This is a genomic window from Vogesella alkaliphila (assembly GCF_014652475.1).
Lineage (GTDB): Bacteria > Pseudomonadota > Gammaproteobacteria > Burkholderiales > Chromobacteriaceae > Vogesella > Vogesella alkaliphila.
This window is the reverse complement of sequence record NZ_BMYW01000007.1, coordinates 1-55,817: the sequence shown is the minus strand read 5'-3', so window position 1 is coordinate 55,817 and position 55,817 is coordinate 1. Positions and strand designations below refer to the sequence as shown.

Sequence of the window (55,817 nt, the reverse complement as noted above, 5' to 3'; positions counted from 1 at the left end):
CCGCTGTGTCGCGGTGGAAGACCTCGCCGCCGAGGCGCCGGCCAGCTTCGACGTGGTGACCTGCATGGAGATGCTGGAGCACGTGCCCGATCCGCAAAGCATCGTGCGCGCCTGCGCACAGCTGGTGAAGCCGGGCGGCTGGGTGTTCTTCTCCACCCTCAACCGCAACGCCAAGTCCTACCTGCTGGCGGTACTGGGCGCCGAGTACGTGCTGAACATGCTGCCCAAGGGCACCCATGAGTACGCGCGCTTCCTCAAGCCGTCGGAGTTGTCGCGCATGGCGCGCAACGCCGGGCTGGGCGTGGAAACCTTGGCCGGCATCGGCTACAACCCGCTGACCCGCGTCTACAGCCTCAACGACGACACCGACGTCAACTACCTGATGGCCACCCGCCGCCTCGCCTGAGGCCGGCCCGGCCTGCGGCCAACCTCAAGGTTGGCCGCAACCGTCTGGATAACATGACCGCACCCCTGCCCTCCCCGCCGCTGCCCCCCGCTGCCATCCGCTGGCTGCACGCGCTGGACATCACCGATCGCCCGACGCTGGCGCAATACGGCGCACCCCGCGCCTATGCCCTGCTCAAGGCCGGCGGCCACACCGTGACGCTGAAGCTGCTGTACGCGCTGGAAGCCGCAATCCGCGGCGTGCACTGGTCGCAACTAGACGACGACGACCGCCTGCGGCTGCGCACGGAACTGGACCAATTGCCGCCGCAGCGCCCGCTGCCGCCGCTGGCCGAGCGCCAGCGCTTCATGGCGCTGGCGCGCGAACTGGCAGAGCAGGCCGCGATGGAGGGCGAGGTGCCGGTCGGCGCGGTGGTGGTCAGGAACGGCGAGGTGATCGGCCGCGGCTACAACCGGCCTTGCGCCAGCCACGACCCGTCGGCGCACGCCGAGATGCTGGCGCTGCGCGACGCTGCGGCCAACCTTGGCAACTACCGGCTGGCCGGCTGCCAGCTCTACGTCACGCTGGAGCCGTGCCCGATGTGCAGCGGCGCCATCCTGCACGCGCGCCTCAACCACGTGCTGTTCGGCGCCTATGACGCCAAGACCGGTGCCGCCGGCAGCGTGCTGAACCTGTTCGCCGAGACTAAACTGAATCATCAGACCGCCATCGACGGCGGCATCGACGCCCAAAGTTGTGCCGGCCTGCTGGCCGACTTTTTCCGCCAGCGCCGCCACACCGCCAGGAAGGAAGCGTGATGAAACGGCTATTGCTACTGCTGCTGTGCTGCAGCGGCAGCCTCGTCGCCAGCCCGGCAGACTTCATCCTGCAGCAGCAGGACGGTCCGCTGGTGGCCGCCCATGCCAACCGCCTCAACCCCGGCCAGCCGTGGCTGCACGTCAGCGTCGCCGAACAGTCGCTCACCCTCTACGACGGTCGCGGCCTGCCGCAGAAGCGCTACACCGTGTCCACCGCCAAGAACGGCGTCGGCGAGCGCGTCAACAGCTACCAGACCCCGCGCGGCTGGCACCGCGTGTGCGAACGCATCGGCGACGATGTCGCCCCCGACACCATCATCTACCGGCGCAAGGTGACGCCGTGGAAGTACACACCGCAACTGGCCGCCGAATACCCGGACAAGGACTGGATCCTGACCCGCATCCTGTGGCTGTGCGGCCTGGAACCGGGCAAGAACCAGGGCGGCGAGGTCGACAGCTACGACCGCGCCATCTACATCCACGGCGCCGGCCAGCACGTGCCGTTCGGCACGCCGACCTCGCGCGGCTGCGTGCGCATGCGTAACGAAGACGTGATCGAACTCTACAACCTGACCGCCAACGGCATCGACGTGCTGATCAGCGAAGAAAACTAGCCATGCTCAACCTGACCACCCCGGCCCTGCTGTTCCCGGCCATTTCCCTGCTGCTGCTCGCCTACACCAACCGCTACCTGGCCCTGGCCAGCATCATCCGCAACCTGTACGACGACTATCAGCAGACTCCCAGCGACAAGCTGGTCCGGCAGATCGGCAACCTGCGCCGCCGCATCGCGCTGATCAAATGGATGCAGAGCATGGGCGTGGGCAGCCTGTTCCTGTGCGTGGTGGCCATGTTCCAGATCTACACCGGTTGGCCGCAGGCGGCGCAGATCACCTTCGGCACCAGCCTGCTGCTGCTGATCAGCTCGCTGGGCATGTCCTTGCTGGAGCTGCGCATGTCGACCGACGCACTGAACATCCTGCTGTCCGACCTGGTCGCCGCCGAGCGCGCACGCGACAAGAACCCGCACTGACGCGGCGGGCTCGCAAAAAAAAACCTCCCCAGCCTGCTGGGGAGGTAACACCCGTGTCGTACCTGCAAGGTTCCCGATGGAACACGCAATAACAAGCGACGTTATTGCTCTTGAAGCAGCTGTCTCAACCATTTCCTTGCGAGCCACTTATGATGTTAGCCCCTCATGATCCTCGCCCGGCCCTGATTTAAACAAGCGTTTGAACTGTAAAATGAGGTGGGTTTTCGCGCAAGTGCTTTTTGGCCGCAACGCCGAAAACGGGTGATTTTGCAACACGCGGCACTTGCTGCACTGCCGCACGGGAATGCCGGTTTGATGCTAGAATGCGGATACCGTCCGATTGCCGGACAATATAAAGTTTACACTGCGTGCCGCAACGCCCCCCGAATTCATCAGGAGCTTTAATGAGCTTCAAGGCCAACGATTCCCTCACCGAACAGATTGCCCGCTTTCTCGGCAACCAGATCATCACCGGCAACATGCTGCCCGGCGAACGCATCCAGGAACTGCGCATCGCCGCGGAACTGAACGTCAGCCGCGGCTCGGTGCGCGAGGCCTTGCTGATCCTGCAGCGCCGCCATCTGGTCGACATCTATCCGCGTCGCGGTGCCATCGTCGCCAGCATGACCGCTGCCGACGTGCGCGACTTCTTCGAGCTTTGGTTCGTGCTGCTGGAGCAGGCGGTGTCGCACCTGGCGCACAACTGGCAGAACGACGACCTCGCCGACTTCTTCGAACTGATGACCGCGCTGGGCGAGTGCAACCGCAACGACGATCTCGACGGCTTCTACCGCCACGGCGTCAGCTTTCTCGGCGCCCTGTACCAGCACGCCGGCAACCGCTACCTGGCGCAGACGCTGCACGACCTGCTGCCCTTGTCGCAGCGCTGCCTGTTTGCCATCCTGCGCGCCGGCAAGAGCCGCATCGAACAGACCCACGACTTCCTCGACGGCCTGCTGCAGGCGATCATCGCCCGCGACCAGCCCCGACTCTGCCACATGGTCCGGCAGTTCGGCCACGACTACAGCCAGCTGGCGCAAGCCTCGGCCACGGCGCTCGGCGCCGACGGCGGCTAAGCCGCAGCGACCATGAAAAAGGCGGCCTCGCGGCCGCCTTTTGCTTGCTCACGCCGCGTCAGGCACGGCGCAGGTAGTCGACGAAGCGGTACACCAGCCCGTTGGCCGCGGTCTGCGCCGGCTGCGGCGTAGCCAGCCACTCGTCGTCGCACCACGCCGGGAACGTGGCGTCGCCGGCGACCTCCAGCTCGATATGGGTCAAGCGCAGCCGGTCCGCCCGCGGCAGCGCCTGGCGGTACAGCTCGGCGCCGCCGATCACGCACACCTCGTCAACGTTGGCCGCAAGCGCCAGCGCCTCGTCCAGCGAGTGCGCCACCGCCACGCCCTCGTGCTGCCAGTCCTGCTGGCGAGTGATCACGATGTTCAGCCGCCCGGGCAAGGCACGGCCGATGGAGTCGAAGGTCTTGCGTCCCATGAGCACCGGCTTGCCCAGCGTCACCGCCTTGAAGTGTTTCAGGTCTTCCGGCAGATGCCACGGCAGGGTGTTGTCGATGCCGATCACGTTGCCGCGTGCCATTGCCGCGACCAGGGTCAAGGTTGGCCGCACGCTCATACCGCCACCTCCGCCTTGATGTGCGGATGCGGGTCGTAGCCTTCCAGCGTGAAGTCTTTGAACGTGAAGGCGAACAGGTCGTTGACCTGCGGGTTGATGCGCATCACCGGCAGCGGCCGCGGCTCGCGGCTCAGCTGCAGGCGGGCCTGCTCGAAGTGGTTGCTGTAAATATGCGCGTCGCCCAGCGTATGCACGAAGTCGCCCGGTTTCAGGCCGCACACCTGTGCCACCATCATGGTCAACAGCGCGTAGCTGGCGATATTGAACGGCACGCCGAGGAAGATATCGGCCGAGCGCTGGTACAGCTGGCAGGACAGCTTGCCGTCCGCCACGTAGAACTGGAACAGGCTGTGGCACGGCGGCAGCGCCATCTCGTCCACCAGCGCCGGGTTCCACGCCGACACCATCAGCCGGCGCGAATCCGGGTTGCGGCGGATCATGTCCAGCACATTGCTGATCTGGTCGATATGGCGGCCGTCCGGCGCCGGCCAGCTGCGCCACTGGTAGCCGTATACCGGGCCGAGGTCGCCGTTGTCGTCGGCCCATTCGTCCCAGATGCGGACGCCGTTCTCCTGCAGGTAGCGGATATTGGTGTCGCCGGACAGAAACCACAGCAGTTCGTGAATGATGGAGCGCAGGTGGCACTTCTTGGTGGTCACCAGCGGAAAGCCGGCGGCAAGGTCGAAGCGCATCTGGTAGCCGAATACCGAGCGCGTGCCGGTACCGGTGCGGTCGGACTTGTCCACGCCGTGCGCCAGCACGTGCTGCATCAGGTCGAGATACTGTTTCATGTAAAGCGCCAGTCAATTGAATGCGCCAATTCTACCCTCAACCGCACGGCCACTCCATCGCGCGACACAAGGGCAAATGCGCTACCATCGCGCATCGTCCATCACTAATCCACAGGGTCACCTTGCAGCATCATGGCTGACGACTCAGACAAGGAAGACCGCACCGAGTCACCCTCGGCGCGGAAACTGGAACAGGCGCGCGAGGACGGCAACGTCCCGCGATCGCGCGAACTGAACACTTTCGCCGTCACCATGGCAGGCTTGGCCCTGCTCATCGCCACCGGCGGCCAGCTGTTCACCGCCATGAAGGAGAGCATGATCGCCTGGTTCACGTTCAACCAGGAGAGCCTGCGCGATCCGCTGGTCATCATGGAGCGGCTGCGGCAGAGCGTACAGGACACCCTGCTGGAAATGGCGCCGCTGCTGGGCGGGCTGTTGCTGGTGGCGGCGCTGACGCCGCTGCTGATCGGCGGCTGGAACTTCACCAGCAAGGGCTTCATGCCCAATTTCGGCAAGCTCAACCCGCTCAGCGGCATCAAGCGGCTGTTCTCGGTCAATGCCGCTACCGAAGGGCTGAAGGCGGTGCTGAAAAGCGCGCTGATCGGCGGTGTGGCCACCTGGACCATCTGGAACGAGCGCGACGAGCTGATGGGGCTGATCAGCATGCCGCTGGATGGCGCGCTGTTGAAGCTGGTGGCGCTGATGGAGCACACCTTTCTGGTGGTGGTCGGCGCCATGCTGCTGCTGGTGGTGCTGGATGTGCCGTTCCAGCTGTGGCAGTACCACAAGAACCTGCGCATGACCAAGGAAGAGGTGAAGCAGGAATACAAGCAGCAGGAAGGCTCGCCCGAGGTCAAGGGCCGCATCCGCCAGCTGCAGCGCGAGGCGGCACGCAAGCGCATGATGCAGGAGATCCCCAACGCCAACGTAATTGTGACCAACCCGACTCACTATGCCGTTGCATTCAAGTATGATGAAGAGATGGCCGCGCCGGTGCTGATCGCCAAGGGCAGCCTGAAGCTGGCCGAACGCATCATCAACGCCGGGCAGGAACACCGCATCGCCATCCTGCGTGCGCCCAGTTTCGCCCGTGCGCTGTACTTCAACGTCGAGCTGGGCGAGCAGATTCCGTCGCAGCTGTATACCGCCGCCGCGCAAGTGCTGGCCTATATCCACCAGCTGAAACACTTCGAGCAAAGCGGCGGTCTGGCCCCGGTGTTCCCCGACCAGCTGGACGTCCCTGCCGAACTTGACCCCGAAAGCAAACGCCAGCAACATACGCCGCCAAAAACCTAACGCAGCACGTCATCGCAACGAGGCATGAACACACTGCAGGACTTCCTGAAAAAGATTGATCTGAACACCCTGGCAGGCCCGGTCCTGATCATCCTGGTACTCGCCATGATGGTGTTGCCGTTGCCGCCGGTGCTGCTGGACATCTTCTTTACCTTCAATATCGCCGTCTCCATCATCGTGCTGATGGTGGGGATCAACACGCGCGAACCGCTGGAATTCTCCTCCTTCCCCTCGGTGCTGCTGATCACCACCCTGCTGCGCCTGTCGCTGAACGTGGCCAGCAGCCGGGTGATCCTGCTGGAAGGCCATAACGGCTCCGGCGCCGCCGGCGCCGTGATCGAATCCTTTGCCCACTTCCTGATCGGCGACAACGTCACCATCGGTATCGTGGTGTTCATCATCCTCACCATCATCAACTTCGTGGTGATCACCAAGGGTGCCGGCCGTATCGCCGAAGTGTCGGCCCGCTTCGCGCTGGACGCGATGCCCGGCAAGCAGATGGCGATCGATGCCGACCTCAACGCCGGCCTGATCGGCGAGGACGAGGCGCGAACCCGCCGCGCCAAGATCGGCGAAGAGGCCAACTTCTTCGGCTCGATGGACGGTGCCTCCAAGTTCGTGCGCGGCGATGCCGTGGCCGGCATCATGATCATCGTGATCAACATCGTCGGCGGCCTGATCATCGGCATCGTGCAGCACGACCTGCCGGTGGCCGCCGCCGCCGAAACCTATACCCTGCTCACCATCGGCGACGGCCTGGTGGCGCAGATCCCGGCGCTGATCATCTCCACCGCCGCCGGCATGGTGGTGGCGCGGGTCGGCACCGAAAAAGGCCTGTCGGAACAGCTGCTGGGGCAGATGTTCGCCAACCCGACGGTGCTGTACCTCACCGCCGCGGTGATCGGCATGCTGGGCCTGATCCCGAACATGCCGCACGTCGCCTTCCTGATGATCGCCGCCATCCTCGCCGGCAGTGCCCGCTGGCTGGAAATCAGCGCTGCGCGCCGCGCCACGCAGCCGGCCGAAATCGAGGTGCTGCCGCCGGCGGTGCTGGACCAGCCGCTGACCGAAGTCAGCTGGAAAGACGTGCAGCCGGTCGACGCCCTCGGGCTGGAGGTCGGCTACCGCCTGATCCCGCTGGTCGATCGCGAGCAGGACGGCGAGCTCTTGCGCCGCATCCGCGGCATCCGCAAGAAGATGGCGCAGGAACTCGGCTTCCTGGTGCCGCCGGTCCACATCCGCGACAACCTGGAAATCCGCCCCAACGCCTACCGCATCCTGCTCAAGGGTGTGGAAGTGGGCAGTGGCGAGGCCTTCGTCGGACAATTCATGGCCATCAACCCGGGCCAGGTCAGCGGCGAGCTGCAAGGCACCCCGACCACCGACCCGGCCTTCGGCCTGCCGGCGATCTGGATCGATGCCAGCCGCCGCGACGAGGCGCAGACGCTGGGCTATACCGTGGTCGACGCCAGTACCGTGGTCGCCACCCACCTGTCCAACCTGCTGCAGACCCACGCCGCCGAGCTGCTCGGCCGCGAGGAAGTGCAGGCACTGATCGACCACCAGGCCAAGGAAGCGCCGAAACTGATCGAGGACCTGGTGCCGAAGGTGGTGCCGATCGGCACCCTGCAAAAAGTGCTGCAGCAGCTCCTGACCGACGGCATCCACCTGCGCGACTTCCGCACCATCATCGAGACGCTGGCCGACCACGTCGGCGTCACCGCCGACATCGACGAGCTGACCTCGGCGGTGCGTACCGCGCTGTCGCGCGCCATCGTGCAGCAGCTGTTCCCCGGCGAGCAGGAGCTGCCGCTGATGACGCTGGACCCGCAGCTGGAAGGCATCCTGCTGCAGGCGGTGCAGAGCAAGGGCGGCGGCCTGGAGCCGGGCTTGGCGGAAAACCTGCTGGCCAATGCCGCGGAGCAATCGGAACAAGTCGAAAACCAGGGCTTTAATCCCGTATTATTGACCCCACCGGCATTACGGCCTTTGCTGGCACGCTTTCTGCGGCGCGCACTGCCGCAGTTACGCGTGATTTCGCATAATGAAATACCGGACAGCAAATCCATTCGTATAATTGCGGTGATCGGGGGGAGCAAAAGCTAACGCATCATGGTGGTCAGAAAGTTCTACGGCAAAACAACACGGGATGCGCTACGCCAGGTTCGCGAAGAACTGGGCGCCGACGCGCTGATCCTGTCCAACCGCCCTACCCTGGGCGGTGGCGTAGAGATCATGGCTGTCGCCGATGCCGATGTTTCTGCGCTGGCCACCACTCTGACGCCGCCGTCGCAGCCGAAACACCCGCCGCGCAATGCGCCGACTCCCACGCCGGTGCCGCCTGCCCCCGCCGCTAGCGGCAGCATGAACCGCGCCATCGCCCGCACCTACGCGATGCCGGTGGAGCCGCTGGAAGCGCCGGCCGTGCCGACCCCGCCGCCGCCGCAGGCGAAAGCCAGCGCCGAACCGAAACCCTTCCTCGCCCACGTGCAGGACAACAGCCCGCCACCCAAGGCGGCGCCACAGCCACAGGCAGCTCCCCGGCCTGCGGCCAACGTTGCCAGCAACAGCGACGCCGAGCGCGAGCAGATGGCGCAGGAGCTGAAACAGATCGGCGACGAGATCAAGCAGCTGCGCAGCCTGCTGCAGAGCCAGCTGGCCGGCTTCGCCTGGTCGGACATGGAACAGCGCACGCCCAACCGCGCCGAGCTGTTCCGCCACCTGCTCACCGCCGGCTTCAGCTCGACGCTGATCCGCCAGCTGACGCAGAAGCTGCCGCCGCAGTACGAAGGCGACGTCGCGCAGAAGTGGGCGCGCTCGGCGCTGATCCACAACCTGAAGTGCATGGACCCGCAGCACGACCCGATCGAGCGCGGCGGCATCTACGCGCTGGTCGGCCCCACCGGCGTCGGCAAGACCACCACCGTCGCCAAGCTGGCCGCCCGCGCCACCATGCGCCACGGCGCGCAGAACGTGGCGCTGATCACCACCGACACCTACCGTATCGGCGCCCAGGACCAGCTGCGCATCTACGGCAAGATCCTCGGCGTGCCGGTGTTCTCGGTGCAGAACGAGGGCGACCTGCAGCTGACGCTGGCCGATCTGGCGCAGCGCAGGATCGTGCTGATCGACACCGTCGGCATGGGCCAGCGCGACGCGCGGGTGCAGGCGCAGCTGGACATGTTCAACCAGACCGGCCGCCCGGTGGAGCGCCTGCTGCTGCTGGCCGCCAACGCCGACGGCCACACGCTGGAAGACGTGGTGCGCCACTACCGCGGCGACGGTCTCGCCGGCGCCATCCTGTCCAAGATCGACGAGGCGCTGATGCTGGGGCCGGGGCTGGACGTCGTCATCCGCCACCGCCTGCGCCTGTTTTACGTCACCAACGGCCAGCGCGTGCCGGAGGACATCCACGCCGCCCACGCCGAGCTGCTGATCGACCGCGCGCTGCGCGCCGCGCAGCTGGCCTCGCCGTTCAATCCGGAAAGCGATGAAATGGCGATGCTCAATGCCGCGCAGTCCGGCTGGCTGTCATGAGCGTGCAGGATCAGGCCTCCGGGCTGCGCCGCCAGGCGCTGCACGACTACCCGCCCTCCTTTGCCTTTTTCGGCGCCGACAAGTGCGGCCAGAGCAGCGTCGCCGGCGAACTGGCGGCGGCGCTGGCGTTGCAGCGGCAACGCCCGCTGCTGATCGAGCACCGCAACGGCCAGCAACTGGCGCGCCGCCTCGGCCTGCCGGCCGCCGGCACGCTGGGCAGCGTCGCGGTGAGCCTCGGCGATCTCAACGAATTGATGGTCAGCAACCGTCACGGCCTGACCCTGGTCAACCTCGCCGCCAGCGTCGACGAGCGCACGCGGCTGTCGCCGCGCATCTGGCGCCGCCTGATCAACGAGTTCGCGTCGGTGGAACAGGACGCGGCGCTGCTGCTGCTGGACACCCCGCCGCTGGGCGAAGACCCGGGCCCCTGCTGCATCGCCGACAACCTGGTGCTGGTGCTGACCCCGTCCTCCGACAGCCTGATGGGCGGCTACGCGCAACTGAAGCGGCTGGCACAGGACTACGCGCGCCGCCGCTTCAACGTGCTGGTCAACCGTGCGGCCAACTTTGACGAGGCGCAGGCGATCTTCAGCCGCCTGCAGCGCGTGGCCGGCGACTACCTGCCGGTCGGCCTGCGCTGGGTCGGCTTCGTGCCGGATGACAACACCATCAGAAAGAGTCAGACTTTACGGCGCCCGGTGGTAGAGGCGTTTCCGGACAGCGAGGCCGCGCACGCCTACCTGCAGCTGGCGCAGATGCTGCCGCAATGGCACGCGCCCGACGACGACACCCCGCGCGGCAGTTATCTCGAACATCTTTTAATGACAAGCAAAGCGCTTGCAGATTTGACAGGTCATTAAATATGGCAGTAGCAAACAAGTGGCAGGCCTATCAGCAGCACAGCCAGCGCGACACCATCGACATCAACCAGCACGCGCCGCTGGTCAAGAAACTGGCCAGCCTGATGATGGCGCGCCTGCCGGCCAGCGTCGACATCAACGACCTGATCCAGGTCGGCACCATCGGCCTGATCGAGGCCGCGCGCCAGTTCGACAGTGCGCAGGGCGTACAGTTTGAAACCTTCGCCAGCCAGCGCATCCGCGGCGCAATGCTGGACGAGCTGCGCCGCGAGGACTGGCTGCCGCGCCAGGCGCGGCGCAATGTACGCCAGATCGAAAGCACCATCCACCAGCTGGAACAGCAGCTGGGACGCAGCCCGGCGGAAGGCGAGATCGCCGACAGCCTGTCCATGCCGCTGGCGGAGTACCAGGCGATGCTGGCGGAGTGCAAGGGGCTGACCCTGGTGCACTTCGAAGACTTCCACGACGACGAAGGCAATGGCAGCAGGCAGATCGACAACATCGCCGACGCCGACGCGGCCACGCCGCTGGACAGCCTCGCCGACGAGCATTTCCGCGGCGCGCTGATCGACGCCATCAAGCAGCTGCCGGAGCGTGACCAGCTGGTGATGAGCCTGTACTACGAGCAGGACCTCAACCTGAAAGAAATCGGCGCCGTGCTGGGCGTCTCCGAATCCCGCGTCTCGCAGCTGCACAGCCAGGCCATCGCCCGCCTGCGCACGCGCCTGCGCGACTGGACCTGAACCCGCCACACCTACGGAAACCATAGCCTGTGGATAAAATCAGCCTCATTGCCATCATCGGCGGCCTGACCGCCATCCTGGCCGGACAAGCACTGGAAGGCGGCCATATCGGCTCGCTGATCCAGGTCACCGCCTTCCTGATCGTCATCGGCGGCACCTTTAGCGCGGTGATGCTGCAGTCGACGCCCAAGCAGTTCCTCACCGGCCTGCGCATGGCCGGCTGGGTGCTGCGCCCGCCGGTGCACGACCAGGAAAAGCTGATCCGCGACCTGGTCAGCTGGAGCCAGGCGGCGCGGCGCGGCGGCCTGCTGTCGCTGGAAGGCTATATCAACAACCAGAAGGACCCGTTCGTGCGCAAGGGGCTGCAGATGCTGGTCGACGGCGCCGAGCCGCAGATCATCCGCGACGTGCTGGAGACCGAGATCGGCATCTTCGAGCACGCGCGCAAGCAGGCGGCCAAGATCTGGGAGTCCGCCGGCGGCTATGCGCCGACGATGGGCATTCTCGGCGCGGTGCTGGGCCTGATCCACGTGATGGAAAACCTGTCCGACCCGTCCAAGCTCGGCGGCGGCATCGCGGTGGCCTTCGTCGCCACCGTGTACGGCGTCGGCATCGCCAACCTGTTCCTGCTGCCGATCGCCAACAAGCTGAAAAACCTGATCAGCCTGGAGGTGAGCCTCAAGGAGCTGACGCTGGAAGGCCTGATCGCCATCGCCAACGGCGAGAACCCGCGCATCATCGAGGCGCGCCTGCGCAGCTTCCTCGGCCTCAACGACTGAGGCGCCCGGTCACGACATTGCGGCCAAGCTTGTGCCGCATGCCGACAAAAACCCCCGCCGGTTTCCACCGACGGGGGTTTTGCCTTGCAAGGTTGGCCGCAACGATGGCGACCTGTGGCGGCTATCAGTAACCCAGCCCCATCGCCTCGCGCACTTCCTTCATCGTCTCGCGCGCCACCAGTTCCGCCTTGTGGCAGCCCTCGAACACGATCTCCTTGACCAGGTTCGGGTTGGCCAGGTACTTCTCGGCGCGTTCGAACATCGGCTGCTGCTCGCGCACCACCGCCTCGATCACCGGCTGCTTGCACTCCAGGCAGCCGATGCCGGCGCTGGTACAGCCGGCTTTCACCCACTCTTTGGTGTCGTCGCCGCTGTACACCTCGTGCAGCTGCCACACCGGGCACTTGTCCGGGTTGCCGGCGTCGGTGCGGCGCACGCGGGCCGGGTCGGTCGGCATCGCGCGGATCTTCTTGCTGACGTCTTCCGGCGTCTCGCGCATGGTGATGGTGTTCTTGTACGACTTGGACATCTTGTTCCCGTCCAGCCCCGGCATCTTCGACGCCGCGGTCAGCAGGGCCTCGCTCTCCGGCAGGATGATCTTGCCCTTGTTTTCCAGATAGCCCTGCAGCCGCTCGCGGTCGCTGTTGCCCAGGTTCTGGCTGGCGGCCAGCAGCTCGCGCGCGGCCAGCAGCGCCTCGCCGTCGCCGTCCTGCAGGTAGCGGGTACGCAGCTGCTCGAACTGCTTGCCGGCCTTGCCGATCTTCTTCACCGCCGCTTTTGCCAGCTCCTCGAAGTTCGGCTCGCGACCGTACAGGTTGTTGAAGCGGCGCGCCACTTCGCGCGTCAGCTCGATGTGCGGCACCTGGTCTTCGCCGACCGGCACCAGCCCGGCCTTGTACACCAGGATGTCGGCGGCCTGCAGCAGCGGATAGCCAAGGAAGCCGTAGGTGGCCAGATCCTTGTGGTTCAGCTTGTCCATCTGGTCCTTGTAGGTCGGCACCCGTTCCAGCCAGCCCAGCGGCGTCACCATCGACAGCGCCAGGTGCAGCTCGGCGTGCTGCGGCACCTTGGACTGGATGAAGATGGTGGCCTGTTCCGGATCGACGCCCGAGGCCAGCCAGTCGATCACCATTTCCCAGATCGACTTCTCGATGATGGCGACTTCGTCGTAGTTGGTGGTCAGCGCGTGCCAGTCGGCGACCATGAAGTAGCAGTCGTGGCGGGTTTGCAGCTCGACCCAGTTCTTGATCACGCCGTGGTAGTGGCCCAGGTGCAGGCTGCCCGTCGGGCGCATGCCGGAAAGAATGCGGTTGGCAAACATGGTGTGTCGGGTTCCGTGAGTGACAGGTTAAGGCTCAGAGCAAATAGCCGAGCAGCTCGTAAACCATGGTGGTAAAGGGGCGCAGGATCGGGGACAGCAGGCCGGTGAACACCAGCGCCAGCAGGATCCACATGCCGTACGGCTCCAGGCGCGAGAAGCGGTAGGCCAGCGGGCGCGGCAGCAGGCTCTCCACGATGCGGCCGCCGTCCAGCGGCAGGATGGGCATCAGGTTGAGCACCATCAGCACCACGTTGATGACGATGCCGGCCTGGCTCATCAGCGCCAGCGGCCGGCTGTAGTCGTTGTCCATCACGATGGCCAGCTTGAGCAGCAGCACCCACAGGATCGCCATCAGCAGGTTGGCCGCGGGGCCGGCGGCCGCCACCCAGCGCATGCCGCTGCGCGGGTCGCGCAGCGCGCCGAAATTGACCGGTACCGGCTTGGCCCAGCCGAACAGGAAACCGCCGAGCACGACCGACAACAGCGGCAGCAGCACGGTGCCGACCGGGTCGATGTGCTTCAGCGGGTTGAGCGTCATGCGCCCCATCATGTAGGCGGTGGCGTCGCCGAGGCGCTTGGCGGCGTAGGCGTGGGCGGCTTCGTGCAGGGTGATCGCCAGCAGCACCGGCAGCGCGTAGATGGCGATCTTCTGGATCAGGTTCAGTTCTTCCAAGAGGGTTTCCTTGTCGGGTTACAGGCCCAGCAGTGCCGGGTCGCCCTTGCCGCGGCGGATCAGCTCGATGCCGTCTGTCATGTCGATCACGGTGGTCGGCTCGGTGCCGCACCAGCCACCATCGATCACCAGATCGACCAGATGTTCCAGCCGTTCGCGGATTTCGTAGGGGTCGGTCAGCGCCTCTTCGTCACCGGGCAGCAGCAGGGTACAGGACAGGATGGGCTCGCCCAGTTCCGCCAGCAGCGCCAGCGTCACCGGATGGTCCGGCACGCGCAGGCCGATGGTGGCACGCTTGGGGTGCAGCGTGCGCTTGGGCACCTCGCGGCTGGCCTGCAGGATGAAGGTGAAGCTGCCCGGCGTCGCCGCCTTCAGCTGGCGGAACTGCGCGTTGTCCACCCGCGCGTAGTTGGCCAGCGCCGACAGGTCGGCACAGACCAGGGTCAGGTGGTGCTTGAGGTCGAGCTGGCGGATCGCCAGCAGCCGCTCCATCGCCTTCTTGTCGCCCAGGTGACAGCCCAGCGCGTAACAGGAGTCGGTGGGATACACCACCACCCCGCCGTCGCGGATGATCTTGGCCGCCTCGCGGATCAGCCTCGCCTGCGGCGTTTCCGGGTGGATCATGAAAAATTGCGACATCGGCTACTCCTCAACGTTGGCCGCAGCGCGGTGGATGCGTGGCGCCAGCGCCTGCCAGATCGGCTGGCAGATCGGCGGCAGGTCGGTGGTGCTGCCGACATCGCGCCCGCCCTCGCCCGGGGCGTGGAAATCGCTGCCGGCGCTGGCGTACAGGCCGTGCTTCTGCGCCACCAGCGCGAAGCGCAGCATGTCGTCCAGGCTGTGGCTGCCGCTGACCACCTCCAGCGCCTCGCCGCCGGCGGCCTTGAAATCGGTCACCAGCCGCTCGATCAGGGTGCGGCCCATGTCGTAGCGGCCGGGATGGGCGATCACCGCCATGCCGCCGGCCGCCCGGATCCAGCCGACCGCGTCTTCCAGCGTCGCCCACTCGTGCGCGACGTAGCCGGGCTTGCCGGTGGTCAGGTATTTGCGGAACACGCTCTTGACGTCCTTCACCTCGCCGCTTTGCACCAGGTAGCGGGCAAAGTGGGTGCGGCCGATCATCTCCGGATTGGCCGCCAGCCGCATCGCGCCGTCGAACACGCCGGGGATGCCGATCCGGGCCAGCGACTCGCCCATCTGCCTCGCGCGCTCGACGCGGCCATCGCGGATGGACTGCAGCCCGGCGCACAGCGCCGCGTTGTCCGGATCGATGCCGAGGCCGACGATGTGGATGGTGTGGCGCGTGTTCCACGTGACCGAAATCTCCACCCCGTCGAGGAAATCGACGCCGGCGGCCAGCGCCGCGGCGCGCGCCTCGGCGAGGCCGGCGGTGCAGTCGTGGTCGGTCAGCGCCAGCAGGCTGGCCTCGCGCGCCGCGGCACGCAAGATCACCTCGGCCGGCGGCAGGCCGCCGTCGGACGCGGTGGAATGAAAGTGCAGGTCGATGCTGGCCATGTCAGTTACCCGCCTTGGCCGCCGCCTGGCGTACCGCTTCGCGCGCCTGCCAGTCGGCGAGTTGCTGACGATAGACCTGCACCGCCGCATTGTAGGTGTCCCACACGCAGGGATCGCAGCCGCTGCCGCAGCACATGTCGTCCGTCGGCGCTTCCGGCGCCTCCGGCATCGGGTCGAACACGTCGTCGCTCAGGCTCACGCCGCGACCACCTTGATCTCGAAGCCGTCGCCGGACACCACCTGCCCGGCGCGGATCTTGTTGGTCTTGCGCAGCTCGACCTGGCCGTCGACCAGCACATTGCCGTCGGCGATGAACTGCTTGGCGATGCCGCCGGTCTCCATGATGCCGGTGGTCTTGAGCAGATCACACAGCGCGATGTATTCACCGCGCAATTCGAAGATTTCGTTCATGTTTTTCACACTGTCTTTTGACAGCCTTGTGAGTGGCCTGTGCATAAGCGGCACAAGTCATTGATCAAATTAACCATTTTCAGGCTGCCCATTTTTTGGGCAGCCACGCCGGACTTTCCACACCGCGACGGGACAGGGCTGTTGAGTGGCTGTGGACAAGCAGCACAAGCCCCTGATCAGACAGGGAAAAGCCGCGACTGTTCAAAAATTGGGCAACTGCGGTAGCCACGGCTGCAGTGCGCGCCACGCTGCGGCCAACCTTGCCTGCCGCGTCCCGGCCAGCAGCCGCGGCGTGACGCCGGCGTCGGCCAGCGCCTGCCGGTACAGGCCGAACAGCCAGTCGCGCTGCTGCGGATGGCTGCGCAGCGGGTCCGCCTGCCACGGGATGTCGGGACAGGCCAGCAGCGTCACCGCGTAGTCCTGCGGCCGGTCCAGCGCCAGCAGCGCCGGCTCGGCCTTGCCAAACGCCACCTCGGCCCAGATGCGGCAGGTCAGCACCGTGGTGTCGCACAGCAGCACGCGGGCGCCAGCGGCCGCCGCGGCTTCGGCCGCCAGCTGGCCGCGGGCAATCGCCAGGATGTCGGCGGGGCTGACGTGGTAGGCGCGCGCGGCGTAATACTCGCGCGCGTACTCCGGCACCCACGCGGCGGCGATGCCCTGCGCCTGCAAGGCGGCACACAGCCCGGCGGCCAGGGTGCTCTTGCCGCAGCACTCCGGCCCGACAATGGCAAGCCGTAACGGCACGGGATAAGTCGGCAACATAAGCTGCCATTATACGCTGTGCACCGGCCGCACGGAAAACGCCCACACGCTGCGGGGACAGCCGTGTGGGCGTCATGTGTACGCGCTGTGGAAAACTGCGCTAACTGGCTGACGGCAAAGGGCAAGTTGCACGCTGCACAAAAAACAGGCAGCAACGGCGATTTACCCACGGCCAGGCTGCATAGCGCTGTGGGCGGCCTGTGGACAAATACCGCAAGCCCTTGATCTGGCAGCAGGAAAAAGCCTGCGCCCGTTTTTTAGGCAGCCGGCGTCAGCTCGCCGCGGCAGTCCTCGGCCAGCCGCGCACGGATCTCGGCCGGGCTCAGCGACTGCGACAGCAGCCACAGCAGCTTGGCTTGCGCCGCCTCCGGCGTCATGTCGCCACCGGCCACCGCGCCGGCCTGCGCCAGCGGCTGGCTGGCGGCGTAGGCGCCGACCGCTACCGCGCCGCGCACGCACTGCGTCAGGTTCAGCACCACGCAGCCCCGGGCGCTGGCAGCCTGCACCCCGGCCAGCAGCTCGGCGTCGGCCGGCGTGTTGCCGTTGCCGTAGCTGAGCAGGATCGCCGCGTCGGGCGTGTCCTGCGCCAGCCAGCGGCCGAACGCCGCCGCCATCGCGCCGGGCAGCAGCATGCCGCAGCGGATGTCGGGGCTGGCCGGCAGCTGCGGCCGGAACGGGCCGCTGGCCTGACGCCAGCCGGCGCGGTGCCACTGCGGCTGGATGCCGAACTGCGCCAGCGGCGCCGCGTTGGGGCTGTCGAAGCCGGCAAAGCTCGCGGCGTCCAGCTTGCGTGCGCGCACGCCGCGCAGCAGCAGGCGGTTGAAGCTGATCGCCACCTCGTGCAGATCGCCCTGGCAGGCGGCCTCGATCGCGTCGGCGAGGTTGCCCCAGCCGTCGCTGCGCGGGTGCACCAGCGGCAGCTGCGAGCCGGTGACCACCACCGGCTTGGCCAGCCCCTGCAGGCAGAACGCCAGCACGCTGGCGGTGTAGGCCATGGTGTCGGTCCCGTGGATCACCACGAAGCCGTCGAAGGCGTCATGGTTGGCCGCAATGTCGGCCACCAGCCGCTGCCAGTCGCCCAGCGTGATCGCCGACGAGTCCAGCAATGGCGTGTACTCGCGCACCTCCCAGCTCACCCCGTCGCGCGCCAGCCGCGCCAGCTGTTGCGGCAGGAAACCGGGCACCGGCGCCAGCCCCTCGGGGGTGTGGTCCATGCCGATGGTTCCGCCGGTATAGAGAATGAGCAATCGCTTCATCACAGAGACTCCTGACAACAATGACTACATGATAGGCGTCGCCCGCGGCGGCGGGCGGACGGAAAAACGGCGTGGCTCCGTGCCGGAGGCCACGCCGCGGGGGCTGTTTACAGATTGTGCACCAGGATGCCGGCAATCAGCGCCGGCGCCACGTAGCGGCAGAAACCGCGCATCGCCCGCAGCCAGGCCGGCACCCGCGCGCCGGCGGACAATTCGGCCTCGATCACCGGCCACACCTTCCAGCCGACGAAGATCGCCAGCAACACCTCGCCCACCGGCATCAGCAGCTTGGAGGTGAGGAAGTCGAGCAGGTCGAAGAAGCCGAGGCCGAACACGGTGTACTCGCTCCAGATGCCCAGCGACAGCGACGCCGGGATGCCCAGCAGGAACACCAGCAGCGACACGCCCAGCGCCGCCGCCTTGCGGCCAACCTTGAACTCGTCGATCACGAAGCTGACCACCACCTCCAGCAGCGACACCGACGAGGTCAGCGCCGCCACCAGCAGCAGGAAGAAGAACAGCACCGCGAACAGCTGGCCACCCACCATCTGCGCGAACACCGCCGGCATGGTGATGAAGGTCAGGCCCGGGCCGGCCGACGGATCGAAACCGAAGGCGAACACCGCCGGCAGCACCATCAGGCCGGCGAGGAAGCAGGTCAGCACCGTCAGCGCGATCACCCACAGCGAGGAGCTGAGCAGGTTGGCTTCCTTGTCCACGTAGGAGCCGTAGGTGATCATGATGCCCATGCCCAGCGACAGCGAGAAGAACGCCAGCCCCATGGCATCGACCAGCATGGTGCCGGTGACCTTGGAGAAGTCCGGGGTCAGGAAATACAGCAGACCGTCCACCGCGCCCGGCAGGGTCAGCGCGCGCGCGATCAGCACCAGCATCAGCACGAACAGCGCCGGCATCAGGAATTTCGACAGGTTCTCGATGCCCTTCTGCACGCCGCCGATCACCACCGCCAGCGTCAGGCCGGCAAACAGCCCGTGATACACCAGCGGCAGCGCCGGATCGGTGATGAAGCCGTTGAAGATATTGCCCAGCACCTTGGCGTCGGAAGTGAGGATCTCGCCGCCGAAGGACTTGCCGATGTAGGCGATGGTCCAGCCGCCGACCACACTATAGAAGGAGTAAATCAGGAAACACACCAGCACGCCGACGAAGCCGACCAGCGGCCAGCGGCCGCCGCGCAGATCGCGGAAGGTGCCGACCGCGCTGTTGCCGGCGGCGCGGCCGAGGGCCATTTCGCCCATCATCAGCGCCAGGCCGACACTGAGACAGATCAGGAAGTAAATCAGCAGGAACGCCCCGCCGCCGTTGGTCGCGGCCACGTAGGGAAATTTCCAGATTGCGCCCAGGCCGATGGCCGAGCCGGTTGCTGCAAGGATGAAACCGAGGCGCGAGCCCCATTGAGATCTAGCCATACACCACTTCTTTTCAAAAACGGAACGAAAACCGCCGGCGGATAGCCGGCTGCGCAAGAAACCGCCGGGTCGGTGAACCGGGCGGCTCGTCTGGCGCTCGTTGCAGCCGCCGACCGGCATGATTGCTGCCGGTTGGCGGATGACTGCAGCCGGGTAGGCTGTCCGTCGCGGACCAGGCAGGCGCAGTACCGGTTGACTGCGCGCCGCCGCCCGCTCAGGAAAGAACGCATGGCCTTGTCAGTAAAGCCACGACCGCCCGCGGCCATGTCGGCCGGGGCGGTCCTGTATACGGAATACAATCGGCGAAAATACCATGTCTGGCGGCGCAGGGGAACCGGCGCATTGCAAGGCGCAGCCGCTATGCGTATACTCTGCGCTCGCCTTGTGCGGGTGTAGCTCAATGGTAGAGCAGAAGCTTCCCAAGCTTACGACGAGGGTTCGATTCCCTTCACCCGCTCCATGACCGCCCTCCCCCTTTTGACCGCCCCAGAACCGCACGCCCATGAACTGGAACTCCGGCCGGCTATGGCTCAAAATCTCCGTCTATACGTTGCTGACATTGGGCATCCTGTTCGTTGCCATCCTGACGCTGTTCTTTACCCGTTTTGACGCCGACAGCGCGCGCCGCAACCTGGAGCGCTCGCTGGCCGACAGCGGCCGCACGCTGAGCATAGGCGGCACCATTTCGCCGATGCTGCTGCCGTCGCCGGGGCTGAAGATCAGCGAGGTGCGCGTCAGCGAACAGGACGGCAGGACGCCGTTCGCCCACGTCGCGCAGATCGAGGCGCGGCTGGCGTGGCTGCCGCTGCTGTTCGGCCGCCTGGAAATCACCCATGTCGCGCTGCACGACGCGCAGCTGACCGTGGTGCGGCAGACCGACGGTAGCCTCAACTTCGCCGACCTGCTGCGCAACCGCCCGTCGAGCAAGTTCATGTTCAACCTCGACTCGCTGGCCATCAACGGCACCCGGCTGGAATACCAGGACCGCGTCAACGGCCAGCTGCTGAAGCTGGAAGACGCCAGCCTGCTCGCCGACGAGCTGCGCGCCAATGCGCAGATGGCCTTCGGCGGCCGCCTGCAAAGCGGCGGCCGGCTGGTGAACCTGTCGCTGACCGCGCCGTTCACCCGCAACGACGACCAGATCGACATCCCGCAATTCAACGCCACCGCCATCAGCAGCAGCGAGGAGCTGGGCGAGATCCGCGTCAATGCCAGCGGCAAGCTGCAGCTGAACCTGGCCACGCTGCTGGCACAGGGCGAGACGCTGAAGGTCGGCATCGACACCACCAAGCCGGGCAGCCACAGCGAGATCCTGATCCCCACCGTCAGCGCCAGCCTCAGCGAGCTGAGCACGCCGGCGGCCAGCCTCAGCGGCAACATCAGCTACCAGCGCACGCAGTACCGTTTCAGCAGCCGGCTGGCACAGCTGCAGCTGAACCAGAACGGCCTGTTCGCCGCCAGCAGCAACAACGACTTCTCGTGGAGCGTCGGCCCGCACTCGCTGAACATGGTGGTGCAGGCGCCGTTGAAGCTGGCCCAGTTCAGCCTGCTCAACATGAGCCCGCTGACGCTGTCCGCCCACCTGAAAACCCCGGAGCTGCCGCGCGGCCAACTGCGCGCCACGCTGCAGGGCGCGCTGGAAGGCGACCTCGCCGACAGCCGCCTCAACCTGCGCGTCAGCGGCGAGCTGGACGGCGCCAAGCTCGCCTCCACCATCACCCAGTACGGCTTCGTCGCGCCGCGCCACGAGGCGACGCTGTCGATCGGCAAGCTCGACCTCAACCGCTACCTGCCGGAGCAGAAGGCAGAGCAGGCGGTGGCGCTGTTCCAGAACGACAAGCCGTTCCGCCTCGACTGGATGGACTTCATCAATGTGCAGGGCAAGCTCGCCATCGGCGAGCTTGCGGTCGGCAATTTCCGCATCAACGGCATCAACGCCGACGTCACCGGCACCCCGCAGCAGCTGCAGCTGGACAAGCTCACCGCCGACATCTACGAAGGCCACCTCACCGGCAGCGCCACGCTGTTCCGCGAGCGCGTGCCGCGGCTGACGCTGCAGCAGGAGCTGACCGGGATGCAGATCCGGCCGCTGATGCTGGACCTGTTCGCCTTCAGCCGCATCGAGGGCAGCGGCAACGGCTGGGTGCAGCTGGAGGCGAAGGGGCAATCGCTGCAGGCGCTGCGCAACACCCTCAACGGCAAGGTCGCCGCGCGGCTGGAGCGCGGTGCGCTGACCGGCATCGACCTCGTCGCCGCACTGCGCGACCTGCCCGGCGAGAGCGAACGCTGGAGCGGCCCGGTCAGCACCGCGCCGGACCAGAAGACCACCTTCTCCGCGCTGTCGGCGCAGTTCGAGCTGCAGGACGGCGTGGCGCGCAACCAGGACATGAAGCTGGCGTCGTCGCTGGTCAATGTCCGCGGCAGCGGCAAGTTCGACCTGACGCAGAGCATCATCGACTACACGCTGGACGTGCAGGCCAACCCCAGCGCCTTCGCCAGGCTGGGCGGCATCAGCATCCCGCTGAAGATCACCGGCCCGCTGCAGCAGCCGGTGTACTCGCTGGACTTCAACGCCATGGTCAAGGGCAAGAAAACCGAGGGCGAGAAACAGCAGGTGCTGAAGCAGGAACTGGGCAAGCAGATCACCAGCATCCTGCCGGGCAAGCCGTAGCCACAAGCGGTGCGGGCACCGGATGGCGGCCAACCCTGAGGGTTGGCCGCAGTGCCTTGCACCGCCGGCAGAGGCGTCCCCCGCCCCGGCACCCTGACGCCTGCCGGCACCGCCACTGGCGACGAGCCGGCATCCCCGCCCTTCCCACCTCCGCACACCGTCAAACTCCGCGCCGCGCGAACCCCAAAAACATTGCGGCCAACCTTGACGTCAAGGTTGGCCGCAATCCGGCAACAGTCCGCACGCCACTAACCCTGCAACAGCAGCGCCTCCGCCTGGGCCAGCGCCGCCGGCCGGCCGAGCAGCACCAGCACGTCGCCTTCCTGCAATTCCGAATCCGCCCCCACGTGGGCGAGACGGACGTTGCGGCGGCGGATGCCGCGCACCCCGACGCCCAGGCTGTCCAGCTTCACCCCGCCCAGCGGCATGCCGATGGCGTGGGCGCCGGCCACCAGCTGCACGCTGAGCAGGCGCGGCTGGTCGCTGTCGTCGATGCCGTCCAGCTCGTCGCTGGCGCCGCGGAAGAAGCCGGTGAACAGGCTGTAGCGCTGTTCGCGCACGGCGCGGATGCGGCGCAGCACGCGGCTCATCGGCACCTCCATCACCATCAGCGCGTGCGAGGCCAGCATCAGGCTGCCCTCCATCACCTCGGCCACCACCTCGTCGGCGCCGGCCTCGCGCAGGCGGTTGATGTCGGTGTCGTCGATGGTACGCACGATCACCGGCAGGTCGCGACGCACCTCGTGCACCATGTGGATGATGCGCTCCGAGGCGTGGGTGTCGGCAAAGGTGATCACCACCGTCTTGGCGCGCATCGCGCCGGCCGCCATCAGCACCTCGCGCTTGGCGGCGTCGCCGAACACCACCGGGTCGCCCGCCTCGCCCGCCTCGCGCACCCGCTCCGGGTCCATGTCCAGCGCGAAAAAGGAGATGCCCTCCGCCTCCAGCAGCCGCGCCAGCGACTGCCCGCTGCGGCCGTAGCCGCAGATGATCACGTGTTCGTCCTTGGCCATGCTCTGCACCAGTATCTGGTGCAGGTCCACCGCCTGCAGCGCCCAGTCCTGCCGGATCAGACGGCTGCAGATGCGCTCGGCGTGCTGGATCAGGAACGGCGCCGCCAGCATCGACAGCACGATCGCGGCCAGCGCCGACTGCTCCACCGGCGACGAGATCAGGCCCAGGTTGCCGGACAGCGCCAGCAGCACGAAGCCGAATTCGCCACCCTGCGCCAGCGCCAGCGCGCCCTTCAGGCTGTCCCGCGCGCGCTGGCCGAACAGCCGTGCCAGCAGGAACACCACCGCCAGCTTCACCGGCAGCAACAGCAGCAGCATCACGCCGATGTCGCCGGCGCGGTCGAGCAGCACGCCGATGTCCAGCTTCATGCCGACGGTGACGAAGAAGAAGCCGAGCAGGATGTCGCGGAACGGCTTGATGTCCTCCTCCACCTGGAAGCGGTACTCCGTTTCCGAGATCAGCATGCCGGCGACGAAGGCGCCCAGCGCCAGCGACAGCCCGGCCAGCTGGGTGAGGAAGGCGATGCCCAGCGTCACCAGCAGCACGTTGATGGTGAACAGCTCGCCGGAACGCTGCCGCGCCACCAGGTGGAACCATGGCCGCATCAGGCGCTGGCCGAACACCAGCAGCAGGCTCATCACCGCCACCACCTTGAGCAGCGCGAGGCCCAGATCCGTCCACAGGCTGTCGGAGTTGGCCGCAAACGCCGGCAACAGGATCAGCAGCGGCACCACCGCCAGGTCCTGGAACAGCAGCACGCCGATCGCCAGCTGGCCGTGCGGCTGCGCCATTTCCAGGCGCTCGGACAACAGCTTGCTGACGATGGCCGTCGACGACAGCGCCAGCGCGCCGCCGACGGCAAAGCCGGCCAGCGGGCTGCCGGTCAGCCACCACACGATGGCGCCGATCAGGAACAGGGTCAGCACCACCTGCGCCAGGCCGATACCGAACACCAGCTGCCGCATCGCCTTCAGCTTGGCCAGCGAGAACTCCAGCCCGATGGAGAACATCATGAACACGATGCCGATCTCGCCGAGGAACTCGGTCTCCTCGCCCAGCGGGATCAGGTTCATCACGCCGGGACCGGCCATGAAGCCGACCACCAGATAACCCAGCATGGGTGGCACGCGCAGACTGCGGCACGCGGTCACCGCCAGCACGGCGACCAGCAATACCAACACGATGGGAGACAGGGAGTGCATCGGAAAAACGGCTCCAGATAGGGAATTGAATGGCGCTCAAGCAAAACTTGCACCCGCCAGGCGGTGCCCGGCGATTATAAGCTGATATAATTGCGCATTATGAAAAATGACCAAAAACAATCCTGCCTCGCGCTGGCGCGCGAAGTGCTCGCCATCGAAGCCGCCGCCATTACCCGGCTGGCGTCGCGGCTGGACGACAGCTTCAGCGCAGCGGTCGAACTGATCCTGGCCTGCGAAGGCCGGGTGGTGGTCAGCGGCATGGGCAAGTCCGGCCACATCGGCAACAAGATCGCCGCCACGCTGGCCAGCACCGGCACGCCGGCGTTTTTCATGCACCCGGCGGAGGCCGCCCACGGCGACCTCGGCATGCTGACCGAACGCGACATCCTGCTGGCGCTGTCCAACTCCGGCGAGAGCGACGAGTTGCTGGCGCTGCTGCCGGCGCTGAAGCGCAAGGGCGTGCCCATCATCGCGCTGACCGGGCGCCCGCAGTCGACGCTGGCGACCGAGGCCAGCATCCACCTCGACGCCGGCGTGGAGAAGGAAGCCTGCCCGCTGGGGCTGGCGCCGACCGCCAGCACCACCGCGGCGCTGGCGCTGGGCGACGCGCTGGCGGTGGCCCTGCTTGACGCGCGAGACTTCAAGCCGGAAGACTTTGCGCTGTCGCATCCCGGCGGCAGCCTCGGCCGCAAGCTGCTGGTTCACATCAGCGACCTGATGCACGGCGGCGACGCGCTGCCGCGGGTCATGAGCGGCAGCAGCCTGAAGGACGCGCTGCTGGAGATGACGCGCAAGGGCCTGGGCATGACGGCGATCTGCGACGCCGACGGCCGCCTGCTCGGCATCTTCACCGACGGCGACCTGCGCCGCACGCTGGACCGGAGCCTGGATCTGGCCGGCCTCTGCATCGACGACGTGATGGCGCGCCAGCCGCGCACTATCGAATCGCACCGCCTGGCCACCGAGGCGGCCAACGAAATGGAACACCACAAGATCAACGGCCTGCTGGTCACCGACCGCGCCGGCAATCTGGTGGGCGCCCTGAACATGCACGACCTGCTCAAGGCAGGCGTGGTCTGAGAGACACCATGCAAACCATCACCGAACTGGCCAAACGCACGCGACTGCTGATCATGGATGTGGACGGCGTCCTGACCGACGGCCGCATCTTCATCACCGCCAGCGGCGAGGAGCTGAAAGCGTTCAACACCCTGGACGGCCACGGCCTGCGCATGCTGCAGTCCACCGGCGTGCAGCTGGCGATCATCACCGGCCGCGACGCCCCCGGCGTCGCCCACCGCGCCCGCGGCCTCGGCATCGACCACTACTACGCCGGCGTGCACGACAAGCGCACCGCGCTGGCCGAGCTGCTGCAGAAGACCGGTATTGATGCCGCCGACTGCGCCTACATCGGCGACGACGTCATCGACCTGCCGGTGATGAGCCGCGTCGGCCTGGCGGTGGCGGTACCGGATGCGCCCAGCTTCGTGCGCCAGCACGCCCACTTCGTCACCGGCTGCAGCGGTGGTCAGGGCGCGGTGCGCGAGCTGTGCGAACTGATCCTGCAGGCGCAGGGCAACTACGACCGCCTGATGGCCGGCTACCTGGCATGAACCGCGCCGCCCGCCTGTTTCCGCTGGGCCTGATGCTGGGCATGGCCCTGCTCGCCTTCTGGCTCAACGTGCTGACCATGCAGCGCGACGATGCGCCAGGCAAGCTCGACCTGAGCCGGCCGGAGTACACCATCAAACAGCTGACGGCCAAGCGCTTCGACGCCCAGGGCCGGCCGCAGCAGTACATGCAGGCGGCCCAGATGTGGCAACTGCCGCGCAATCCGAATGTCTATCTCAGTCAGCCGCGCATCGAAGTCTTCCAGCAGGGCGTCCCCGACTACACGGTGACGGCCGCGGCCGGGCGCTACCACAAGCAGCAGAAAACGGCGGACTTCAGCGATAATGTGCGCTGGGAACGCAAGGCCACCGCCGCCGCGCCGGCCATCCTGCTGCAGACCTCGGTGCTGCATGTCGACACCGTCGCGCGCAGTGCCAGCAACCGCGCACCGCTGGTGGCCGACTACGGCACTTCGCAACTGAAATCGACCGGCTTCATCTACCAGCAGGACAGCGGCCAGCTGAACCTGCTGTCCAACGTAAGGATTACCTATGCGCCATAGTGTGCTGATCGCGCTGACCGCCCTCGTGCTGAGCGCCCCTGTCATGGCCGAAAAGGCCGACAGCGAAAAACCGATCGAACTGTCCGCCGACCGCGGCTCGCTGGACCAGAAAAAAGGCGTGACGGTATGGGAGGGCAATGTCGTGGTGGTGCAGGGCACGCTGAACCTGAAGGCGCAACGCGTGACCGTGACCCGCGACGCACAGGGCAACCAGCAGCTGCAGGCGCAGGGCAGCCCGGTCACCTTCCGCCAGAAGGTCGACGGCAGCAATGAGTACGTCGAAGGCAGCGCCAGCAACGTCCACTACAACACTGCGGCCAACCTTGCCACCCTGACCGGCAACGCCCGCGTCAAGCGCGGCCAGGATTCGGTCAGCGGCGCCGTCATCGTCTACAACACCGCCACCGAGACCTACCAGGCCAGCGGCGGCACCGCCGGCAGTGGCAACGGCGGCCGCGTGACGGTGATCCTGCAGCCCAAGACACAGGGCACGCCATGACGCCGAGCCAACTCTCCATCCAGCACCTGAAGAAGACCTTCAAGAAGCGCACCGTGGTGCGCGACGTGTCGCTGGAGATCGCCAGCGGCGAGGTGGTCGGCCTGCTCGGCCCCAACGGCGCCGGCAAGACCACCAGCTTCTACATGGTGGTCGGCCTGATCGCCGCCGATGCCGGCGAAATCCGCCTCGACGGCCAGACCATCACCCACCTGCCCATCCACCAGCGCGCGCGGCTGGGCCTCGGCTATCTGCCGCAGGAAGCGTCGATCTTCCGCAAGATGACGGTGGACGAGAACATCCGCGCGGTGCTGGAAATCGCCGGCCTGAAGGGCGAGGAGCTGGAAAACGAGCTGACCCTGCTGCTGGACGACCTCAACATCGGCCACCTGCGCGACACCAACGCGCTGGCGCTGTCCGGTGGCGAGCGTCGCCGCGTGGAAATCGCCCGCGTGCTGGCGACCCGCCCGCGCTTCATCCTGCTGGACGAGCCGTTTGCCGGCGTCGACCCGATCGCGGTGATCGACATCCAGAAGATCATCGCCTTCCTCAAGGAACGCGGCATCGGCGTGCTGATCACCGACCACAACGTGCGCGAAACGCTGCGCATCTGCGACCGCGCCTACATCATCTCCGAAGGCAGCGTGCTCGCCTCCGGCCTGCCGGAAGCACTGGTACTGAACGAACAGGTCCGCCAGGTGTATCTGGGCGAACACTTCCATCTGTAAGCCATGAAACAGACCCTCCAGCTCAAAACCAGCCAGCAACTCACGCTCACCCCCCAGTTGCAGCAATCGATCAAGCTGCTGCAGATGTCGACGCTGGACCTCAGTACCGAGCTGGAGCGCTACCTGCTGGAAAACCCGCTGCTGGAACGTGCCGACAGCAGCGACAGCCATGACGAACCCGACAGCCCGTTGCCGGTGCTGGCGCCCGGCGGCGACACGCCGGCGGCGGACAGCACTAGCGAGGCGGAGCGGCCGGAGCCGGAAAGCAGCCGCGACGACGGCGACCTGCTCGGCGACTGGGGCAGCGGCGGAAGCGGCAGCAGCCGCAACGATGATGACGACGAGTTCGACCCCATCCTCAATACCCCGTGCCGGCCGTCGCTGCGCGAGCACCTGACCGCGCAGATGGGCGAAACCCAGCTCAGCCAGCGCGACAAGGCACTGATGTCGCTGCTGATCGACGAGCTGGACGATGACGGCTACCTGCCGACCTCGCTGGACGATATCGCCGCCGAGCTGCCGCTGGAGCTGGAAGTGGAAGGCGACGAGCTGGAATGCCTGCGCAAGCTGCTGACCCAGTTCGAACCGACCGGCATCGGCAGCCGCAACCTCAGCGAATTCCTCAGCCTGCAACTGCAGCAGCACCCGGCACCGGCCGCGGTACGCCAGCTGGCACTGGACATGGTGCAGCAGCATCTGCCGCTCTTGGGCAGCCGCGACTTCACCAAGCTCAAGAAGCTGCTCGCCATCGACGAGCAGCAGCTGAAAACCGCGCACGCGCTGCTCGCCAGCCTGCGGCCGCGCCCCAGCAGCGGCTTCGACCAGGGCGAGACCCACTACGTGGCGCCCGACATCCTGGTGGTGAAACGCCAGCAGCGCTGGGTGGCGCGACTCAACCAGGGCACGCTGCCCAAGCTGCGCGTCAACCAGATGTATGCAGGCATGCTACAACAAAAAGGTAGCAGCCATAATCTGGGCGGCCAGCTGCAAGAGGCGCGCTGGCTGGTAAAAAACATTCAACAACGGTTTGACACCATCCTGAAAGTGGCAGAATCTATTGTTGACAGACAGCAAGCGTTCTTTGAACAAGGTGAAGTGGCCATGCGCCCGCTCATCCTGCGAGACATCGCGGAAGAACTCGGCCTGCATGAGTCAACCATCTCCCGTGTCACCACGCAGAAATACCTGCTGTGTAGCCGTGGCTTGTTCGAACTCAAGTATTTCTTTGGCAGTTCGGTCGATACTGACAGTGGTGGCGAGTGTTCCGCCACCGCGATCAAGGCACTGATCCGGCAGATCATCGATGCGGAAGACCACAACAAACCGCTGTCTGACAGCGCCATTGCCGACCGGCTGGTCGCACAAGGCATACAGGTTGCAAGACGTACCGTAGCCAAGTATCGTGAAGCCATGCAGATACCGCCGGTCAGCCAGCGCAAAACTTTTTAGGTTGTTCATAACAAGATCGCCATGCCCAGTCCGGATATGGCACCAACAGAAGGAGTTAGGGTATGAACCTCAAGATTACCGGCCTCCACCTCGACGTTACCCCGGCGCTTCGTGACTACATCGAAAGCAAACTGGAACGCATTACCCGCCATGTCGATAACGTGATCGGTGTCAACGTGACACTGTCTGTCGACAAACTGGTACAGAAAGCCGAAGTCAATGTCCACCTGGCTGGCAAGGACATCCATGCCGAAGCCACCGAAGCGGACATGTACGCGGCCATCGACCTGCTGACTGACAAACTGGATCGTCAGGTACTGAAATTCAAGGAAAAACAGGTCGAGCATCGCGCGCCGGTACCGCAAGAGCAAGCGTCGCTCTGATCACGATTTGCTGAACAAAAAACGGATAATGCAAGCACTGCTTGCTTATCCGTTCTTTTTTTGGGTGCCGCTTTTTCTCCTGACGATCATCCTGCGCTTTCCGCTATGGTATTCCGTGGACTCGGCGTAGAATGGCCCTCGATTTTTTCGGGCAAATGGCATTATGGGCTTGATCAGTAAAATACTCTCCGTGGACAACGTCATTGCTGAGATGGACGTTTCCAGCAAAAAACGACTCTTCGAACAAGTCGGCCTGATGGTCGAAAACAGTCACGCCATCGCGCGCAGCGATGTCTTCGACAGCTTGTTTGCCCGGGAAAAACTCGGTTCCACCGGCCTCGGGCAAGGCGTCGCCATCCCGCACGGCCGCATCAAGAGCCTGAAGGAAGCCACCGGCATCTTCATCCGCCTGAAGGCGCCGATTCCGTTCGACGCCCCCGACGGCAAACCGGTCTCGCTGCTGTTCGTGCTGCTGGTGCCGGAGCAGGCCACCGATATCCACCTGCAGGTCTTGTCCGAGCTGGCTCAGCGCTTCTCCAGCAAGGCGCTGCGCGAGCAGATGAACGATCCCGCCTGCGACGCGCAGAAGCTGTTCGACCTGATTTCCGACACCCCAGACCATGCCTAATATCAGTGTTCGCCGCCTGTACCAGGACAATCAGCACAAGCTCAACCTGAGCTGGGTCGCCGGCCGCTCCGGCTCCGACAACCTGATTTCGAATGATGAACAGCGGCCAACCCAGGCACTGGTCGGTCACCTCAACTTCATCCACCCCAACCGCGTCCAGGTCCTAGGCCTCGCGGAGGTGGAATACCTGAACAAGCTGGAGCAGGCCGCGGCACGAACCGCGCTGGACCAGCTGTTCCACCGCACCATGGCGGTGGTGATCGTCGCCAATGCGCAGCCGGTACCCAACCTGCTGCGCGACTATTGCCAGAGCCACAATGTGCCGCTGATGAGTACGCCGCTGGAAAGCCCGTACCTGATGGACGTGCTGCGCATCTATCTGGCGCGCGCGCTGGCGGTGTCCACCGTGATGCACGGCGTGTTTCTCGACGTGCTGGAAATCGGCGTGCTGATCATGGGCGATTCGGCGATGGGCAAGAGCGAGCTGGCGCTGGAACTGATCTCGCGCGGCCACGGCATGGTCGCCGACGACGCGGTCGAGCTGTACCGCATCGGCCCGGAAACGCTGGAAGGGCGCTGCCCGGCGCTGCTGCGCGACTTCCTCGAAGTGCGCGGCCTCGGCATCCTCAATATCCGCACCATCTTCGGCGAAACCGCGGTGCGCCCGAAGAAGGTGCTGAAGCTGATCATCCACCTGATGAAGGCCAACGACCAGGCGATGCAGACGCTGGACCGCCTCAACATCCAGTCCGAGACGCAGGACATCCTCGGCGTCACCGTGCGCAAGGTCATCCTGCCGGTGGCCGCCGGCCGCAACCTGGCGGTACTGGTCGAGGCCGCGGTGCGCAACTACATCCTGCAGCTGCGCGGCATCGACAGCACCCGCGAATTCATCGACCGCCATACCAACCTGCTACGGGACCAGGAACATGCAGCTGATTCTGATTAGCGGCCTGTCCGGCTCCGGCAAGTCGGTCGCCCTGCGCCTCTTGGAAGACAACGGCTACTACTGCGTCGACAACCTGCCGGCCACCATGCTCACCGACGTGGTGGCGCTGTACAGCGAACAGGGCTACGAGCATGTCGCCATCAGCGTCGACACCCGCTCGGCGCCAACGTTGGCCGCATTGCCGGAGGTGATGGCCAACCTGAAGGCGGTGCGGGTCGACGTGCGCCTGATCTATCTGGAAGCCACCACCGAGGTACTGGTGCAGCGCTTCTCGGAGACCCGGCGCCGCCACCCGCTGTCCGGCAACGGCCTGACGGTGGAGGAATGCATCCGCCTCGAGCGCGAGATGCTGGAGCACATCCACGAGCTGGGCCACCGCATCGACACCAGCCACCTGTCCGCCAACGCGCTGCGCGCCTGGGTCAAGGTACTGGTCGACGCCGACGCCGACTGCCTGACCCTGGTGTTCGAATCGTTCGGCTTCAAGCACGGCCTGCCGCTGGACGCCGACTTCGTGTTCGACGTGCGCTGCCTGCCCAACCCCTACTACGAAGTCGCGCTGCGACCGCTGACCGGCCAGGACGAGGCGATCTGCCGCTTCTTCGAGGGCGAGGCCAGCGTGGCGCAGATGCTGGCCGACATCCGCCAGTTCCTGCAAAACTGGCTGCCGCGCTTCCGCCAGGACAACCGCAGCTACGTCACCGTCGCCATCGGCTGCACCGGCGGCCAGCACCGCTCGGTCTACCTCGCCGAACAGCTGGCCAAGGCCTTCGCCGGCGAACAGGTCCTGCTGCGCCACCGCCAGCTGCCCGCCAAAAAATAAGCCGCCGATGTTCAAGGCCGGGGACTATCTGGTGCTGCTGGCACTGTGCGCGCTGTTGCTGGCCGCCTTCCTGCAGCTCGGCCGTCACGCCGGCGCGGCCAGCGAAGTCATCGTGCGCCAGAACGGCATGGAAACCGTCCGCCTGCCGCTGCGCCTGAACCGCCTCCATGTCGCCCGCGGCCCGCTGGGGCTGACCGAAATCGAGATCCACGACGGCCAGGCCCGCATCCGCCGCGATCCGAGCCCGCGCCAGTACTGCGTGCAGCAGGGCTGGCTGCGCCGCAGCGGCGACATCGCCGTGTGCCTGCCCAACCGCGTCAGCATCGAGCTGGCCGGCCCGCGCCAAGCCCATGACTCGCTCGCCTACTGAACGCACGCTGCAAGCCAGCGCCGACGATCACCGCATCGCCAGCCTGGCCGCGCTGGCCATCGCTCTGGGCATGGTCGATGCCGCCATCCCGTCGCCGCTGCCCGGCGTCAAACCGGGGCTGGCCAACATCATGACCCTGTTTGCGCTGTACACCCTGGGCTGGCGCGCCGCGGTGTGGGTCACGCTGCTGCGCGTCGTCGGCGCCGGCCTGCTGCTGGGCAGCCTGTTCACCCCCGGCTTCTGGCTCAGCCTCGGCGGCGCGCTGGCCAGCCTGCTGCTGCTGGGCGCCTGCCGGGCGCTGCCAGCGCGCCATTTCAGCCTGGTCAGCCACAGCCTGCTGGCGGCGCAGGCCCATCTGCTGGGACAATTGCTGCTGGTCAGGCTGTTCCTGATTCCCTACGACAATATACTGGTACTGTTCCCGCCGCTGGCGCTGGCCACCCTGCTCGGCGGCGTCGCCAACGGTCTGATCGCAAGCCATCTGGTACAAGCGCATGACAAAGATTGATACCGTTACCGTCGCCCTCACCGGCGCCTCCGGCCTGCCCTACGGCCTGCGCCTGATCGAATGCCTGCTGCGCGCCGGCAAGCGGGTGTGGGTGATGTACTCGCAGGCGGCACAGGTGGTGGCGAAACAGGAGATGAACCTGACGCTGCCCTCGCGGCCGGAAGGCTTCCAGCAGTGGCTGCAAGAGCGCTACCAGCCCGCCGACGGCCAGCTGGCGGTGTTCGGGCGCGAGGCCTGGTTTGCACCGCCCGCCTCCGGCTCCAACCCGGCCGACGCAATGGTGATCTGCCCGTGCTCGATGGGTACCCTCGCCGCGGTGGCGCACGGCATGAGCGACAACCTGATCGAACGTGCCGCCGACGTGATGATCAAGGAAGGCCGCAAGCTGGTGCTGGTACCGCGCGAGGCGCCGCTGTCGGTGATCCACCTCGAAAACATGCTCAAGCTGGCCCGCCTCGGCGTCTGCATCCTGCCGCCGTCCCCCGGCTTCTACACCCACCCGCAGACCGTAGCCGACATGGTCGACTTCGTGGTCGCGCGCATCCTCGACCAGCTGGCGGTACCGCACCAGCTGCTGCCGCGCTGGGGAGAGAGTCACCATGCCGGCGAATGAGCGCGCGCTGATCGACGCTGCCGCGCTGCGGCAGTGGGAGCAGCAGGCGGCGCTGGCCGGCCTCGACCTGATGGCCCGCGCCGGCGCCGCCATTGCGCAGTGGCTGCACCGGCACTACCCGCCGCCGCGCCGGCTGCTGTTCGCCGCCGGCACCGGCAACAACGGCGGCGACGCGCTGATCGCGGCACGGCTGCTGCTGGCCGATTACGAGGTCGGCGTGTGGCAGCCGCTGCCGCCTGTCACCGCCGCCGCGCAGGCGGCCAGGCGGCAGTATCTCGCCGCCGGCGGCCGGCTCGACCGCACACTGGCCGCGCTCCCTCCGGCCGAAGTCCTGATCGACGGCCTGTTCGGCGCCGGGCTGAACCGGCCGCTGGACGCCGGCTGGCAGGCGCACCTCGCCGCGCTGGACGCCCTGCCCTGCCCGCGGGTGGCGCTGGACGTGCCCAGCGGCCTCGACGCCTGGAACGGCTGCGTGCAGGGTGCCGCCCTCCCCGCCGACCATACCCTGGCGCTGCTGTGCCACAAGCCGGGGCTGTTCACCGCCGACGGCCGCGACTACAGCGGCCGCGTCGAGCTGCTGCCCCTCGACTGCCCGCCAACGCTGGTACCACCGCCGCAGGGCGAGCTGCTTGCGGCCAACCTTGCACCGCTGCGCCGCCGTCACAACAGCAACAAAGGCAGCTTCGGCTGCGTCAGCATCATCGGCGGCTGCGCCGGCATGGGCGGCGCAGCGCTGCTCGCCGGTCGCGCGGCTCTGGCGCTGGGGGCCGGTAAGGTGCGCATCCACAGCCTGGATGCGCGGCTGGCGCTGGACCCGCTGTGGCCGGAGCTGATGATCGCGCCGCTGGGCAGCAGCAGCCTCGCCGCCGACGAGGTGGTCGCCATCGGCCCCGGCCTCGGCCAGAGCCCGCAGGCGCACCGCATCCTCGCCGGCGTGCTGGCTCACCCCGGCGCGCTGCTGCTCGACGCCGACGCGCTCAACCTGCTGGCCGGCGACGATGCCCTGCAACAACAGCTGCGCCAGCGCACGCGACCGGCGGTGATCACCCCGCATCCAGCCGAGGCGGCACGCCTGCTCGCTTGCAGCACCGTTAGCGTGCAGCAGGACCGCCTCGCCGCGGTGCGCAGCCTTGCGGCCAAGCTTGGCGTGATCGCCGTGCTCAAGGGCGCCGGCTCGCTGGTCTGCGGCCCCGACGGCTACTACCGGCTGTGCACCGCCGGCAACGCGGCGCTGGCCAGCGCCGGCCAGGGCGACATCCTCAGCGGCAGCATCGCCGCGCTGCTGGCGCAGGGCCAGGACGAGACCACCGCCGCCGGCAACGCAGTGTGGCTGCACGCCAGCGCCGGCGACCGCTACCTGGCCGACGCCGGCGGCCCGATCGGCCTGCGCGCCAGCAGCACGCTGCCGCTGATGCAGCAGCTGCTCAACCGGCAACTCGCCGGCAGCGACCACGACCACTCCCACAGAAAGCCCCCGTTTTGACCTCGCAACAAAAAGCCTACCTCTACGGCCTCGGCGCCGTGCTCGCCTGGTCCACCGTGGCCACCGCCTTCAAGATCAGCCTGCAACACCTCAGCCCGGCGCAGCTGGTGCTGTACGCCAGCGCCTTTTCGCTGCTGTCCTTGCTGTCCATCCTCGCCTGGCAGGGCCGTCTCGGCGAGCTGCTGCCGGCGCTGCGCCAGCACTGGCGGCGCTCGCTGCTGCTGGGCGCGGTCAATCCCTTTGCCTACTACCTGATCCTGTTCCAGGCCTACGACCTGCTGCCGGCGCAGGAGGCGCAGGCGATCAACTACACCTGGGCGCTGACCATGACCCTGCTCGCCATCCCGGTGCTGAAGCAGAAACCGCGGCCGCAGGACGCGCTGGCGGCGCTGGTCTGCTACGCCGGCGTGCTGGTGATCGCCACCCGCGGCCAACCTTTGGCGCTGGAATTCAGCAACCTGGCCGGCGTCGGCTACGCGCTGGTCTCCACCGTGCTGTGGGCCGGCTACTGGCTGTTCAATACCCGCGACCGGCGCGAGCCGGTGCTGGGGCTGACGCTGAACTTCCTGTTCGCGCTGCCGCTGGCCTGGCTGTGGTGCCTGGGGCACGGCGAACTGGGTGCGGTGGCGTGGCAGGGCATCGCCGGTGCCGCCTACGTCGGTGCGCTGGAGATGGGCTTCACCTTCGTGCTGTGGCTGGCAGCGATGAAGCTGACCAGCAGCACCGCACGCATCGCCAACCTGATCTTCCTCGCACCGCTGCTGTCACTCTTGCTGATCTACCTGCTGATCGGCGAGCAGATCCTGCCCTCCACCCTCAACGGCCTGGCGCTGATCCTGGGCGGCCTGATCCTGCAAAAAATCCCGCTGCCGCGTCGCGCCGCCAGCGGCTGCTGAAAAAACCGTCGCGCCGACACACCGGGCGCCAGCGGCTGCGTTACCATGACTCGTGCCTTATCTGCGCAGGGTGACGACATGAACAGCATAAAAAGCCGGCTGGCGATCTGGATCATCTCGGTGCTGTCCATCGTGATGGGCCTGACCGGCTTCCTGAGCTACGAGGCCGCCCGCGACGCCGAGGAGCGCGACTACCTGCAGCTGAAGCAGGGCCTGCAGGAGCGGCTGGCGCTGTCGCTGCCGCACGGGGTGTGGCAGCTGGACGACCAGTTCATCCGCCTGACCCTGGACGCGGAGCTGAAATCGGCGGCGGTGGTCGGCCTGATGGTGGAAGGCGATGCCGGGCTGTTCTTCGGCCGCATGCGTAGCGCCGACGGCCGCATCACCTCGCTGGCCAAGGCGGCGCCGCCGCTGCACGACGAAACCCTGCGGCTGCCCATCCTTTACCAGCAGCGCCACAACCTCGGCCAGATCACCGTGTATCTGTCGCGCGACAAGATCACCACCCGCCTTGCCAGCGAGCTGACCCGCCAGATCGTGCTGGCGCTGCTGATCAACCTGCTGCTGTTCGTCATCCTGATCGCCGGCCTGAAACGCTACGTGTTCTCGCCGCTGCACGAGCTGCAGCAGGCGCTGTACGGCGCCGCCCGGCTGGAGGCGGAAGCCGACCTGCAGCTGCCGCAAAGCCGCTTCAGCGAATACGCCGAGCTGGTCGGCGGCGTCAACCTGATCATCCACAAGATCAGCCGCGAGCTGGGCCTGCGCCGCGACGCGGAGCGGACCGCCATCGCGGAAAAGGAACGCGCCGAGGTCGCCTACCGGCAGTTGCTGGACACCCAGAACACGCTGGTGGAAACCGAAAAACTGGCGTCGCTGGGCAGCCTGGTCGCCGGCGTGGCGCACGAGATCAACACCCCGGTCGGCATCACCCTCACCGCCGCCTCGCACCTGGCGCGGATCACCGGCCAGGTCGGGCAGCAGTTCCAGAGCGGCCAGATCAGGAAAAGCGAGCTGGAGCGCTATCTCGACGACGCCCGCGAGTCCACCGCGCTGATCCTGAGCAACACCGAGCGTGCGGCCAACCTGATCCAGAGCTTCAAGCAGGTCGCCGTCGACCAGACCAGCGAGGCGCGGCGCCAGTTCGACATCGCGCACTACATCGGCGAGATCATCACCAGCCTGCGCCCCAGGCTGCGCCACAGCAAGGTGGTGATCGACGTCGACTGCCCGCCCCAGCTGCGGATGGACAGCTACCCCGGCGCCCTGTCGCAGGTGCTGACCAACCTGCTGATGAACGCGCTGCTGCACGCCTACGACGACGGCGCCGAAGGCTGCATCCAGATCCGCGTCGACGCGCTGGCCGAGCAGAAGATCCGGCTGTCGGTGACCGACGACGGCAAGGGGATTCCGCCGGAAAACCTGAAACGCATCTTCGAGCCCTTCTTCACCACCCGCCGCGGCGATGGCGGCAGCGGCCTGGGCCTGCACATCGTGTTCAATATCGTGTTCCAGCGCCTGGGCGGCACGATTCGGGTTGACAGCACCGTCGGGGAAGGCACATCTTTTATCCTGGTGCTGCCCTGCACGGCACCGGAAACGGCCAACTGAAGGGGGCGGCGCGTGATGAATCTAGACCATGACGATGACTGGCTGATCGACGACAGCAGCAGCGTGCAGGACAGCCATCCGGCACTGCGGCCGTGGAAGGTGCTGATCGTCGACGACGAAAAGGATGTCCACACCGCCACCCGGCTGGCGATCCAGGACCTGCGCTACAAGGAGCGACCGCTGACGCTGCTCAATGCCTACAGCGCGCAGCAAGGCTTCGAGCTGGTGCGCGAGCATCCCGACGTCGCGCTGATCCTGCTCGACGTGGTGATGGAGACCGACAATGCCGGCCTCAGGCTGGTGCGGCGCATCCGCGAGGAGCTGGGCAACACCCTGGCCCGCATCGTGCTGCGCACCGGCCAGCCGGGGCAGGCGCCGGAACAGGACGTGATCCTCAACTACGACATCAACGACTACAAGACCAAGACCGAGCTGACGGTGCAGAAGCTGTTCACCGTGGTCATCGCCTCGCTGCGCGCCCATGAAAACCTGGTCGCCATCGAGAAAAACCGCCAGGGACTGGGCAAGATCCTGGAAGGCGCCAGTGACCTGTACCAGCTGCGCTCGCTGAAGGAATTCGCCTCCGGGGTGCTGAAACAGATCAGCGCCATTCTCGACGTCGGCACCGACGGCGTGCTGTGCATGGAAAACACCCCCGCCAGCGCCGGGCGGCCGAAGCTGGAGGTGCTCGCCGCCACCGGCGAGTTCGAGGTGCTGCTCGGCGGCGCGTCGCTGGCCGGCTTTCCGCAGCTGCAGCAGGCGATCCACGACGCGCTGGCGGAGAAACGCACCATCTACCGTCACCCCTACGACGTGCTGTACATCACCGCGCAGAACGGCCGCGAATTCGTCGTCCACTTCGAGCCGCCGTGGCCGCTGGAAGACGTGGAGCGCAACCTGCTGGAGGTCTTCTGCCAGCGCATCTCCTCCGCCTACGACAACCTGTACCTGTACTCGCAGCTGGTCAGCGCCCAGGAAGCCACGGTGGTGGCGCTGGCCGACCTCGCCGAATTCCGCGACAGCGACACCGGCGAACACGTGCTGCGCGTGCAGCGGCTCAGTGACGCCATCGCCCGGGAACTGCAGCGCATGGGCGCCTATCCGGAGCTACTGACACCGCAGTTCATGGAGATGATCGGCATGGCCAGCATCCTGCACGATGTCGGCAAGGTCGGCACCCCCGACCACATCCTGTTCAAGCCCGGCAAGCTGGATACGGAAGAGCGCGTCATCATGGAGCAGCACGCCGCCATCGGCGCCAACATCCTGCGCAAGGCCAGCAAGCTGGTGGAAGGCACCAGCTACCTGTCGCTGGGCGCCGACATCGCCGGCGGCCACCACGAATACTTCGACGGCAGCGGCTACCCGCAGCGCCTGGCCGGCCAGGACATTCCGCTGGCGGCACGCATCGTCGCCATCGTCGACGTGTTCGATGCGCTGCTGCACAAGCGGCCGTACAAGGAGCCGTGGACGCTGGGCGACACCATGAGCTACATCAACGGCCGCTGCGGCACCCAGTTCGATCCGCTGGTGATCGAGGCACTGGATCGGCTGGTGCGCGAGAAACGCATCCCGATCAGGCTGCCGGAACAGTAAACCGCCTGCCGCAGGCGACAAAAAAGGCAGCCTGGGCTGCCTTTTTGCTTGCCTGCGACGCTAACGCGCTCAGGCGCCCAGAGCCGCCAGCACGTTGTCGCGCACGGTTTCCACCGCCTGGGTGCCGTCGATCTTCACGTAGCGCGGTGCCTTGGCATCGCCGGAAGCCGCCATTTTGGAATAGAAGCCGACCAGCACTTCGGTCTGCTCGTGGTAGACGTCGAGGCGCTTCTTCACGGTTTCCGCCTTGTCGTCGTCACGCTGCACCAGCGCTTCGCCGGTCTCGTCGTCCACGCCTTCCACCTTTGGCGGGTTGTACTTGACGTGGTAGGTGCGGCCGGAGGCCACGTGCACGCGGCGGCCGGACATGCGGTCGATGATGTTCTCGTCCGGCACGTCGATCTCGACCACGAAGTCGATGTCGACACCGGCTTCCTTCATCGCTTCCGCCTGCGGAATGGTGCGCGGGAAACCGTCGAACAGGAAACCGTTGGCGCAATCCGCCTCGGCGATGCGCTCCTTCACCAGACCGATGATGATGTCGTCGCGCACCAGGCCGCCGGCATCCATGATCTTCTTCGCTTCCACACCCAGCGGGGTACCGGCCTTCACCGCGGCGCGCAGCATGTCGCCGGTCGAGATTTGCGGAATACCGAATTTCTCGCGGATGTAGTTGGCTTGGGTACCTTTACCGGCGCCAGGAGCGCCCAACAGAATCAATTTCATCTCTTTACTCCCATCGTTAACTTCGTTGTGTTATCCGGAAAGGTTGGCCGCAAAGTAGGCGCGCACCCGGGCCAGATCCTCCGGCGTGTCGACGCCGGCAGGTGGCGCCTCGGCCACGCACTCCACGACGATGTCGTAACCGTGCCACAGCATGCGCAGCTGCTCCAGCGCCTCGAACTGCTCCAGCGGCGCCGGGGCGAGGCTGCCGTAGGTGTGCAGCAGGCTGGCGCGGTAGGCGTACATGCCGATGTGGCGATACACCGGCAGGCCTGGCGGCAGCTGTGTCTTGTCGGCGGCGAAGGCGTCGCGGGCATAAGGGATCGGCGCGCGGCTGAAGTACAGCGCCTTGCCGTGGCGGTCGAGCACCACTTTCACCACATTCGGATTGAACATCTCGGCGGCATCGTGGATCGCGTGCGCCACGGTGGCCATCGGCACCGCGCGCGCCGCCATCAGCGCGGCCAGGCGGTCGATCAGCGCCGGGTCGATCAGCGGCTCGTCGCCCTGCACATTGACCACGATGGCGTCGTCCGGCAGCGCCAGTAGCGCGGCGACCTCGGCCAGACGGTCGGTGCCGCTGGGGTGATCGGCGCGCGTCAGCAGCACCTCGACGCCGTGCTGGCGGCAGGCCGCCTCGATGCGGGCATCGTCGGTGGCCACGATCACGCGGCTGGCGGCCGATTGCGCGGCGCGCTCGGCGACGCGGACCACCATCGGCTTGCCGCCGATGTCCGCCAGCGGTTTTTCCGGCAGGCGGCTGGAGGCCAGCCGCGCCGGAATCACCACCACAAAGCCGTTCATTTCACTTCTTCCTCGGCGGCCAGCTCGCGGGCTTCGCCTTCCAGCATCATCGGGATGCCGTCACGGATCGGGTAGGCCAGGCGGTCACCCTTGCAGATCAGTTCCTGCGCGCCCTTGTTGTAGACCAGCGGGCCTTTGCACAGCGGGCAAACCAGGATTTCAAGAAATTTTGCGTCCATTTTTTCGTTCCAGTTGGGACAGAATCCACGCGGACAGGTCCGGCTCCAGCCGGGCCGAAACCGGCAGAACCCATAGTCTAGCATGATTGATGCACTGCAACTTAACCGCATCCTTGGCGGTGACGATCACCGCGTCGGCATCCTGTGGCAGATCGGCAGCGACGAATTGGTGATGGTCGGGAAAGGCGTGCGTGGCCGCCAGTTCCACGCCCAGCTCGCGCAGGGTGTTAAAAAAGCGCTCCGGATGGCCGATGCCGGCCATCGCCACCACGCGCTGGCCGGCAAAATCGGCGGCCGTGCGCGGCGGCAGCCGGCCCGCGGCGTGGACGAAATCGCCCGCCTGCAGCCGCTGCCGGAACTGCGGCACCGCTGGCGGCAGGCGCAGGCCGGTGCGCGACTCGCCATTGATCACCAGCGCATCGGCTGCGGCCAACCTTGACACCGGTTCGCGCAGCGGACCGTTCGGCAGCAGATGGCCGTTGCCGACGCCGCGGCCGCCGTCGAGCACGACGATCTCCAGCGTGCGGCCCAGCGCGTAGTGCTGCAGCCCGTCGTCGCTGAGAATGAAACGGGTCTGCGGATACAGCGCCAGCAGGTGACGGCCGGCGGCGACGCGATCGCGCCCCACCACCACCGGCGCGCCGCTGGCGGCCAGCAGCAGCGGCTCGTCGCCGACCTCGGCGGGCGTGCTGTGCGGCGTCACCAGCGTCGGCTGCCGGTGCGTGCCGCCGTAGCCGCGGCTGATCACCCCCACCGGCACGCCCAGGCGGGCAAAGTCCTGCAGCAGCGCCAGCGTCAGCGGCGTCTTGCCGACGCCGCCGACGTTGATGTTGCCGATCACCACCACCGGCACCGGCAACTGCTCTGAACGGCACCAGCCCAGCCGGTAGGCCGTGCGCCGCAAGGCCGCCAGCAGGGCAAAAAGTCCTTCCGGCAAGGCCAGAAGGGCTGTCATCCACCACGATGGCTGATACCAGTGCCGCTCCAGCCGGCTCACGGCGTCCCCTGCTGGGTGGCGAAGGTCAGCTGCAGCAGGCCGGCGAGGCGGGCCGCCTCCATCACCGTCACCACCGCCTGGTGGCTGGCCTTGGCGTCGGCGTTGATCACCACCACCGGCGCCGGGCTCTTGCCGCTGGCCTGGCGCTTCAGGCGCTCGCCGAGCTGGGCCACGTCGCTGCCGGCCACCGCCTCGCCGTCCACCGCGTAGCCGCCACTGGCGCTGATGTCGACGCGCAGGCGGCTATCCTTCTGCATCTCCGCCGGCCCGCTGGCCTGCGGCAGGTTGACTTCGAGTTCGGAAAAACGGGCGTAGGTGGTGGTCACCATCAGGAAGATGAGGATGACCAGCAGCAAGTCGATCAGCGGGATGAAGTTGATTTCCGGCTCTTCGCGATGACGGTGACGGCGAAAGTTCATGGTCGTCCGCCTCAGTCGCCGCGACGCTCGCCGTGCACCGCTTCCAGCAGGTGCACCGCCTGCGCTTCCATCTCGACCAGCAGGCCGTCGATCTTGGCGCGGAAGTGGCGGTAGAAGAACATGCTGGGGATGGCCACGATCAGGCCGAAGGCGGTGTTGTACAGCGCCACGGAGATGCCGTGCGCCAGCGCGCGCGGGTCGGTGCCGCCCGGCGCCTGCGAGCCGAAGATCTCGATCATGCCGATCACGGTGCCGAGCAGGCCCAGCAGCGGCGCCATCGCGGCGATGGTGCCCAGCATGGTCAGGTAGCGCTCCAGCAGATGCGCCACCACGCGGCCCTCGTCCTCGATCGCCTCCTTCATCACCTCGCGGCTGCTGCCGAACTGGCGCAGCCCGGCGGCGAACAGCCGTCCCAGCGGCGAATGGTCGCGCAGTTCGGCCAGCATGCTCTGGCTCACCGCGGCGCGGCGATACTCCTGCAGCGTCTGCGACAGTAGGTTTGGCGGTATGATCAGCGCCGCGCGCAGACTGTAGAAACGTTCCAGTACGATGGTCGATGCCACCACCGACGCGAGAATGATGGTCCAGATCGGCCAGCCGGCCGCTTCAATGATTGACCACACGGGCAATTCCTCAGGCGTTATCCAAGGCCGAGACTTTATCGGCTCGGGCTGCCGCCTGCAACCGCCACGCTCGGCCGCCGCCATGATGTTGCGCTTTAAACAAAAGCGCTAAGTTGCGAATTTACAAGGGAATTACCCGCTCGCCCACAGCGCCTGTGGATAACTTTGTGGACAAGCCTGCAGACTGTGCGACAAAGCCTTGCCGGCACTGGCCGGACATTACGGCAACAATATTGCCACAAAATCACTAAGCCTATGATTGGCAAAGATTTTTAGTTTATCTATTCACGCACCGGCTCCGTATTAAGATAAACAATCGACACCAGCCGCTGCCCCAACCTGCCTGTGGATGACTTGACAAGCATGCTTTTCAGCCAACATCAAAACGACGTCATCAGCGTCACCTCGCTCAACCGCATGGCGCGGGATCTGCTTGAAAGCGGCCTGCCACCGATGTGGATTGCCGGCGAAATTTCCAATCTGACCCTGGCCGCCTCCGGCCACGCCTACTTCTCGCTGAAGGACGAACGCGCGCAAATCCGCTGCGTGATGTTCCGTAACCGTCTGAGCGGACTGGGATTCCGGCTGCAGGAAGGCATGCAGGTCGAGCTGCGCGGCACAGTGTCGCTGTACGAGGCGCGCGGCGACTACCAGATCAACGTCGACACCATGCGCTCGGCCGGCCTCGGCCGCCTGTACGAGGCCTTCGAGCAGCTGAAGGCGAAACTGGCGGCGGAAGGATTGTTCGACAATCGCCACAAGAAAATACTGCCCGCCCACCCCGCCGCCATCGGCATCGTCACCTCGCCGGCCGCCGCCGCGCTGCGCGACGTGGTCACCACCCTGCGCCGGCGCATGCCCAGCATCCCGCTGATCCTGTACCCGACGCCGGTACAGGGCGACACCGCCGCGGCGCAGATCGCCGCCGCCATCGATGCGGCCAACCTTCGCCGGGAGGTCGAACTGCTGATCGTCTGCCGCGGCGGCGGCAGCATCGAGGACCTGTGGGCGTTCAACGAGGAGGTGGTCGCCCGCGCCATCGCCCGCTCCACGCTGCCGGTGATCAGCGGCGTCGGCCACGAGACCGACACCACCATCGCCGATTTTGTCGCTGACCACCGCGCGCCGACCCCGACCGCCGCCGCCGAGTTGGCCTCGCCCAGCCGCGAGGCGCTGCAGCAAGGCGTCGACTACGCGCAGCGCCGGCTGGAACGCGCGCTGGGGCGGCTGCTGACCGACAAGTCGCAACAGCTGGATTTCCTCGGTCGCCGCCTGCAGCACCCCGGCGAGCGGCTGCAGCGCCAGCGCCAGCTGCTGCAGGCGCAGCAACAGCGCCTGGCACGCGCCGGCAGCCAGCTGCTGCAAGCGCGGCAGCGGCGGCTGGAGCAGTGCCAGCACCGGCTGCAGCGCATCCGTCCCGACCTCGCCCGCTGGCAACAGCTACTGGCGCGGCGCGGCGACCAGCTGCGGCAGCTGATACACCAGCACTGGCAGCAGCGGCAACTGGTGCTGGCGCGGCATCAGGCAACGTTGGCCGCAATCAATCCGGAGGCGGTGCTGCAGCGCGGTTACGCCATCGTGCAGCAGCAGGACGGCACCGTGGTGCGCTCCGCGGCGCAACTGCGCGCCGGCGAGCTGCTGCACATCCGGCTGGCGGAAGGCGACACCACGGCCGTGGTCGGCCAGCAGCCGGGGCGGCAGAGCGAGCTGCCGTTCTGAATCGGGGCGGCGGGCGGCTTGACGGCGACCGCCGTTGCCGCGACGATAGCCCGATTCAAACAATCGTTTCATCCTCGCCATGAACCATCGTCTCGCCAAGCTCGTCCTCAATCTGTGGCCGCCCTTCCTCGGCGCCGGGGTCAGGGTGCGCCGCATCAGCCCGGACTGGAAGGAAGTCGACGTCCAGCTGCGGCTGGGGCTGACCAACCGCAACTATGTCGGCGTCCATTTCGGCGGCAGCCTGTACGCGATGACCGACCCGTTCTACATGCTGATGCTGCTGAAAAACCTCGGCAAGGACTACATCGTGTGGGACAAGGCCGGCAGCATCGACTACCTGAAACCCGGCCGCGGCGTGGTCTGCGCCCGCTTCCGCCTCGACGACGACACGCTGCAGCGCGTGCGCGACGCGACCGCCGGCGGCGACAAGCATCTGCCGGCGCTGAGCGTCAGCGTCTACGACGCCGAAGGGGCCGAAGTGGCGCGCATCAGCAAGACGCTGTACATCCGCCGCAAGCCGCCGCGCAGTAGTCGCTAGGCTACAGCCTGAGGCACTGACAGCCAGCGTCCGATGCTTTACTATCTTGATTCCTCGCCGTGGCCGCCTGCTGCCACGGCTTCGGGTTTTCCTGTTCTCACCACAAGATAATTGGACATCATGGCTACTGTTACGCCGGTTTTGCTACTCATCCTTGACGGTTTCGGCCACCGCCTCGAAGGCGACGACAATGCCATTCTGGCGGCAAACACCCCGAACTGGGACGCGCTGAAAGCGCGCTATCCCTACAGTACGCTGGACGCCTCCGAGCACAACGTCGGCCTGCCCTCCGGCCAGTTCGGCAACTCCGAGGTCGGCCACCTCAATATCGGCGCCGGCCGCATCGTGCAGCAGGACATCAGCCGCATCGACTGCGACGTCGAGGCCGGCACGCTGGCCGCCAACCCGGTGCTGGCGCAGGCGATCGCGACCGCCAAACAGCAAAACAGCACCCTGCACCTGATGGGCCTGCTGTCCGATGGCGGCGTGCACAGCCATGAAAACCACATCCACGCGCTGATCGAAGGCGCACAGGCGGCCGGCGTCCAGCGCATCGCCATTCACGCCTTCCTCGACGGCCGCGACACGCCACCGCGCAGCGCCGAGACCTACCTCAAGCGCCTCGACACGGTGCTGGCGCGTTGCCCGAACGCGCGCGTCGCCACCGTCTGCGGCCGCTACTGGGCGATGGACCGCGACAAGCGCTGGGAGCGCATGGCGGCGCCGTACCGGGCACTGGTGGAAGGCGAAGCCGAATTCCACGCCGCCAGCAGCCACGACGCGTTGGCCGCCGCCTACGCCCGCGACGAGAACGACGAATTCGTCAAGGCCACCATCATCGGCGAGCCGCTGAAGATGCAGGACGGCGACGTGGTGGTATTCATGAACTTCCGCGCCGACCGCGCGCGCCAGCTGACCACCGCGCTGACCGATCCGGCCTTCGACGGTTTCAGCGCCCGCCAGCCGAAATTCGCGCTGTTCGCCAGCCTGACCTCCTACGGCGAGGCCTACAGCCACCCGGTCGCCTACGCGCCGCAGAAGATCCGCAACGGCCTCGGCGAATACCTGTCCGGCCTCGGCCTGAAGCAGCTCCGCATCGCCGAAACCGAGAAGTACCCGCACGTCACCTACTTCTTCAACGGTGGCGAGGAGCAGGTCTACCCCGGAGAGGACCGCATCCTGGTGCCGTCGCCGAAAGTGGCGACCTACGACCTGCAGCCGGAAATGAGCGCGCCGGAAGTGACCGACAGGATCGTCGAGGCGATCAACAGCCGCCAGTACGCCGCCATCATCTGCAACTACGCCAACTGCGACATGGTCGGCCACACCGGCATCTTCGACGCCGCGGTCAAGGCGGTGGAAACGCTGGATGCCTGCATCAAGCGCTGTGTCGACGCGATGCAGGCCATCGGCGGCGAAGTGCTGATCTCCGCCGACCACGGCAACTGCGAGCAGATGAACGACGAAATCCACCAGCAGGCGCACACCCAGCACACGCTGGAAAAGGTGCCGCTGCTGTACGTTGGCCGCAACGCCACGCTGCAGGACGGCGGCGCGCTGCGCGACCTCGCCCCGACGCTGCTGGCGATGATGGGACTGCCGCAACCGGCCGAGATGACCGGCCGCTCGCTGATCGAGTTCCAGTGAAAGCACGCCTGACGCTCAGCCTGCTCGGCGCGCTGTGCGCCGTGGCGCAGGCCGCCCCGCCGGCGGCCGCGCCGCAGCAGAACCTCAACAGCGTGCGCAAGGAAATCAGCAGCCTGCAGCAGGACATCGCGCGCAAGGAAGCCGAGCGGCAGCAGACCGCCGGCGAAATCGCCAAGTCCGAGCAGGCGCTTGAGGCCACGCACCAGGTGCTGAACGAGCTGGAGAAGAAGCAGGATGCCACCAGCAGCCAGCTGGACAAGCTGCAGGCCGAGCTGCAGGGCATCCGCATCAAGGTGGCCGAGACGCGGCAGCGCGTCAGCCGCCTGCTGGCGGCGGAGTACAAGCGCGGCCAGCAGGACGCGATGGCCATCATGTTCAACACCCAGGACCCGAACCAGAGCGCGCGCGACCTCACCTACTACACCCACATCCACCGCGCGCAGCAAAGCCTGATCCAGACGCTGCGCGACCAGGAGGTGCAGCTGCAGGCGATGAGCGAGCGCATCGAGGACGAACTGGTGCGGCTGGGGCGGCTGTCCAGCGCCAAGGTGCAGGAGAAACGCCAGCTGCAGCAGGCGCGCAACCAGCGCAGCCAGCAGGTCAGCCAGCTGGACAGCGCCATCCGCGACCAGCAGCAGAAACTGCAGCAGCTGAAGGAAGACGAGCGTGAGCTGAGCGTGCTGATCGCCCGCATCAACGCCGACATCCGCCGCCGCCAGCTCGCCGCCGCCGCCAAGGCCGCGCAGGCGAAAAAAGCGCGCGAACAGGCGACGAGGTTGGCCGCAGAGAAACGTCGCCAGCAGGTCGCCGAGGCGAAAAAGCAGGGCAAACCGCTGCCGGCAGAACCGAAAGCCCCGGCCAGGGTCGAAACGGTGGATGAGGTGGCCGATGCCAGCCTGTCCGGCAACGCCTTCCGCAGCCTGCAGGGCCGGCTGAAACTGCCGGTCGCCGGCGAGATCGGCGGTCGCTTCGGCGCGCGCCGTGGCGAGGGCGCCAGCTGGAAGGGCATGTTCATCAAGGTCGCCCCCGGTAGCCCGGTGCGCGTGGTCGCCGACGGCACCGTGGTCTACGCCGACTGGTTGCGCGGCTTCGGCAATGCCATGATCATTGATCACGGCGGCAACTACATGACGGTCTACACCGGCTTTGCCACCATGGTGCGCGGCAACGGCGCCACGGTCCGCGGCGGCGACGTGCTCGGCGCCAGCGGCAGTCTGGAAAGCGGCGAAACCGGGCTTTACTTCGAGCTGCGCTATATGGGCCGGCCGATCAATCCACAGTCCTGGGCACGATAGCCCGTACGAACGGAACACACACCATGAGCTCTCCCCGCTTACGCAAACTTGCCCTGCTGACCACCGGTGCCCTGGTGGGCGGTGCGCTCACCGTCAGCATCCAGGCCTTTGCCGACAAGAATAACGGCATCCTGCCGCTCAACGAGCTGCGCACCTTTGCCGAGGTGTTCGGCCGCATCAAGCAGGACTATGTCGAGCCGGTCGAAGACAAGAAGCTGATCAACGAGGCGATCAAGGGCATGCTGTCCGGCCTGGACCCGCACTCCGACTACTACGATCCGGAGGCGTTCAAGGAATTCCGCGAGGGCACCCAGGGCGAGTTTGGCGGTCTCGGCATCGAGATCGGCACCGAGGACGGCCTGGTCAAGGTGGTGGCGCCGATCGAGGACACCCCGGCGCAGAAGGCCGGCATCAAGAGCGGCGACCTGATCGTCAAGATCGACGACACCCCGGTGCGCGGCCTGTCGATCAACGACGCGGTGAAGAAGATGCGCGGCGCGCCGGGCAGCAAGGTGACGCTGACCATCGCGCGCAAGACCGAATCCAAGCCGCTGGTCTTCACCCTCACCCGCGCGGTGATCAAGACCAAGAGCGTGAAGTCGCGCCTGCTGGAGCCGGGCTTCGGCTACGTCCGTGTCGCCCAGTTCCAGGAGCACACCGTCGAGAACTTCGCGCAGGCCCTGACCCAGCTGTACAAGGACAACAAGGCGCCGCTGAAGGGCATGGTGCTGGACCTGCGTGACGATCCGGGCGGCGTGCTGCACGGTGCCGTGGGCATCTCCGCCGCCTTCCTGCCGCAGGATGCGCTGGTGGTGTACACCGAGGGCCGCGCCAGCGACTCCAAGATGCGCCTGTACGCCAACCCGCGCGACTACCAGCGCGGCAAGGGCGCCAGCGACTACGCCAAGGTGCCGCCGGCGATCAAGAACGTGCCGCTGGTGGTGCTGGTCAACGCCGGCTCCGCCTCGGCCTCGGAGATCGTCGCCGGGGCGCTGCAGGATCACAAGCGGGCGCTGATCGTCGGCACCCAGACCTTCGGCAAGGGTTCGGTGCAGTCGGTACTGCCGCTGGCCAACAACGGCGGCATCAAGATGACCACCGCGCGCTACTTCACCCCCAACGGCCGCTCGATCCAGGCCAAGGGCATCGTGCCGGACATCGTGGTCGAGGAAGGCAACGAGGCGCTGGCCTCGCTGCGCGTGCGCGAAGCCGACCTGGAACGCCACCTGCAGAATCCGAACGAGGCGGCCGAAGGCAGCAAGCCGGCGGCCAAGCCCGCCGCCAAGCCGGCCAGCAACGGTGACAAGCCGAAGAACGGCGACAGCAACGGCAATGGCAACGGCGATGCCGCCAGCGACGTGCAGCTGAACCAGGCGCTGAACATCCTCAAGGTGCAGCAGATCATGCTCAAGAAGACCCCGTCCTGAGTGTTTGCCACCGTCCGCCATGGCCGGGTCGCCGCGAGGTGCCCGGCCTTTTTCATGGCCACGGCGGACGGGCGTTGCGGCCAAGCTTGGCCGGTGGCCGCCCGGGCGCCGGCCACACCGTGTGCACGCCGCCAGCGGCACTGTCTATAAAGCCATCATTCCTGCTAATCTTGCGTTTTTGTGGCTGTCTACCGGTGGGACCCATCATGCTGCACCCCGATTTTGTGCTCGCCTTTCGCGAGGCGGCGCCTTACATCAACGCCTTCCGTGGCAAAACCTTCGTCGTCGCCGTCAACGGCGAGAGCCTGGCGCGCGGCAACCTGTACGGGCTGGCGCAGGACCTGAACCTGCTGGTCAGCCTCGGCGTGCGCATCGTGCTGGTGCACGGCGCGCGGCCGCAGATCGACGAACAACTGCGCCTGCGCGGCATTGCACGCCACTTCCACCAGGGCCGCCGCGTGACCGACGGCCCGACGCTGGAGGCGGTGAAATCGGCGGTGGGCGGCTTGCGCCACGATCTGGAAGCCTTCCTGTCGATGGGGATGCCCAATTCGCCGATGCACGGCGCCCACCTGCGCGTCGCCGGCGGCAACTTCGTCACCGCGCAGCCGCTGGGCGTGATCGACGGCGTCGACATGCAGTACAGCGGCCGCGTGCGCAAGATCGACACCGAGGCCATCAACGAGCGCCTCAATCGCGGCGAGCTGGTGCTGACCTCGCTGATCGGCTACTCGCCGACCGGCGAAGCCTTCAACATGACCATGGAAGAGGTCGCCTGCCATACCGCCATCGAGCTGAAGGCGGAGAAGCTGATCTTCCTGGTGCAGGGCCACGGCCTGGTCGATGCCGACGGCGTGCTGCACAACGCCATCTCCGCCGACCAGGCGGAGGCGATCTACCAGCGCGGCATCGATAGCGAGGAGTGCCGCCTCAGCCTGCCCTACGCCATCCGCGCCACCCGCGAGGGCGTGGTGCGCTCGCACCTGGTCAGCCACGACGACGACGGCGCGCTGCTGGTGGAGCTGTTCACCGACTACGGCACCGGCACCATGATCGCGCGCGACTCGCTGGTCAAGATCCGCGAGGCCAGCATCGAGGACGTCGGCGACATCCTGGCGCTGATCCGCCCGCTGCAGGAACAGGGCATCCTGATCAAGCGCAGCCGCGAACACCTGGAAATGCAGATCCGCAACTACTCGGTACTGGAACACGACGATCGCATCGCCGCCTGTGTCGCGATGCTGCCGTTCCCGGAAGACGGCATGGCCGAGCTGGCCTGCCTCGCGGTCAGCGCCGACCGCCGCAACAGCGGTTTCGGCGACCTGCTGGTGCAGCACGTGGAGCAGCGCGCGCGGCTGTACGGCTACAAGGCGCTGTTCATCCTCACCACCCAGACCGCGCACTGGTTCGCCGAGCGCGGCTTCGTTGCGGCCAACATCGAGCAGCTGCCGCAGTCACGCCGCGAGCTGTACAACCACAACCGCCGCTCCAAGGTGCTGATCAAGCCCTTGTAAACGGCACTGGTGGCACAAGGGTTGGTGACCTGTCATCTCTGTGACACAATTAGTCTCTATCGTTTCGACACTTCTCAAGGAATTCACCATGGCACGAATGGTCAACTGCGTTAAGCTCGGTCGCGAAGCCGAAGGCATGGACTTCCCGCCGCTGCCCGGCGCACTGGGTCAGCGCATTCTGGAAAACGTCTCCAAGGAGGCGTGGCAGGGCTGGCTGCGTTACCAGACCATGCTGATCAACGAAAACCGCCTGAGCCTGGCCGATGCCCGCGCCCGCCAGTACCTGGCCGCGCAGCTGGAGGCCTACTTCTTCGGCCAGGGGGCCGACCAGGTCGCCGGTTTCACGCCGCAGCAGTAACAAACGACCGCGCCCTCCCCGTGAGGGCTTTTTTTTACTCCCGCACCAGTACCAATGCATAAAATGCCGACGACACACGAAAACCTGCTTAACCGCGAACTGGCCCTGATCGAGTTCAACCGCCGCGTGATGGCGCAGGCCGAAGAGGAACGCCTGCCACTGCTGGAGCGCCTGAAATTCCTCTGCATCGTGTCGTCGAACATGGACGAGTTTGCCGAGGTACGGGTGGCGTGGCTGAAGGAAGCGGCACAGCTGACGCCGGACCGCATCCTCGCCGACGGCAGCAAGCCGGCCGAGGTGCTGACCCGCCTGTCCGAGGCCGCCCATGCGCTGGTGCGCGAGCAGTACCGCCTGCTGCGCGAGGAGATCTTCCCGGCGCTGCGTGCCGAAGGCATCATCTTCATGCGCCGCAACGAGTGGGACAGCGAGCAGAAAGCCTGGATCAGCGACTACTTCTTCCGCGAACTGATGCCCATCCTGACCCCGATCGGGCTGGACCCGTCGCACCCGTTCCCCAAGCTGCTCAACAAGAGCCTGAACTTCATCATCGAGCTGGAAGGCGCCGACGCCTTCGGCCGCGAATCCGGCATCGCCATCGTGCAGGCGCCGCGCATCCTGCCGCGCGTGATCAAGCTGCCGGCCGCGCTGTGCGGCGGCAACCAGCACAGCTTCGTGTTCCTGTCCTCTATCCTGCACTCGCACGTGCAGGAGCTGTTCCCCGGCATGACGGTGAAGGGCTGCTACCAGTTCCGCGTCACCCGCGACAGCGACCTCAACGTCGACGACGACGACGTGAAGAACCTGCGCACCGCGCTGCAGGGCGAGCTGCGCCAGCGCCAGTACGGCGACGCGGTACGGCTGGAGATCGCCGACACCTGCCCGACGCACATGGAAGAATTCCTGCTGCACACCTTCAACCTGCAGCAGCAGGACATCTACCGCGTCGACGGCCCGGTCAACCTGGTGCGCCTGATGCAGGTGCCGGACAAGGTCGACCGCCCGGACCTGAAATTCGCACCGTTCGAGGCCACGCTGCCGCCGGCGCTGGCCAAGAAGACACCGCTATTCGAGGCCATCCGCAAGAACGACATCCTGCTGCACCACCCGTTCCAGTCCTTCCAGCCGGTGATCGACATGCTGGTCAACGCCGCCACCGATCCGGAGGTGGTGGCGATCAAGATGACGGTGTACCGCACCGGCACCGACTCGGTGCTGATGGAATCGCTGATCGCCGCCGCCCGCGCCGGCAAGCAGGTGACGGTGGTGGTGGAACTGATGGCGCGCTTCGACGAAGAGGCCAACATCAGCTGGGCGTCGCGGCTGGAAGACGCCGGCGCGCACGTGGTGTACGGCGTGTTCGGCTACAAGGTGCACGCCAAGATGCTGCTGGTGGTGCGCCGCGAGGAAGGCCAGCTCAAGCGCTACGTGCACCTGGGCACCGGCAACTACCACCCGCGCACCGCGCGGCTGTACACCGACTTCGGCCTGCTGACCTGCAACGAGGACATCGTCAGCGACGTCAACGACCTGTTCGTGCAGATCACCGGCCTCGGCCGCGCCGGCGAGCTGAAGCACCTGTACCAGTCGCCGTTCACGCTGCACAACATGATCATCGGCGCCATCGACCGCGAGATCGCCCACGCCCAGGCCGGCAAGCCGGCGCAGATCATTGCCAAGATGAACGCGCTGCTGGAGCCGCAGGTGATCCAGGCGCTGTACCGCGCCAGCCAGGCCGGGGTGAAGATCAGCCTGATCGTGCGCGGCGTGTGCGCGTTGCGCCCCGGCGTGGAGGGGCTGTCGGAGAACATCACCGTGCGCTCCATCGTCGGCCGCTTCCTCGAGCACACCCGCGTGTTCTACTTCTACAACGACAAGGCCGAAGACCTGTACATCGCCAGCGCCGACTGGATGGGTCGCAACTTCTTCCGCCGCATCGAGACCTGCGTGCCCATCCTCGACCCCAAGCTGAAGCGCCGCATCATGAAGGAAGGGCTGCGCATCTACCTCGACGACAACACCAACGCCTGGGAAATGCAGGCCGACGGCAGCTACCGCCGGCGCATGGCGCGCGGCAAGGGCCGCTGCGCGCAGGAAACCCTGCTGCAGGAATACTGCAGCGGGGCGTAGCCGCCGCAAGGTTGGCCGCAACGCACGGCGCGGGCGGAACTTTCGCCTCGCGCCGTTTTCTTTGTCTGTCCCCCTTTGCCTTCGGAAGCCCCATGGATCTCTCGCTGCTCTGGTATCTGCTGTCCATCCTGCTGGTGCTGGTCGGCCTCGCCGGCACCATCTACCCCGCCCTGCCCGGCCTCGGCCTGCTCGCCGCCGGCTTCCTGCTGGCGGCGTGGAACGGCAACTTCGTGCACGTCGGCTTCTGGCCGCTGACCACCATCGTCCTGCTCGCCGTGGCCGGCATGGTGATCGAGAGTGTCGCCAGCCTGCTCGGCGCCCAGAAAAGCGGCGCCAGCCGCGAGGCGCTGATCGGCGCCCTGCTCGGCGGTCTTATCGGGCTGTTCTTCGGCCTGGTCGGTGCCATTGCCGGGCCGGTGCTCGGCGCCGTCATCGGCGAACTGATCGCGCGCCGCAACCTGCCGCAGGCCAGCCGCGTCGGCGCCGCCACCTTCCTCGGCTTTCTGGCCGGCACCGTCGCCAAGATCGCCTGCGCCTTCGCCATGCTCGGCGTGTTCATCCTCGCGCTGCTGTTCTGAGCCGCTGCGGCCAACGTTGGCCGCACGGCAAGCACCCGCCGAATTTGCTACACTTCCCCGGTTCATCTCCCTATCGCAATCCAGCAGGAATACAAGCACAAGCTATGGCTCAATACGTGATGTCCATGCTCCGCGTGAGCAAGATCGTTCCCCCGAAACGCCAGATCATTAAAGATATTTCTTTAAGTTTCTTCCCCGGCGCCAAGATCGGCCTGTTGGGCCTCAACGGCGCCGGCAAATCCACCGTGCTGCGCATCATGGCCGGTGTCGACAAGGAGTACGACGGCGAGGTGCAGCATCTGGCCGGCGTCAAGATCGGCTACCTGGAGCAGGAGCCGAAGCTCGACCCTGACAAGACCGTGCGCGAGGAAGTCGAAAGCGGCATGGGCGACGTGATGGGCGCGCAGAAGCGGCTGGAAGAGGTGTACGCCGCCTACGCCGAGCCGGACGCCGACTTCGACGCGCTGGCCGAAGAGCAGGCCAAGCTGGAAGCCATCATCTCCGCCGGCGCCGGCGACAACATCGAACTGCAGCTGGAACTGGCCGCCGACGCGCTGCGCCTGCCGCCGTGGGACGCCAGGATCGGCCCGCTGTCCGGCGGTGAGAAGCGCCGCGTGGCGCTATGCAAGCTGCTGCTGTCGCAACCGGACATGCTGCTGCTGGACGAACCGACCAACCACCTGGACGCCGAATCGGTGGAGTGGCTGGAGCAGTTCCTGGTGCGCTTCCCCGGCACCGTGGTCGCCGTCACCCACGACCGCTACTTCCTCGACAACGCCGCCGAATGGATCCTGGAGCTGGACCGCGGCGAGGGCATCCCGTGGAAGGGCAACTACTCCAGCTGGCTGGAGCAGAAGGAGGCGCGCCTGGAGCTGGAAAGCAAGCAGGAAGGCGCGCGCATGAAGGCGATGAAGCAGGAACTGGAGTGGGTACGCCAGAACCCGAAGGGCCGCCAGGCGAAATCCAAGGCGCGTCTGGCCAAGTTCGAGGAGCTGTCCAGCTTCGAACACCAGAAGCGCAACGAGACCCAGGAAATCTTCATCCCGGTAGCCGAGCGCCTGGGCAACGAAGTGATCGAATTCGACGGCGTGTCGAAGGGCTTCGGCGACCGCCTGCTGATCGACAACCTGTCGTTCAAGGCCCCGCCGGGCGCCATCGTCGGCATCATCGGCCCCAACGGCGCCGGTAAGTCCACGCTGTTCAAGATGATCGCCGGCAAGGAACAGCCGGATGCCGGCACGGTGAAGATCGGCCAGACCGTGCAGATGGCCTTCGTCGAGCAGAGCCGCGAGGGGCTGGAAGGCGACAAGACGGTGTTCGACGACGTGTCCGGCGGTGCCGACATCCTCAACGTTGGCCGCTTCGAGATGTCCAGCCGCGCGTATCTGGGCCGCTTCAACTTCAAGGGCGGCGACCAGCAGAAGAAGGTGGGCATGCTGTCCGGCGGCGAACGCGGCCGCCTGCACCTGGCCAAGACCCTGCTCAAGGGCGGCAACGTGCTGCTGCTGGACGAGCCGTCCAACGACCTGGACGTCGAAACCCTGCGCGCACTGGAAGACGCGCTGCTGGAATTCGCCGGCACCGTGTTCGTGATCTCCCACGACCGCTGGTTCCTGGACCGTATCGCCACCCATATCCTGGCGGCGGAAGGCGAATCGCAGTGGACCTTCTTCGATGGCAACTATCAGGAATACGAAGCCGACAAGAAGAAGCGTCTGGGCGAGGAAGGTGCCAAGCCCAAGCGCATCCGCTACAAGCCTATCGTGCGCTAAGCGCGACACCGGCTGGCTGCGGTCGCAAAAAAACCCCGGTTGCAACAACCGGGGTTTTTTCATGGAGTGGCTTACGCCACCATGTATGGCGCATCGCCACCTTCACGACGGGCCACCATGTACGGCGCATCGCCACCTTCACGACGGGCCACCATGTACGGCGCATCGCCGCCTTCACGACGGGCCACCATGTACGGCGCATCGCCACCTTCACGACGGGCCACCATGTACGGCGCATCGCCACCTTCACGACGGGCCACCATGTACG

At 66.5% G+C, this 55,817-nt stretch carries 58 protein-coding genes and 1 tRNA gene (1 of these 59 running past the window's edge); 40 read left to right on the top strand and 19 right to left on the bottom strand.

Annotated features, from left to right (window positions below):
• The 5 genes from ubiG to IE100_RS11475 all read left to right on the top strand — a co-directional run.
• On the top strand, positions 1-406 hold the 3' portion of the coding sequence (gene ubiG / locus IE100_RS11495; protein WP_189374353.1) for a bifunctional 2-polyprenyl-6-hydroxyphenol methylase/3-demethylubiquinol 3-O-methyltransferase UbiG. Its footprint begins 293 nt before the window's first position; only the last 406 of its 699 coding nucleotides appear in the window; its start codon lies beyond the left edge, outside the window; its stop codon occupies positions 404-406.
• Positions 407-459: 53 nt separating this feature from the next.
• A complete protein-coding gene (gene tadA, locus IE100_RS11490; RefSeq protein WP_189374351.1) occupies positions 460-1,203 on the top strand; it encodes a tRNA adenosine(34) deaminase TadA in 744 nt (247 codons plus the stop codon).
• A complete protein-coding gene (locus tag IE100_RS11485; RefSeq protein WP_189374349.1) occupies positions 1,203-1,817 on the top strand; it encodes a L,D-transpeptidase in 615 nt (204 codons plus the stop codon). Before tadA ends, IE100_RS11485 begins: the two co-directional genes overlap by 1 nt.
• A 2-nt stretch (positions 1,818-1,819) precedes the next feature.
• Positions 1,820-2,236 (top strand): DUF2721 domain-containing protein, encoded by a 417-nt coding sequence (locus IE100_RS11480; RefSeq protein WP_189374347.1) that lies wholly within the window; start codon positions 1,820-1,822, stop codon positions 2,234-2,236.
• 404 nt (positions 2,237-2,640) lie between these two features.
• Positions 2,641-3,312, top strand: a complete 672-nt coding sequence (locus IE100_RS11475; protein WP_189374345.1) for a GntR family transcriptional regulator — start codon at positions 2,641-2,643, stop codon at positions 3,310-3,312.
• A 58-nt stretch (positions 3,313-3,370) separates the two neighbouring features.
• Here IE100_RS11475 and IE100_RS11470 read toward each other — a convergent pair whose 3' ends face one another.
• Both IE100_RS11470 and IE100_RS11465 read right to left on the bottom strand, forming a co-directional pair.
• Positions 3,371-3,865, bottom strand: a complete 495-nt coding sequence (locus IE100_RS11470) for a dihydrofolate reductase (RefSeq protein ID WP_189374343.1) — start codon at positions 3,863-3,865, stop codon at positions 3,371-3,373.
• Positions 3,862-4,656: a thymidylate synthase gene (locus IE100_RS11465; RefSeq protein ID WP_189374341.1), complete on the bottom strand. Its 795-nt coding sequence runs from the start codon at positions 4,654-4,656 to the stop codon at positions 3,862-3,864. Before IE100_RS11465 ends, IE100_RS11470 begins: the two co-directional genes overlap by 4 nt.
• 132 nt (positions 4,657-4,788) lie before the next feature.
• On the opposite strand from IE100_RS11465, the gene flhB reads away from it, so the two are divergent.
• From flhB to IE100_RS11435, 6 genes are read left to right on the top strand one after another with little or no spacing between them, the layout of a single operon-like run.
• Positions 4,789-5,952 carry a flagellar biosynthesis protein FlhB gene (gene flhB / locus IE100_RS11460; RefSeq protein ID WP_189374339.1) on the top strand — a complete coding sequence of 388 codons (1,164 nt, stop codon included), beginning with the start codon at positions 4,789-4,791 and terminating at the stop codon, positions 5,950-5,952.
• A 24-nt stretch (positions 5,953-5,976) separates the two neighbouring features.
• Positions 5,977-8,058, top strand: a complete 2,082-nt coding sequence (gene flhA, locus IE100_RS11455; protein ID WP_189374337.1) for a flagellar biosynthesis protein FlhA — start codon at positions 5,977-5,979, stop codon at positions 8,056-8,058.
• 6 nt (positions 8,059-8,064) lie between these two features.
• The gene (gene flhF / locus IE100_RS11450; protein ID WP_189374336.1) at positions 8,065-9,489 is read left to right on the top strand and encodes a flagellar biosynthesis GTPase FlhF; all 1,425 of its coding nucleotides are present in this window, start codon (positions 8,065-8,067) and stop codon (positions 9,487-9,489) included.
• The gene (locus IE100_RS11445) at positions 9,486-10,349 is read left to right on the top strand and encodes a MinD/ParA family ATP-binding protein (protein WP_229800354.1); all 864 of its coding nucleotides are present in this window, start codon (positions 9,486-9,488) and stop codon (positions 10,347-10,349) included. Before flhF ends, IE100_RS11445 begins: the two co-directional genes overlap by 4 nt.
• A gap of 2 nt (positions 10,350-10,351) precedes the next feature.
• Positions 10,352-11,092 (top strand): RNA polymerase sigma factor FliA, encoded by a 741-nt coding sequence (locus IE100_RS11440; protein ID WP_189374334.1) that lies wholly within the window; start codon positions 10,352-10,354, stop codon positions 11,090-11,092.
• Between the two features lie 29 nt (positions 11,093-11,121).
• A complete protein-coding gene (locus IE100_RS11435) occupies positions 11,122-11,871 on the top strand; it encodes a flagellar motor protein (RefSeq protein ID WP_189374332.1) in 750 nt (249 codons plus the stop codon).
• 124 nt (positions 11,872-11,995) lie between these two features.
• Here the strand turns inward: IE100_RS11435 and IE100_RS11430 are convergent, their stop codons facing one another.
• The 9 genes from IE100_RS11430 to IE100_RS11390 all read right to left on the bottom strand — a co-directional run bounded on the left by IE100_RS11430 (position 11,996) and on the right by IE100_RS11390 (position 19,239).
• Positions 11,996-13,192, bottom strand: coding sequence for a tryptophan--tRNA ligase (locus tag IE100_RS11430; RefSeq protein WP_189374329.1), 1,197 nt, complete (start codon positions 13,190-13,192; stop codon positions 11,996-11,998).
• A 34-nt stretch (positions 13,193-13,226) separates the two neighbouring features.
• Complete coding sequence (locus IE100_RS11425) at positions 13,227-13,865, bottom strand: site-2 protease family protein (protein WP_189374327.1); 639 nt, start codon at positions 13,863-13,865, stop codon at positions 13,227-13,229.
• Positions 13,866-13,883: 18 nt separating this feature from the next.
• Complete coding sequence (locus IE100_RS11420) at positions 13,884-14,504, bottom strand: L-threonylcarbamoyladenylate synthase (RefSeq protein WP_189374325.1); 621 nt, start codon at positions 14,502-14,504, stop codon at positions 13,884-13,886.
• A gap of 3 nt (positions 14,505-14,507) precedes the next feature.
• Positions 14,508-15,380, bottom strand: a complete 873-nt coding sequence (locus tag IE100_RS11415; protein ID WP_189374323.1) for a 3',5'-nucleoside bisphosphate phosphatase — start codon at positions 15,378-15,380, stop codon at positions 14,508-14,510.
• 1 nt (position 15,381) lies between these two features.
• Complete coding sequence (locus IE100_RS11410) at positions 15,382-15,579, bottom strand: oxidoreductase-like domain-containing protein (protein WP_229800353.1); 198 nt, start codon at positions 15,577-15,579, stop codon at positions 15,382-15,384.
• Positions 15,576-15,791 (bottom strand): RNA-binding S4 domain-containing protein, encoded by a 216-nt coding sequence (locus IE100_RS11405; protein WP_189374321.1) that lies wholly within the window; start codon positions 15,789-15,791, stop codon positions 15,576-15,578. The genes IE100_RS11410 and IE100_RS11405 overlap by 4 nt, the downstream gene beginning before the upstream one ends.
• A gap of 201 nt (positions 15,792-15,992) precedes the next feature.
• The gene (locus IE100_RS11400; protein WP_229800352.1) at positions 15,993-16,535 is read right to left on the bottom strand and encodes an AAA family ATPase; all 543 of its coding nucleotides are present in this window, start codon (positions 16,533-16,535) and stop codon (positions 15,993-15,995) included.
• Positions 16,536-16,810: 275 nt separating this feature from the next.
• Complete coding sequence (locus tag IE100_RS11395) at positions 16,811-17,809, bottom strand: asparaginase (RefSeq protein WP_189374318.1); 999 nt, start codon at positions 17,807-17,809, stop codon at positions 16,811-16,813.
• Positions 17,810-17,916: 107 nt separating this feature from the next.
• Positions 17,917-19,239 (bottom strand): sodium-dependent transporter, encoded by a 1,323-nt coding sequence (locus IE100_RS11390; protein ID WP_189374316.1) that lies wholly within the window; start codon positions 19,237-19,239, stop codon positions 17,917-17,919.
• A 386-nt stretch (positions 19,240-19,625) separates the two neighbouring features.
• Between IE100_RS11390 and IE100_RS11385 the strand changes: the two genes are divergently transcribed.
• Both IE100_RS11385 and IE100_RS11380 read left to right on the top strand, forming a co-directional pair.
• A tRNA-Gly gene (locus IE100_RS11385) sits at positions 19,626-19,699 on the top strand.
• Between the two features lie 42 nt (positions 19,700-19,741).
• The gene (locus IE100_RS11380; RefSeq protein ID WP_189374314.1) at positions 19,742-21,910 is read left to right on the top strand and encodes an AsmA family protein; all 2,169 of its coding nucleotides are present in this window, start codon (positions 19,742-19,744) and stop codon (positions 21,908-21,910) included.
• 248 nt (positions 21,911-22,158) lie between these two features.
• Here IE100_RS11380 and IE100_RS11375 read toward each other — a convergent pair whose 3' ends face one another.
• Positions 22,159-24,126, bottom strand: a complete 1,968-nt coding sequence (locus IE100_RS11375; protein ID WP_189374312.1) for a monovalent cation:proton antiporter family protein — start codon at positions 24,124-24,126, stop codon at positions 22,159-22,161.
• 99 nt (positions 24,127-24,225) lie between these two features.
• Here IE100_RS11375 and IE100_RS11370 point away from each other — a divergent pair, with 99 nt between their 5' ends.
• The 17 genes from IE100_RS11370 to IE100_RS11290 all read left to right on the top strand — a co-directional run bounded on the left by IE100_RS11370 (position 24,226) and on the right by IE100_RS11290 (position 38,829).
• Positions 24,226-25,206 (top strand): KpsF/GutQ family sugar-phosphate isomerase, encoded by a 981-nt coding sequence (locus IE100_RS11370; protein ID WP_189374310.1) that lies wholly within the window; start codon positions 24,226-24,228, stop codon positions 25,204-25,206.
• Positions 25,207-25,214: 8 nt separating this feature from the next.
• On the top strand, positions 25,215-25,739 hold the full coding sequence (gene kdsC / locus IE100_RS11365; protein WP_189374308.1) for a 3-deoxy-manno-octulosonate-8-phosphatase KdsC: 525 nt from the start codon (positions 25,215-25,217) through the stop codon (positions 25,737-25,739).
• Positions 25,736-26,299 carry an LPS export ABC transporter periplasmic protein LptC gene (gene lptC / locus IE100_RS11360; protein WP_189374307.1) on the top strand — a complete coding sequence of 188 codons (564 nt, stop codon included), beginning with the start codon at positions 25,736-25,738 and terminating at the stop codon, positions 26,297-26,299. Before kdsC ends, lptC begins: the two co-directional genes overlap by 4 nt.
• Positions 26,289-26,798 (top strand): lipopolysaccharide transport periplasmic protein LptA, encoded by a 510-nt coding sequence (lptA, locus tag IE100_RS11355; protein ID WP_189374305.1) that lies wholly within the window; start codon positions 26,289-26,291, stop codon positions 26,796-26,798. The genes lptC and lptA overlap by 11 nt, the downstream gene beginning before the upstream one ends.
• Complete coding sequence (gene lptB / locus IE100_RS11350) at positions 26,795-27,523, top strand: LPS export ABC transporter ATP-binding protein (RefSeq protein ID WP_189374303.1); 729 nt, start codon at positions 26,795-26,797, stop codon at positions 27,521-27,523. The genes lptA and lptB overlap by 4 nt, the downstream gene beginning before the upstream one ends.
• Positions 27,524-27,526: 3 nt before the next feature.
• On the top strand, positions 27,527-28,972 hold the full coding sequence (locus IE100_RS11345; protein ID WP_189374301.1) for an RNA polymerase factor sigma-54: 1,446 nt from the start codon (positions 27,527-27,529) through the stop codon (positions 28,970-28,972).
• 62 nt (positions 28,973-29,034) lie between these two features.
• Positions 29,035-29,355: a ribosome hibernation-promoting factor, HPF/YfiA family gene (hpf, locus tag IE100_RS11340; protein ID WP_047966198.1), complete on the top strand. Its 321-nt coding sequence runs from the start codon at positions 29,035-29,037 to the stop codon at positions 29,353-29,355.
• Positions 29,356-29,518: 163 nt separating this feature from the next.
• On the top strand, positions 29,519-29,983 hold the full coding sequence (gene ptsN, locus IE100_RS11335; protein ID WP_189374299.1) for a PTS IIA-like nitrogen regulatory protein PtsN: 465 nt from the start codon (positions 29,519-29,521) through the stop codon (positions 29,981-29,983).
• Positions 29,976-30,932, top strand: a complete 957-nt coding sequence (gene hprK / locus IE100_RS11330; RefSeq protein WP_047966200.1) for an HPr(Ser) kinase/phosphatase — start codon at positions 29,976-29,978, stop codon at positions 30,930-30,932. The genes ptsN and hprK overlap by 8 nt, the downstream gene beginning before the upstream one ends.
• Positions 30,913-31,755, top strand: a complete 843-nt coding sequence (gene rapZ, locus IE100_RS11325; RefSeq protein ID WP_189374297.1) for an RNase adapter RapZ — start codon at positions 30,913-30,915, stop codon at positions 31,753-31,755. The genes hprK and rapZ overlap by 20 nt, the downstream gene beginning before the upstream one ends.
• Positions 31,756-31,762: 7 nt before the next feature.
• Positions 31,763-32,125, top strand: a complete 363-nt coding sequence (locus IE100_RS11320; protein ID WP_189374295.1) for a NusG domain II-containing protein — start codon at positions 31,763-31,765, stop codon at positions 32,123-32,125.
• Positions 32,106-32,633: a Gx transporter family protein gene (locus IE100_RS11315; protein WP_189374293.1), complete on the top strand. Its 528-nt coding sequence runs from the start codon at positions 32,106-32,108 to the stop codon at positions 32,631-32,633. The genes IE100_RS11320 and IE100_RS11315 overlap by 20 nt, the downstream gene beginning before the upstream one ends.
• A complete protein-coding gene (locus tag IE100_RS11310; RefSeq protein WP_189374291.1) occupies positions 32,620-33,246 on the top strand; it encodes a flavin prenyltransferase UbiX in 627 nt (208 codons plus the stop codon). The genes IE100_RS11315 and IE100_RS11310 overlap by 14 nt, the downstream gene beginning before the upstream one ends.
• Positions 33,233-34,729: an NAD(P)H-hydrate dehydratase gene (locus IE100_RS11305; RefSeq protein WP_189374289.1), complete on the top strand. Its 1,497-nt coding sequence runs from the start codon at positions 33,233-33,235 to the stop codon at positions 34,727-34,729. Before IE100_RS11310 ends, IE100_RS11305 begins: the two co-directional genes overlap by 14 nt.
• Positions 34,726-35,625: a DMT family transporter gene (locus IE100_RS11300; RefSeq protein WP_189374288.1), complete on the top strand. Its 900-nt coding sequence runs from the start codon at positions 34,726-34,728 to the stop codon at positions 35,623-35,625. Before IE100_RS11305 ends, IE100_RS11300 begins: the two co-directional genes overlap by 4 nt.
• A 78-nt stretch (positions 35,626-35,703) precedes the next feature.
• Positions 35,704-37,233, top strand: a complete 1,530-nt coding sequence (locus IE100_RS11295; RefSeq protein ID WP_189374286.1) for a sensor histidine kinase — start codon at positions 35,704-35,706, stop codon at positions 37,231-37,233.
• A 15-nt stretch (positions 37,234-37,248) separates the two neighbouring features.
• Positions 37,249-38,829 (top strand): DUF3369 domain-containing protein, encoded by a 1,581-nt coding sequence (locus IE100_RS11290; RefSeq protein ID WP_189374284.1) that lies wholly within the window; start codon positions 37,249-37,251, stop codon positions 38,827-38,829.
• Between the two features lie 69 nt (positions 38,830-38,898).
• On the opposite strand, the gene adk is transcribed toward IE100_RS11290, so the two are convergent.
• Genes adk through IE100_RS11260 form a run of 6 tightly spaced genes read right to left on the bottom strand, consistent with a single transcriptional unit; the run spans position 38,899 to position 42,574 of the window.
• Positions 38,899-39,555 carry an adenylate kinase gene (gene adk, locus IE100_RS11285; RefSeq protein WP_189374282.1) on the bottom strand — a complete coding sequence of 219 codons (657 nt, stop codon included), beginning with the start codon at positions 39,553-39,555 and terminating at the stop codon, positions 38,899-38,901.
• Positions 39,556-39,585: 30 nt separating this feature from the next.
• Entirely contained in the window at positions 39,586-40,356 is a 771-nt protein-coding gene (kdsB, locus tag IE100_RS11280; RefSeq protein ID WP_189374280.1) for a 3-deoxy-manno-octulosonate cytidylyltransferase, read from the bottom strand.
• On the bottom strand, positions 40,353-40,535 hold the full coding sequence (locus tag IE100_RS11275) for a Trm112 family protein (protein ID WP_047966211.1): 183 nt from the start codon (positions 40,533-40,535) through the stop codon (positions 40,353-40,355). The genes kdsB and IE100_RS11275 overlap by 4 nt, the downstream gene beginning before the upstream one ends.
• On the bottom strand, positions 40,516-41,490 hold the full coding sequence (lpxK, locus tag IE100_RS11270) for a tetraacyldisaccharide 4'-kinase (protein ID WP_229800351.1): 975 nt from the start codon (positions 41,488-41,490) through the stop codon (positions 40,516-40,518). The genes IE100_RS11275 and lpxK overlap by 20 nt, the downstream gene beginning before the upstream one ends.
• 38 nt (positions 41,491-41,528) lie before the next feature.
• The gene (locus tag IE100_RS11265; protein WP_189374277.1) at positions 41,529-41,951 is read right to left on the bottom strand and encodes an ExbD/TolR family protein; all 423 of its coding nucleotides are present in this window, start codon (positions 41,949-41,951) and stop codon (positions 41,529-41,531) included.
• 11 nt (positions 41,952-41,962) lie between these two features.
• The gene (locus tag IE100_RS11260; RefSeq protein WP_189374275.1) at positions 41,963-42,574 is read right to left on the bottom strand and encodes a MotA/TolQ/ExbB proton channel family protein; all 612 of its coding nucleotides are present in this window, start codon (positions 42,572-42,574) and stop codon (positions 41,963-41,965) included.
• A 363-nt stretch (positions 42,575-42,937) separates the two neighbouring features.
• Between IE100_RS11260 and xseA the strand changes: the two genes are divergently transcribed.
• The 10 genes from xseA to ettA all read left to right on the top strand — a co-directional run bounded on the left by xseA (position 42,938) and on the right by ettA (position 55,549).
• Positions 42,938-44,293 (top strand): exodeoxyribonuclease VII large subunit, encoded by a 1,356-nt coding sequence (gene xseA, locus IE100_RS11255; RefSeq protein ID WP_189374273.1) that lies wholly within the window; start codon positions 42,938-42,940, stop codon positions 44,291-44,293.
• A 79-nt stretch (positions 44,294-44,372) separates the two neighbouring features.
• Entirely contained in the window at positions 44,373-44,831 is a 459-nt protein-coding gene (locus IE100_RS11250; RefSeq protein ID WP_189374271.1) for a DUF4442 domain-containing protein, read from the top strand.
• A 120-nt stretch (positions 44,832-44,951) separates the two neighbouring features.
• Positions 44,952-46,478 carry a 2,3-bisphosphoglycerate-independent phosphoglycerate mutase gene (gpmI, locus tag IE100_RS11245; RefSeq protein ID WP_189374269.1) on the top strand — a complete coding sequence of 509 codons (1,527 nt, stop codon included), beginning with the start codon at positions 44,952-44,954 and terminating at the stop codon, positions 46,476-46,478.
• The gene (locus IE100_RS11240) at positions 46,475-47,773 is read left to right on the top strand and encodes a murein hydrolase activator EnvC family protein (protein WP_189374267.1); all 1,299 of its coding nucleotides are present in this window, start codon (positions 46,475-46,477) and stop codon (positions 47,771-47,773) included. The genes gpmI and IE100_RS11240 overlap by 4 nt, the downstream gene beginning before the upstream one ends.
• 23 nt (positions 47,774-47,796) lie before the next feature.
• On the top strand, positions 47,797-49,200 hold the full coding sequence (locus IE100_RS11235) for a S41 family peptidase (RefSeq protein ID WP_189374265.1): 1,404 nt from the start codon (positions 47,797-47,799) through the stop codon (positions 49,198-49,200).
• A 206-nt stretch (positions 49,201-49,406) separates the two neighbouring features.
• Entirely contained in the window at positions 49,407-50,714 is a 1,308-nt protein-coding gene (gene argA / locus IE100_RS11230; protein ID WP_189374263.1) for an amino-acid N-acetyltransferase, read from the top strand.
• 88 nt (positions 50,715-50,802) lie between these two features.
• On the top strand, positions 50,803-51,072 hold the full coding sequence (locus tag IE100_RS11225; RefSeq protein WP_189352884.1) for an oxidative damage protection protein: 270 nt from the start codon (positions 50,803-50,805) through the stop codon (positions 51,070-51,072).
• Between the two features lie 63 nt (positions 51,073-51,135).
• Positions 51,136-53,199: a polyphosphate kinase 1 gene (gene ppk1, locus IE100_RS11220; RefSeq protein ID WP_189374261.1), complete on the top strand. Its 2,064-nt coding sequence runs from the start codon at positions 51,136-51,138 to the stop codon at positions 53,197-53,199.
• A gap of 92 nt (positions 53,200-53,291) precedes the next feature.
• Positions 53,292-53,777 (top strand): DUF456 domain-containing protein, encoded by a 486-nt coding sequence (locus IE100_RS11215; protein WP_189374258.1) that lies wholly within the window; start codon positions 53,292-53,294, stop codon positions 53,775-53,777.
• A 104-nt stretch (positions 53,778-53,881) separates the two neighbouring features.
• A complete protein-coding gene (gene ettA / locus IE100_RS11210; protein WP_189374257.1) occupies positions 53,882-55,549 on the top strand; it encodes an energy-dependent translational throttle protein EttA in 1,668 nt (555 codons plus the stop codon).
• Between the two features lie 71 nt (positions 55,550-55,620).
• Here ettA and IE100_RS11205 read toward each other — a convergent pair.
• On the bottom strand, positions 55,621-55,817 hold a 197-nt coding region (locus IE100_RS11205; RefSeq protein WP_229800350.1), incomplete at its 5' end, for a hypothetical protein.

Coding starts and splice junctions, on each gene's coding strand:
- tadA (WP_189374351.1), top strand. CDS start 460: ATGACCGCACCCCTGCCCTCCCCGCCGCTGCCCCCCGCTGCCATCCGC.
- IE100_RS11485 (WP_189374349.1), top strand. CDS start 1,203: ATGAAACGGCTATTGCTACTGCTGCTGTGCTGCAGCGGCAGCCTCGTC.
- IE100_RS11480 (WP_189374347.1), top strand. CDS start 1,820: ATGCTCAACCTGACCACCCCGGCCCTGCTGTTCCCGGCCATTTCCCTG.
- IE100_RS11475 (WP_189374345.1), top strand. CDS start 2,641: ATGAGCTTCAAGGCCAACGATTCCCTCACCGAACAGATTGCCCGCTTT.
- IE100_RS11470 (WP_189374343.1), bottom strand. CDS start 3,865: ATGAGCGTGCGGCCAACCTTGACCCTGGTCGCGGCAATGGCACGCGGC.
- IE100_RS11465 (WP_189374341.1), bottom strand. CDS start 4,656: ATGAAACAGTATCTCGACCTGATGCAGCACGTGCTGGCGCACGGCGTG.
- flhB (WP_189374339.1), top strand. CDS start 4,789: ATGGCTGACGACTCAGACAAGGAAGACCGCACCGAGTCACCCTCGGCG.
- flhA (WP_189374337.1), top strand. CDS start 5,977: ATGAACACACTGCAGGACTTCCTGAAAAAGATTGATCTGAACACCCTG.
- flhF (WP_189374336.1), top strand. CDS start 8,065: ATGGTGGTCAGAAAGTTCTACGGCAAAACAACACGGGATGCGCTACGC.
- IE100_RS11445 (WP_229800354.1), top strand. CDS start 9,486: ATGAGCGTGCAGGATCAGGCCTCCGGGCTGCGCCGCCAGGCGCTGCAC.
- IE100_RS11440 (WP_189374334.1), top strand. CDS start 10,352: ATGGCAGTAGCAAACAAGTGGCAGGCCTATCAGCAGCACAGCCAGCGC.
- IE100_RS11430 (WP_189374329.1), bottom strand. CDS start 13,192: ATGTTTGCCAACCGCATTCTTTCCGGCATGCGCCCGACGGGCAGCCTG.
- IE100_RS11420 (WP_189374325.1), bottom strand. CDS start 14,504: ATGTCGCAATTTTTCATGATCCACCCGGAAACGCCGCAGGCGAGGCTG.
- IE100_RS11415 (WP_189374323.1), bottom strand. CDS start 15,380: ATGGCCAGCATCGACCTGCACTTTCATTCCACCGCGTCCGACGGCGGC.
- IE100_RS11405 (WP_189374321.1), bottom strand. CDS start 15,791: ATGAACGAAATCTTCGAATTGCGCGGTGAATACATCGCGCTGTGTGAT.
- IE100_RS11395 (WP_189374318.1), bottom strand. CDS start 17,809: ATGAAGCGATTGCTCATTCTCTATACCGGCGGAACCATCGGCATGGAC.
- IE100_RS11390 (WP_189374316.1), bottom strand. CDS start 19,239: ATGGCTAGATCTCAATGGGGCTCGCGCCTCGGTTTCATCCTTGCAGCA.
- IE100_RS11380 (WP_189374314.1), top strand. CDS start 19,742: ATGAACTGGAACTCCGGCCGGCTATGGCTCAAAATCTCCGTCTATACG.
- IE100_RS11375 (WP_189374312.1), bottom strand. CDS start 24,126: ATGCACTCCCTGTCTCCCATCGTGTTGGTATTGCTGGTCGCCGTGCTG.
- IE100_RS11370 (WP_189374310.1), top strand. CDS start 24,226: ATGAAAAATGACCAAAAACAATCCTGCCTCGCGCTGGCGCGCGAAGTG.
- kdsC (WP_189374308.1), top strand. CDS start 25,215: ATGCAAACCATCACCGAACTGGCCAAACGCACGCGACTGCTGATCATG.
- lptC (WP_189374307.1), top strand. CDS start 25,736: ATGAACCGCGCCGCCCGCCTGTTTCCGCTGGGCCTGATGCTGGGCATG.
- lptA (WP_189374305.1), top strand. CDS start 26,289: ATGCGCCATAGTGTGCTGATCGCGCTGACCGCCCTCGTGCTGAGCGCC.
- lptB (WP_189374303.1), top strand. CDS start 26,795: ATGACGCCGAGCCAACTCTCCATCCAGCACCTGAAGAAGACCTTCAAG.
- IE100_RS11345 (WP_189374301.1), top strand. CDS start 27,527: ATGAAACAGACCCTCCAGCTCAAAACCAGCCAGCAACTCACGCTCACC.
- hpf (WP_047966198.1), top strand. CDS start 29,035: ATGAACCTCAAGATTACCGGCCTCCACCTCGACGTTACCCCGGCGCTT.
- ptsN (WP_189374299.1), top strand. CDS start 29,519: ATGGGCTTGATCAGTAAAATACTCTCCGTGGACAACGTCATTGCTGAG.
- hprK (WP_047966200.1), top strand. CDS start 29,976: ATGCCTAATATCAGTGTTCGCCGCCTGTACCAGGACAATCAGCACAAG.
- rapZ (WP_189374297.1), top strand. CDS start 30,913: ATGCAGCTGATTCTGATTAGCGGCCTGTCCGGCTCCGGCAAGTCGGTC.
- IE100_RS11320 (WP_189374295.1), top strand. CDS start 31,763: ATGTTCAAGGCCGGGGACTATCTGGTGCTGCTGGCACTGTGCGCGCTG.
- IE100_RS11315 (WP_189374293.1), top strand. CDS start 32,106: ATGACTCGCTCGCCTACTGAACGCACGCTGCAAGCCAGCGCCGACGAT.
- IE100_RS11310 (WP_189374291.1), top strand. CDS start 32,620: ATGACAAAGATTGATACCGTTACCGTCGCCCTCACCGGCGCCTCCGGC.
- IE100_RS11305 (WP_189374289.1), top strand. CDS start 33,233: ATGCCGGCGAATGAGCGCGCGCTGATCGACGCTGCCGCGCTGCGGCAG.
- IE100_RS11295 (WP_189374286.1), top strand. CDS start 35,704: ATGAACAGCATAAAAAGCCGGCTGGCGATCTGGATCATCTCGGTGCTG.
- IE100_RS11290 (WP_189374284.1), top strand. CDS start 37,249: ATGAATCTAGACCATGACGATGACTGGCTGATCGACGACAGCAGCAGC.
- adk (WP_189374282.1), bottom strand. CDS start 39,555: ATGAAATTGATTCTGTTGGGCGCTCCTGGCGCCGGTAAAGGTACCCAA.
- kdsB (WP_189374280.1), bottom strand. CDS start 40,356: ATGAACGGCTTTGTGGTGGTGATTCCGGCGCGGCTGGCCTCCAGCCGC.
- IE100_RS11275 (WP_047966211.1), bottom strand. CDS start 40,535: ATGGACGCAAAATTTCTTGAAATCCTGGTTTGCCCGCTGTGCAAAGGC.
- lpxK (WP_229800351.1), bottom strand. CDS start 41,490: ATGACAGCCCTTCTGGCCTTGCCGGAAGGACTTTTTGCCCTGCTGGCG.
- IE100_RS11265 (WP_189374277.1), bottom strand. CDS start 41,951: ATGAACTTTCGCCGTCACCGTCATCGCGAAGAGCCGGAAATCAACTTC.
- xseA (WP_189374273.1), top strand. CDS start 42,938: ATGCTTTTCAGCCAACATCAAAACGACGTCATCAGCGTCACCTCGCTC.
- IE100_RS11250 (WP_189374271.1), top strand. CDS start 44,373: ATGAACCATCGTCTCGCCAAGCTCGTCCTCAATCTGTGGCCGCCCTTC.
- gpmI (WP_189374269.1), top strand. CDS start 44,952: ATGGCTACTGTTACGCCGGTTTTGCTACTCATCCTTGACGGTTTCGGC.
- IE100_RS11235 (WP_189374265.1), top strand. CDS start 47,797: ATGAGCTCTCCCCGCTTACGCAAACTTGCCCTGCTGACCACCGGTGCC.
- argA (WP_189374263.1), top strand. CDS start 49,407: ATGCTGCACCCCGATTTTGTGCTCGCCTTTCGCGAGGCGGCGCCTTAC.
- IE100_RS11225 (WP_189352884.1), top strand. CDS start 50,803: ATGGCACGAATGGTCAACTGCGTTAAGCTCGGTCGCGAAGCCGAAGGC.
- ppk1 (WP_189374261.1), top strand. CDS start 51,136: ATGCCGACGACACACGAAAACCTGCTTAACCGCGAACTGGCCCTGATC.
- IE100_RS11215 (WP_189374258.1), top strand. CDS start 53,292: ATGGATCTCTCGCTGCTCTGGTATCTGCTGTCCATCCTGCTGGTGCTG.
- ettA (WP_189374257.1), top strand. CDS start 53,882: ATGGCTCAATACGTGATGTCCATGCTCCGCGTGAGCAAGATCGTTCCC.